The organism is Actinomadura sp. NTSP31 (assembly GCF_041951385.1).
GTDB lineage: Bacteria > Actinomycetota > Actinomycetes > Streptosporangiales > Streptosporangiaceae > Spirillospora > Spirillospora napierensis.
In genome coordinates, this window is sequence record NZ_JBGNUT010000034.1 from 56,504 (window position 1) to 112,630 (window position 56,127).

55 protein-coding genes and 1 tRNA gene (2 of these 56 only partly in view) are annotated in these 56,127 nt (G+C 73.5%); 23 read left to right on the plus strand and 33 right to left on the minus strand.

Going from position 1 to position 56,127, the window contains the following annotated elements; genetic code table 11:
• The 9 genes from ACA514_RS39855 to ACA514_RS39895 form a co-directional block, all read left to right on the plus strand.
• On the plus strand, positions 1-1,770 hold the 3' portion of the coding sequence (locus tag ACA514_RS39855; RefSeq protein ID WP_375046491.1) for an AMP-dependent synthetase/ligase. 75 nt of this gene lie to the left of the window's left edge; 1,770 of the gene's 1,845 nt are visible here — the last part of the coding sequence; its start codon lies off the left edge, out of view; the stop codon is at positions 1,768-1,770.
• 17 nt (positions 1,771-1,787) lie between these two features.
• Positions 1,788-1,880, plus strand: a tRNA-Sec gene (locus ACA514_RS39860).
• An 82-nt stretch (positions 1,881-1,962) separates the two neighbouring features.
• Positions 1,963-2,145, plus strand: a complete 183-nt coding sequence (locus ACA514_RS39865) for a DUF3099 domain-containing protein (protein WP_375046492.1) — start codon at positions 1,963-1,965, stop codon at positions 2,143-2,145.
• 40 nt (positions 2,146-2,185) lie between these two features.
• Entirely contained in the window at positions 2,186-2,812 is a 627-nt protein-coding gene (locus tag ACA514_RS39870; protein WP_375046493.1) for a trimeric intracellular cation channel family protein, read from the plus strand.
• A 57-nt stretch (positions 2,813-2,869) separates the two neighbouring features.
• Positions 2,870-3,694 (plus strand): formate dehydrogenase accessory sulfurtransferase FdhD, encoded by an 825-nt coding sequence (gene fdhD / locus ACA514_RS39875; RefSeq protein ID WP_375046494.1) that lies wholly within the window; start codon positions 2,870-2,872, stop codon positions 3,692-3,694.
• Positions 3,695-3,860: 166 nt separating this feature from the next.
• Positions 3,861-4,796, plus strand: a complete 936-nt coding sequence (locus ACA514_RS39880) for a metal-dependent hydrolase (RefSeq protein ID WP_375046495.1) — start codon at positions 3,861-3,863, stop codon at positions 4,794-4,796.
• A 153-nt stretch (positions 4,797-4,949) separates the two neighbouring features.
• Complete coding sequence (locus tag ACA514_RS39885) at positions 4,950-5,792, plus strand: M24 family metallopeptidase (RefSeq protein ID WP_375046496.1); 843 nt, start codon at positions 4,950-4,952, stop codon at positions 5,790-5,792.
• The gene (locus ACA514_RS39890; protein ID WP_375046497.1) at positions 5,789-7,597 is read left to right on the plus strand and encodes an SDR family oxidoreductase; all 1,809 of its coding nucleotides are present in this window, start codon (positions 5,789-5,791) and stop codon (positions 7,595-7,597) included. The genes ACA514_RS39885 and ACA514_RS39890 overlap by 4 nt, the downstream gene beginning before the upstream one ends.
• Before the next feature lie 63 nt (positions 7,598-7,660).
• Entirely contained in the window at positions 7,661-9,274 is a 1,614-nt protein-coding gene (locus tag ACA514_RS39895; protein WP_375046498.1) for a phytoene desaturase family protein, read from the plus strand.
• A 22-nt stretch (positions 9,275-9,296) separates the two neighbouring features.
• On the opposite strand, the gene ACA514_RS39900 is transcribed toward ACA514_RS39895, so the two are convergent.
• From ACA514_RS39900 to ACA514_RS39920, 5 genes are read right to left on the minus strand one after another with little or no spacing between them, the layout of a single operon-like run.
• The gene (locus tag ACA514_RS39900; protein WP_375046499.1) at positions 9,297-10,466 is read right to left on the minus strand and encodes an ABC transporter ATP-binding protein; all 1,170 of its coding nucleotides are present in this window, start codon (positions 10,464-10,466) and stop codon (positions 9,297-9,299) included.
• Positions 10,467-10,475: 9 nt separating this feature from the next.
• On the minus strand, positions 10,476-11,306 hold the full coding sequence (locus ACA514_RS39905) for a carbohydrate ABC transporter permease (protein ID WP_375046500.1): 831 nt from the start codon (positions 11,304-11,306) through the stop codon (positions 10,476-10,478).
• A complete protein-coding gene (locus tag ACA514_RS39910) occupies positions 11,306-12,241 on the minus strand; it encodes a carbohydrate ABC transporter permease (RefSeq protein ID WP_375046501.1) in 936 nt (311 codons plus the stop codon). The genes ACA514_RS39905 and ACA514_RS39910 overlap by 1 nt, the downstream gene beginning before the upstream one ends.
• Positions 12,238-13,512: an ABC transporter substrate-binding protein gene (locus ACA514_RS39915; RefSeq protein WP_375046502.1), complete on the minus strand. Its 1,275-nt coding sequence runs from the start codon at positions 13,510-13,512 to the stop codon at positions 12,238-12,240. The genes ACA514_RS39910 and ACA514_RS39915 overlap by 4 nt, the downstream gene beginning before the upstream one ends.
• 14 nt (positions 13,513-13,526) lie before the next feature.
• The gene (locus ACA514_RS39920) at positions 13,527-14,828 is read right to left on the minus strand and encodes an NAD(P)/FAD-dependent oxidoreductase (RefSeq protein WP_375046503.1); all 1,302 of its coding nucleotides are present in this window, start codon (positions 14,826-14,828) and stop codon (positions 13,527-13,529) included.
• A gap of 274 nt (positions 14,829-15,102) precedes the next feature.
• Between ACA514_RS39920 and ACA514_RS39925 the strand changes: the two genes are divergently transcribed.
• Positions 15,103-15,537: a CBS domain-containing protein gene (locus ACA514_RS39925; RefSeq protein WP_375046504.1), complete on the plus strand. Its 435-nt coding sequence runs from the start codon at positions 15,103-15,105 to the stop codon at positions 15,535-15,537.
• Between the two features lie 198 nt (positions 15,538-15,735).
• Here the strand turns inward: ACA514_RS39925 and ACA514_RS39930 are convergent, their stop codons facing one another.
• Positions 15,736-17,199, minus strand: a complete 1,464-nt coding sequence (locus ACA514_RS39930; protein WP_375046548.1) for a PLP-dependent aminotransferase family protein — start codon at positions 17,197-17,199, stop codon at positions 15,736-15,738.
• Positions 17,200-17,298: 99 nt separating this feature from the next.
• On the opposite strand from ACA514_RS39930, the gene ACA514_RS39935 reads away from it, so the two are divergent.
• Positions 17,299-17,931, plus strand: coding sequence for a YitT family protein (locus ACA514_RS39935; RefSeq protein WP_375046505.1), 633 nt, complete (start codon positions 17,299-17,301; stop codon positions 17,929-17,931).
• Positions 17,932-17,961: 30 nt separating this feature from the next.
• On the opposite strand, the gene ACA514_RS39940 is transcribed toward ACA514_RS39935, so the two are convergent.
• The 4 genes from ACA514_RS39940 to ACA514_RS39955 form a co-directional block, all read right to left on the minus strand.
• The gene (locus tag ACA514_RS39940) at positions 17,962-19,092 is read right to left on the minus strand and encodes a glycerate kinase (RefSeq protein ID WP_375046506.1); all 1,131 of its coding nucleotides are present in this window, start codon (positions 19,090-19,092) and stop codon (positions 17,962-17,964) included.
• Positions 19,093-19,094: 2 nt separating this feature from the next.
• A complete protein-coding gene (locus ACA514_RS39945; protein ID WP_375046507.1) occupies positions 19,095-19,985 on the minus strand; it encodes a hypothetical protein in 891 nt (296 codons plus the stop codon).
• Positions 19,982-21,112: an LD-carboxypeptidase gene (locus tag ACA514_RS39950; RefSeq protein ID WP_375046508.1), complete on the minus strand. Its 1,131-nt coding sequence runs from the start codon at positions 21,110-21,112 to the stop codon at positions 19,982-19,984. The genes ACA514_RS39945 and ACA514_RS39950 overlap by 4 nt, the downstream gene beginning before the upstream one ends.
• Before the next feature lie 91 nt (positions 21,113-21,203).
• Complete coding sequence (locus tag ACA514_RS39955) at positions 21,204-21,971, minus strand: NAD-dependent deacetylase (protein ID WP_375046509.1); 768 nt, start codon at positions 21,969-21,971, stop codon at positions 21,204-21,206.
• Positions 21,972-22,078: 107 nt separating this feature from the next.
• Here ACA514_RS39955 and ACA514_RS39960 point away from each other — a divergent pair, with 107 nt between their 5' ends.
• Positions 22,079-23,062 (plus strand): sulfotransferase, encoded by a 984-nt coding sequence (locus ACA514_RS39960; RefSeq protein ID WP_375046510.1) that lies wholly within the window; start codon positions 22,079-22,081, stop codon positions 23,060-23,062.
• Between the two features lie 8 nt (positions 23,063-23,070).
• Here the strand turns inward: ACA514_RS39960 and ACA514_RS39965 are convergent, their stop codons facing one another.
• Positions 23,071-25,029 carry an ABC transporter ATP-binding protein gene (locus tag ACA514_RS39965; protein WP_375046549.1) on the minus strand — a complete coding sequence of 653 codons (1,959 nt, stop codon included), beginning with the start codon at positions 25,027-25,029 and terminating at the stop codon, positions 23,071-23,073.
• A 255-nt stretch (positions 25,030-25,284) separates the two neighbouring features.
• On the opposite strand from ACA514_RS39965, the gene ACA514_RS39970 reads away from it, so the two are divergent.
• Positions 25,285-27,207 carry a Xaa-Pro dipeptidyl-peptidase gene (locus ACA514_RS39970; protein WP_375046511.1) on the plus strand — a complete coding sequence of 641 codons (1,923 nt, stop codon included), beginning with the start codon at positions 25,285-25,287 and terminating at the stop codon, positions 27,205-27,207.
• A 109-nt stretch (positions 27,208-27,316) separates the two neighbouring features.
• Here the strand turns inward: ACA514_RS39970 and ACA514_RS39975 are convergent, their stop codons facing one another.
• From ACA514_RS39975 to abc-f, 3 genes are all read right to left on the minus strand, one after another.
• The gene (locus ACA514_RS39975) at positions 27,317-28,153 is read right to left on the minus strand and encodes an enoyl-CoA hydratase/isomerase family protein (RefSeq protein WP_375046512.1); all 837 of its coding nucleotides are present in this window, start codon (positions 28,151-28,153) and stop codon (positions 27,317-27,319) included.
• 196 nt (positions 28,154-28,349) lie between these two features.
• Positions 28,350-28,562, minus strand: a complete 213-nt coding sequence (locus tag ACA514_RS39980) for a helix-turn-helix domain-containing protein (RefSeq protein WP_021596738.1) — start codon at positions 28,560-28,562, stop codon at positions 28,350-28,352.
• Positions 28,563-28,678: 116 nt separating this feature from the next.
• Positions 28,679-30,277 carry a ribosomal protection-like ABC-F family protein gene (gene abc-f, locus ACA514_RS39985; RefSeq protein WP_375046513.1) on the minus strand — a complete coding sequence of 533 codons (1,599 nt, stop codon included), beginning with the start codon at positions 30,275-30,277 and terminating at the stop codon, positions 28,679-28,681.
• Between the two features lie 269 nt (positions 30,278-30,546).
• Between abc-f and ACA514_RS39990 the strand changes: the two genes are divergently transcribed.
• On the plus strand, positions 30,547-31,344 hold the full coding sequence (locus ACA514_RS39990; RefSeq protein WP_375046514.1) for a VOC family protein: 798 nt from the start codon (positions 30,547-30,549) through the stop codon (positions 31,342-31,344).
• 76 nt (positions 31,345-31,420) lie between these two features.
• Here the strand turns inward: ACA514_RS39990 and ACA514_RS39995 are convergent, their stop codons facing one another.
• From ACA514_RS39995 to ACA514_RS40005, 3 genes are read right to left on the minus strand one after another with little or no spacing between them, the layout of a single operon-like run.
• Positions 31,421-32,182, minus strand: coding sequence for an AIM24 family protein (locus ACA514_RS39995; protein WP_375046515.1), 762 nt, complete (start codon positions 32,180-32,182; stop codon positions 31,421-31,423).
• Between the two features lie 3 nt (positions 32,183-32,185).
• Positions 32,186-32,839, minus strand: a complete 654-nt coding sequence (locus tag ACA514_RS40000) for an AIM24 family protein (RefSeq protein WP_375046516.1) — start codon at positions 32,837-32,839, stop codon at positions 32,186-32,188.
• A gap of 55 nt (positions 32,840-32,894) precedes the next feature.
• Positions 32,895-33,533, minus strand: coding sequence for an AIM24 family protein (locus ACA514_RS40005; protein WP_375046517.1), 639 nt, complete (start codon positions 33,531-33,533; stop codon positions 32,895-32,897).
• 146 nt (positions 33,534-33,679) lie between these two features.
• Here ACA514_RS40005 and ACA514_RS40010 point away from each other — a divergent pair, with 146 nt between their 5' ends.
• Positions 33,680-34,075 (plus strand): ABC transporter permease, encoded by a 396-nt coding sequence (locus tag ACA514_RS40010; RefSeq protein WP_375046518.1) that lies wholly within the window; start codon positions 33,680-33,682, stop codon positions 34,073-34,075.
• A gap of 104 nt (positions 34,076-34,179) precedes the next feature.
• Positions 34,180-35,310 (plus strand): EAL domain-containing protein, encoded by a 1,131-nt coding sequence (locus ACA514_RS40015; protein ID WP_375046519.1) that lies wholly within the window; start codon positions 34,180-34,182, stop codon positions 35,308-35,310.
• A gap of 30 nt (positions 35,311-35,340) precedes the next feature.
• On the opposite strand, the gene ACA514_RS40020 is transcribed toward ACA514_RS40015, so the two are convergent.
• Complete coding sequence (locus ACA514_RS40020) at positions 35,341-36,051, minus strand: response regulator (RefSeq protein WP_375046520.1); 711 nt, start codon at positions 36,049-36,051, stop codon at positions 35,341-35,343.
• Positions 36,052-36,064: 13 nt separating this feature from the next.
• A complete protein-coding gene (locus ACA514_RS40025; RefSeq protein ID WP_375046521.1) occupies positions 36,065-37,255 on the minus strand; it encodes a sensor histidine kinase in 1,191 nt (396 codons plus the stop codon).
• Between the two features lie 158 nt (positions 37,256-37,413).
• Between ACA514_RS40025 and ACA514_RS40030 the strand changes: the two genes are divergently transcribed.
• Both ACA514_RS40030 and ACA514_RS40035 read left to right on the plus strand, forming a co-directional pair.
• Positions 37,414-37,599, plus strand: coding sequence for a hypothetical protein (locus tag ACA514_RS40030; RefSeq protein ID WP_375046522.1), 186 nt, complete (start codon positions 37,414-37,416; stop codon positions 37,597-37,599).
• A gap of 4 nt (positions 37,600-37,603) precedes the next feature.
• Entirely contained in the window at positions 37,604-38,182 is a 579-nt protein-coding gene (locus ACA514_RS40035) for a hypothetical protein (protein ID WP_375046523.1), read from the plus strand.
• On the opposite strand, the gene ACA514_RS40040 is transcribed toward ACA514_RS40035, so the two are convergent.
• The 13 genes from ACA514_RS40040 to argF form a co-directional block, all read right to left on the minus strand.
• Positions 38,145-38,933, minus strand: a complete 789-nt coding sequence (locus ACA514_RS40040; protein ID WP_375046524.1) for a class I SAM-dependent methyltransferase — start codon at positions 38,931-38,933, stop codon at positions 38,145-38,147. The genes ACA514_RS40035 and ACA514_RS40040 overlap by 38 nt on opposite strands.
• Positions 38,934-39,039: 106 nt before the next feature.
• Positions 39,040-39,393, minus strand: a complete 354-nt coding sequence (locus tag ACA514_RS40045; protein ID WP_375046525.1) for a metal-sulfur cluster assembly factor — start codon at positions 39,391-39,393, stop codon at positions 39,040-39,042.
• A complete protein-coding gene (sufU, locus tag ACA514_RS40050; protein WP_375046526.1) occupies positions 39,390-39,848 on the minus strand; it encodes a Fe-S cluster assembly sulfur transfer protein SufU in 459 nt (152 codons plus the stop codon). The genes ACA514_RS40045 and sufU overlap by 4 nt, the downstream gene beginning before the upstream one ends.
• A gap of 62 nt (positions 39,849-39,910) precedes the next feature.
• Positions 39,911-41,194: a cysteine desulfurase gene (locus tag ACA514_RS40055; RefSeq protein ID WP_375046527.1), complete on the minus strand. Its 1,284-nt coding sequence runs from the start codon at positions 41,192-41,194 to the stop codon at positions 39,911-39,913.
• The gene (gene sufC / locus ACA514_RS40060; RefSeq protein ID WP_375046528.1) at positions 41,191-41,958 is read right to left on the minus strand and encodes a Fe-S cluster assembly ATPase SufC; all 768 of its coding nucleotides are present in this window, start codon (positions 41,956-41,958) and stop codon (positions 41,191-41,193) included. The genes ACA514_RS40055 and sufC overlap by 4 nt, the downstream gene beginning before the upstream one ends.
• Before the next feature lie 15 nt (positions 41,959-41,973).
• Positions 41,974-42,291: a bifunctional 3-phenylpropionate/cinnamic acid dioxygenase ferredoxin subunit gene (locus ACA514_RS40065; RefSeq protein WP_375046529.1), complete on the minus strand. Its 318-nt coding sequence runs from the start codon at positions 42,289-42,291 to the stop codon at positions 41,974-41,976.
• Positions 42,288-43,430 carry a Fe-S cluster assembly protein SufD gene (gene sufD / locus ACA514_RS40070; protein WP_375046530.1) on the minus strand — a complete coding sequence of 381 codons (1,143 nt, stop codon included), beginning with the start codon at positions 43,428-43,430 and terminating at the stop codon, positions 42,288-42,290. Before sufD ends, ACA514_RS40065 begins: the two co-directional genes overlap by 4 nt.
• Complete coding sequence (gene sufB / locus ACA514_RS40075; protein ID WP_375046531.1) at positions 43,430-44,839, minus strand: Fe-S cluster assembly protein SufB; 1,410 nt, start codon at positions 44,837-44,839, stop codon at positions 43,430-43,432. Before sufB ends, sufD begins: the two co-directional genes overlap by 1 nt.
• Positions 44,836-45,669 (minus strand): helix-turn-helix transcriptional regulator, encoded by an 834-nt coding sequence (locus ACA514_RS40080; protein WP_375046532.1) that lies wholly within the window; start codon positions 45,667-45,669, stop codon positions 44,836-44,838. Before ACA514_RS40080 ends, sufB begins: the two co-directional genes overlap by 4 nt.
• Positions 45,670-45,758: 89 nt before the next feature.
• Positions 45,759-46,715 carry a universal stress protein gene (locus ACA514_RS40085; protein ID WP_375046533.1) on the minus strand — a complete coding sequence of 319 codons (957 nt, stop codon included), beginning with the start codon at positions 46,713-46,715 and terminating at the stop codon, positions 45,759-45,761.
• Complete coding sequence (locus tag ACA514_RS40090; RefSeq protein WP_375046534.1) at positions 46,712-48,169, minus strand: amino acid permease; 1,458 nt, start codon at positions 48,167-48,169, stop codon at positions 46,712-46,714. The genes ACA514_RS40085 and ACA514_RS40090 overlap by 4 nt, the downstream gene beginning before the upstream one ends.
• Positions 48,170-48,236: 67 nt before the next feature.
• Positions 48,237-49,172, minus strand: a complete 936-nt coding sequence (arcC, locus tag ACA514_RS40095; protein WP_375046535.1) for a carbamate kinase — start codon at positions 49,170-49,172, stop codon at positions 48,237-48,239.
• 59 nt (positions 49,173-49,231) lie between these two features.
• A complete protein-coding gene (gene argF / locus ACA514_RS40100) occupies positions 49,232-50,233 on the minus strand; it encodes an ornithine carbamoyltransferase (protein ID WP_375046536.1) in 1,002 nt (333 codons plus the stop codon).
• Positions 50,234-50,434: 201 nt separating this feature from the next.
• Here argF and ACA514_RS40105 point away from each other — a divergent pair, with 201 nt between their 5' ends.
• From ACA514_RS40105 to polX, 5 genes are all read left to right on the plus strand, one after another.
• Positions 50,435-51,361 carry an ABC transporter ATP-binding protein gene (locus tag ACA514_RS40105; RefSeq protein ID WP_375046537.1) on the plus strand — a complete coding sequence of 309 codons (927 nt, stop codon included), beginning with the start codon at positions 50,435-50,437 and terminating at the stop codon, positions 51,359-51,361.
• On the plus strand, positions 51,358-52,137 hold the full coding sequence (locus tag ACA514_RS40110) for an ABC transporter permease (protein ID WP_375046538.1): 780 nt from the start codon (positions 51,358-51,360) through the stop codon (positions 52,135-52,137). The genes ACA514_RS40105 and ACA514_RS40110 overlap by 4 nt, the downstream gene beginning before the upstream one ends.
• A gap of 3 nt (positions 52,138-52,140) precedes the next feature.
• On the plus strand, positions 52,141-53,076 hold the full coding sequence (locus ACA514_RS40115; protein ID WP_375046539.1) for a DMT family transporter: 936 nt from the start codon (positions 52,141-52,143) through the stop codon (positions 53,074-53,076).
• Between the two features lie 61 nt (positions 53,077-53,137).
• Positions 53,138-53,977: a proteasome subunit beta gene (prcB, locus tag ACA514_RS40120; protein WP_375046540.1), complete on the plus strand. Its 840-nt coding sequence runs from the start codon at positions 53,138-53,140 to the stop codon at positions 53,975-53,977.
• Between the two features lie 99 nt (positions 53,978-54,076).
• Positions 54,077-55,795 (plus strand): DNA polymerase/3'-5' exonuclease PolX, encoded by a 1,719-nt coding sequence (gene polX / locus ACA514_RS40125; protein WP_375046541.1) that lies wholly within the window; start codon positions 54,077-54,079, stop codon positions 55,793-55,795.
• Positions 55,796-55,834: 39 nt separating this feature from the next.
• On the opposite strand, the gene ACA514_RS40130 is transcribed toward polX, so the two are convergent.
• Positions 55,835-56,127, minus strand: partial view of a heme A synthase gene (locus ACA514_RS40130; protein ID WP_375046542.1) — the final stretch only. Its footprint extends 706 nt past the window's final position; only the last 293 of its 999 coding nucleotides appear in the window; its start codon lies off the right edge, out of view; its stop codon occupies positions 55,835-55,837.

A 56,127-nucleotide genomic window follows, 5' to 3' on the forward strand; every position in this document is an offset into this window, starting at 1 on the left:
ACCGCTTCGGAACACGGAGAGAAGCCGGCCTACTCCGACCGCGTCGACGGGCAATGGCGGACGCTCACCTGGGCCGAAACCCGCACCCGGGCGCTGGAGACCGCCGCCGGGTTCGCCGCCCTCGGCCTCGGCCCCGGCGACGTGGTCGCGCTGATGATGCCCAACCGGTCCGAGCACGTGCTGGCCGACCTCGGCGCCGTGCACGCCGGCGGCGTGCCGACCACCGTGTACGCCACCCTCGCGCCCGACCAGGTCGCCTACGTGGCCGGCCACTGCGAGGCCAGGTACGCCGTGCTGGACGGCGCCGACCAGCTGGCCCGCTGGCAGCCCGTGCTCGACCGGCTCCCCCACCTCCGCAAGATCATCGTGGTCGACGCCGCCGCCTGCCCGGTCGACGACGACCGCTACCTGAGCTGGGACAGCTTCACCGCGCTCGGCCGCGGCGAGCTGGCCGCCGACCCCGCCGCGATCGACCGCCGCTGGCAGGCCGTGAAGCCCGAGGACACCGTCACCCTGCTCTACACCTCCGGCACCACCGGCGACCCCAAGGGCGTCCTCATCACCCACTCGATGGTGCTGCACGAGGCCGCCATGGTGCGGCGCAGCTCGGTGCTGCCCGAGCACCCGTCCGGCGTCTCCTACCTGCCGTTCGCGCACATCGCCGACCGCGTCCTCAGCTACTACCTGCCCGTCCGGCTCGCCTCGCACGTCCACTTCTGCCCGGACCCCGCGCAGCTGACCACGGTGCTGGCCGAGGTGCGCCCGCACTCGTTCTTCGGCGTCCCGCGCGTCTGGGAGAAGATCATGGCGGGCATCCAGGCGGTGCTGTCGGCCGAGCGGGACCCGGCGAAGAAGGCCGCCGTCGCGGGCGCGCTGGAGGCCGGCCGCGCGTACGTGTCCGGACAGGAGTTCGGCAACACCCTCACCCCCGAGGTCACCGCCGCGTTCGAGGCCGCCGACGCCGCCGTGCTGACCCCGATGCGGGCGCTGCTCGGCCTGGACCGGGTGCTCCAGGCCTCCAGCGCCGCCGCGCCGCTGCCGGTCGAGGTCGCCCGGTTCTTCGCCGGCCTCGGCCTGAAGATCTTCGACGCCTACGGGATGACCGAGACCACCGGCGCCATCACCGCCAACCTCGCCGACTCCTTCAAGCTCGGCACCGTCGGCCGCCCGTTCGACGGCGTCGAACTGACGCTCGCCGAGGACGGGGAGATCCTGGTCCGGGGCGCGACCTGCACCCCCGGATACCTGAACCGGCCCGAGGCCACCGCCGACCTCATCGACGCCGACGGCTGGGTGCACACCGGCGACGTCGGGCGCCTCGACGAGGACGGGTTCCTCACCGTCGTCGACCGCAAGAAGGAACTGATCATCACCGCCGGCGGCGAGAACATCGCGCCGTCCATGGTCGAGAACCACCTCAAGGAGCACCCGCTGGTCGGCCAGGCCCTCGCCTTCGGCGACCGCCGCCCCTACGTGGTCGCGCTGATCACCCTGGACGGCGAGGTCGCGCCGGTCTGGGCCGCCGCGCACGGGATCGAGACCACCGACCTCGCCGCGCTGGCCGAGCACCCCCTCGTCCTGGAGGAGGTCGGCAAGGCCGTCGAGGACGCCAACGCCCGGCTAGCGCGCGTCCAGCAGGTCAAGAAGTGGCGCCTGCTGCCCGCCGAGTGGACGGCCGAGAGCGAGGAGCTGACCCCGACCCTCAAGCTGCGCCGCCGGGTCGTGCACGGCAAGTACGCCGCCGCCCTCGACGCCCTCTACGCGGGGTGATCGACTAGTATCGCGGCGGAGGCGCGCGAGCGCCTGGTGGCCTCCGCGGTCTTCAAAACCGTTGGTCCCGAGCATCTCGGGACGGCGGGTTCGATTCCCGTGCGCCTCCGCGAGCACCGCCCGGCGGGCCGGCGGCCCGCCGGGCGTCAGGCCCGGCCGGCGGCGCGGCGCCGTGCGACGTACGGTGGGGGTATGAGGCGGCGCAAGCTCGCGTACGGGATCATGATGGGGACGTGCCTCACCTTCATCGTCCTGGCCTGGACGGTCGTCCGGCTGTACTCGACGGCCGCCGCGATCGCGATGTCGGTCTTCGCGATGATCATCCCGCCGTTCGCGGCGGTCGTGGCGAACTGGAACATCGACCGGCGCGACTGAGCCGCGCCGCCGCCCCGCGCGTCCCGTCCCGGGGTCCCGCGTGAGCCGGCTGGACGTCCCCCAGGTGCTGGACCTGGCCGGCATCTTCGTGTTCGCGGTCTCGGGCGCGCTCGCCGCCGTCCGCAAGCGGCTGGACGTCGTCGGGATGGTGGTGCTCGCGGAGATCACCGCACTGGGCGGCGGGATCCTGCGGGACCTGGTGATCGGCGCGATCCCGCCGGCCGCGTTCACCAGCCTCGGCTACGTGCTCGTGCCACTGGTCGCGTCCGCGCTGGTGTTCTTCTGGCACCCGCAGGTCGCAAGGTTGCTGCCGGCGGTGCTGCTGTTCGACGCGGCGGGCCTCGGGCTGTTCTGCGCGACCGGGACGGTGAAGGCCCTGGACCACGGGCTGTCGCCGCTGCACGCGGTGCTGCTCGGAGTGGTGACCGCGGTGGGCGGCGGCATCCTGCGCGACATGCTGAGCGGGCAGATCCCCGCGGTGCTGTACGACCGGCAGCTCTACGCGCTGCCGGCGATGCTCGGCGCCGCCGTGACGGCCGGCGCCTCGTCGGCCGGGTTGCACGGCGGCGCCGTCACCGCCGGCGCCGCCGTCCTGGCGTTCGCGCTGCGGGTGCTGGCGATGCGGTACGGCTGGCGGACGCCCCGCCCCCGCGGCGTCCCCGACTGAACTTCCCGCCGACCCGGGAGATTTCGTCGGCTCGGGCAGCGGGGTACCGTTGCCTTCATGGGGCGGATCACCGTGCGCAAGCCGGTCCTGCGGCTGGGCGCCGGCGGGACGGCCGGGCGCCGGCCCGACACGCTGGCCGTGGAGGAGCCGCTGGAGATCCGCGTCGCGGGCAAGCCGCTGACCATCACGATGCGCACCCCCGGCCACGACTTCGACCTGGTCGCCGGGTTCCTGGCGGCCGAGGGCGTCATCCGCGGGGCGGCCGACCTCGCCGCCATGCGCTACTGCGCGGACACCCGGGAGCAGAACACCCTGGACGTCGTGCTGGCCCCCGGGGTGGCGCCGCCCGACGACGCGATGACGCGCGCGTTCACCACGACGAGCGCGTGCGGGGTGTGCGGGAAGTCGAGCATCGAGGCGCTGCGGACCGACCGGCCGTACGAGGTGTCCGCCGATCCCGTCCGGATCACTCCGGAGGTACTGGCCGCGCTGCCGGACCGGCTGCGCGCCGGGCAGCGGGTCTTCGACCGGACGGGCGGGCTGCACGCGGCCGGCCTGTTCGACGCCGGCGGCGAGCCGCTCGCGGTGCGCGAGGACGTCGGGCGGCACAACGCCGTCGACAAGGTCGTGGGGTGGGCCCTGCGCCAGGGCCTGCCGCCGCTGGCCGGCAAGATCCTCATGGTCAGCGGCCGCGCGTCGTTCGAGCTGACCCAGAAGGCGATGACCGCGGGGATCCCGGTGCTCGCGGCGGTGTCGGCGCCCTCCTCGCTGGCGGTCGAGCTGGCCGAGGACGCCGGCATGACGCTGGTCGGCTTCCTGCGCGGCGACACGATGAACGTCTACACCGGGGCGGAGCGGATCCGCGTCCCGCATCCGCGCTGATCGGCGGGCCTTTGTCACCTCGGACCGAAAACCAATCGGTAACTTGTTGGTCCGTCCTCAAGACACCGGCCCGTCACAGGAGTTGACTGCTCCCCCTACGCAAGGACGCGCGCGCGCACCCCGCGCCGCGTCCGGCCCCGGGCGCGCGAAGCAGGAGGACTAGGGAATGACGAGGCCCCTGACAGACGGCGGAGCGGCGTCCGGCATCGACGAGCGCCATCCCCCGATCAAGCCTCGGCGGGTCTCCTTCGACTGGTCGTCCACGCCGCTGCACTGGGTGCCCGGCGATCCGCTCGCCACCCACATCATCAACTCCTTCCACATCGTCCTGCCCGAGGGCGAGAAGTGGTTCATCCAGTGCGTCAAGGACGCCCGCCCGCACATCAAGGACGAGCGGCTGCTGGAGGAGATCCGGGGGTTCATCGGCCAGGAGATGGTGCACGCCCGCTCGCACCAGGGCGTGCTCGACCAGATCCTGGAGACGAACGGCATCGACATCTCGAAGATCACCGACGAGATGGCCAAGGGCAACTCCGAGCGGCCCGCGCAGATGGCGGCGCTGAAGGAGAAGAACCCGCGGGCGTGGCGGCGCCGGCTGCGGTTCGAGCTGGCGGCGGTCGCCTCGATCGAGCACTACACCGCCGTGCTCGGCCAGTGGATCATGGACAATCACCGGCTGGAGGAGGCCGGGGTCGACCCGACGATGCTGGACCTGCTGCGCTGGCACGGCGCCGAGGAGGTCGAGCACCGGTCGGTGGTGTTCGACGTCTACCGGGCGATGGGCGGGCGCTACCCGACCCGGGTGGCGGCCTGGGTGGTCTCGCTGTTCTTCCTGTACTGGGCGCTGATCGGCGGGTCGCTGTACCTGATGAAGCAGGACCCGACGGTGACGAAGCGGATCACGCCGCTGCGGCTGCTGCGCTCGTACCGCCGGTCCGTCCGGCAGGGCCACGTGCCCGGCATCTTCAAGCTGCTGCTCGGCGAGGCGCCCGTCTACCTGAAGCCGAACCACCACCCGTCCAAGGTCTGCTCGACGCCGCGCGCGCTGGACTACCTGAAGGAGTCCCCCGCCGCGCAGGCCGCGGGCTACGACCCGTACTAGTCCCGCACCGACACCGCGACCGGAGGGCTCCCCGGAGACCTCCTCCGAGGGCCCGTACCGCCGCGCCGTACGGGCCCTCGCCGCGTCCGCGGGTGGCGAGCGTCACGCGCCCCGCTCTTGACCGGGGTTCGGAGTCGGCGGTTAATTAACACCGTGTCCAATAAAGTGACGCTCGCCCGCACGCATGACGAGGCGGAGCTGGAGCGATTCCGCGATGTGCAGCGCCTGTGCTACCAGTGCGCCGACGAGGTCGCCGCCACCCTCGAACCGGGCGTGACCGAGCGGGAGGCGTGCCGCCGCATGCGCCGCTGGCTGCGCGCGCACGGCGTGGACGACTGGCTGCACACCCCCTTCGCCTGGTTCGGCGACCGGTCGGCGTTCCGGGGCTTCAAGGTCCCCACCCAGTTCCTCCCCAGCGCGACGCGGCTGGAGGAGGGCATGCCCTACATCCTCGACATGGCGCCGGTGCGCGACGGATACTCCGCCGACATCGGCTACGGCGGCGTCCTCGGCGAGAACCGCGTCTGGGACCGGCTCGACGCCGACCTCGCCTCCTACCGCGCGCTGATCCTCGGACTCGTCCGCGAGCGCCGCACGTTCGCCGACGTCTACGCCGAGGTCGACGCCCTGATCGAGCGGCAGGGCTACGAGAACCGGCACGCCAAGTACCCCGGACGGGTCATCGGCCACCAGGTCGGGATCATCGGCGGCATCCTTCCCAAGGGCGTCGGATTCCCGTTCGGTGTACGGTTCCTGCAGACCATCGGCCGCGAACTGGTCAAGGAGCGCCTGGAAGGGCGATCCCCCCTCTGGAACGGGGCCGCGCAGTCCCAGCACCCCCCGACGCCCGGGCTGTGGGCGGTGGAGCCGCACATCGGGTTCCGCGGCGTCGGCGTGAAGTTCGAGGAGATCCTCGTGGTCACCGAGGACGACGCCTACTGGCTCGACGACGACCTGCCCCACGTGCACCGGTGGGCACGACGGGAGGCGCAATGACGCAGACGATGACCCCCGGCACCCCGGGCGCCCCCGGCACCGCCGCCGCGGCGCCGGTGAGGCGGCGGCGGGTCCGCGGCGACGGCGTCGACCTGGCCGTCTACGAGCAGGGGGACCCGTCGAGGCCGACCGTCCTGCTCATGCACGGGTACCCCGACACCCACGCGGTGTGGGACGAGGTCGCCGCGCGGCTCGCCGGCCGGTACCACGTCGTCCGCTACGACGTGCGCGGCGCCGGCGCGTCGTCCCGGCCGTTCGGGCGCAGGCGCTACACCTTCGACTACCTGATGTCCGACATGCGGGCGGTGCTGGACGCCACGGCGCCCGAGCGCAAGGTGCACCTCGTCGGGCACGACTGGGGCTCGATCCAGTCGTGGGAGGCGGCCTGCACGATGCCGGAGCGGTTCGCCTCGTTCACCTCCATCTCCGGGCCGTGCCTGGACCACGTGGCGCACTGGACGCGGCGCAACCTCACCCGCCCCACCCCGGCGAACCTCAGGCGCGCCGCCGGGCAGGGCGTGCGGTCCTGGTACATCTACTTCTTCCAGACTCCCGTCCTGCCCGAGCTGATGTGGCTCGCCGGGCTGTCCAGGCCGTTCAGCCGGGCCCTCGAACTCGGCGAGGGCGTCGCCCCGCGCGACGGCCACCCGGCGCGGACGATGGCGCGCGACGGCGCGTCCGGCGTCGCCCTCTACCGGGCGAACATGGTGCAGCGGCTGCGCCGCCCGCGCGACCGCCGCACCGACGTGCCCACGCAGGTCATCGTCCCGACGAAGGACCTGTTCGTGTCGCCGCACCTGGTCGGCGGCCTGGCCGCGCGCGTGCCGAACCTGTCGCTGCGCCCGATCGCGGCCGGCCACTGGGTGCCGCGCAGCCATCCGGACGTCGTCGCCCGCTGGATCCACGAGCACATCACCGGCGTCCAGGGCGGCCCGCTCACCGCCGCCGAGTCCCGCGCGCTGAAGCGGGCCCGCGTCGGCGGCGACCGGCGCGCCTTCGACGGCTCGCTGGTCGTGGTCACCGGCGCCGGCAGCGGCATCGGCCGCGCGACCGCGCTCGCGTTCGCCGAGCAGGGCGCGGAGGTCGTCGCCGCCGACCTCGACCTCGCCACCGCGCAGCGCACCGCCGAACTCGCCGGGCTCGTCGGCCCGGCCGGGCACCCCTACCAGGTGGACGTGTCCGACGCCGCCGCGATGGAGGACTTCGCCAAGTCCGTCCTGCACGACCACGGCGTCCCGGACGTCGTGGTGAACAACGCCGGCATCGGCATGGCCGGGTCGTTCCTCGACCACACGGTCGGCGACTGGAGCGCCGTCCTCGGCGTGAACGTGTGGGGCGTCGTGCACGGTGCGCGGCTGTTCGCCACGCAGATGGTGGAGCGGGGGCAGGGCGGCCACATCGTCAACACCTCCTCGGCCGCCGCGTTCACCCCGTCCCGCACGCTGCCCGCCTACGCCACCAGCAAGGCCGCCGTGCTGATGCTGTCGGAGTGCCTGCGCGCGGAGCTGAAGGGCAAGGGCATCGGCGTCTCCGCGATCTGCCCCGGCATCGTCAACACCAACATCACCCGCACGTCCCGGTTCGTGGGGCGCGGCACCGAGGAGCAGGCGCGCAGCCGGGAGAAGGCGGCGCGGGCGTACGCGCTGCGGGGCTTCGGGCCGGAGGGCGTCGCGAAGCAGATCGTCAACGCGGTCCGCGACGACCGGGCGGTCGTGCCGGTCACCCCGGAGGCGCGGCTGAGCTACCTGGCGTCCCGGGTGTCCCCGCGCGTGATGCGCCTGCTCGCCCGCTTCGACGCGGGCTAGGGCGCCCGAGCCGGGGTAGGACGCCCGCACACGCCCTAGGGTGATCTTGGGAGGCGGTGCGAGATGGCGGACGCCGTGGTCGTCGGCGCGGGGCCCAACGGGCTGGTGGCGGCCAACCTGCTGGCCGACGCGGGCTGGGACGTCCTGGTGCTGGAGGCGCAGCCCGATCCGGGCGGCGCGGTGCGCAGCGACCGGGGCGTCCACCCCGACTACGTCAGCGACCTGTGCAGCGCGTTCTATCCGCTGGGCGTGGCGTCGCCGGTGATGCGGGGGCTCGGCCTGGAGCAGCACGGGCTGCGCTGGAAGCACGCGCCGGCGGTCCTGGCCCACCCGCTGCCGGACGGGCGCTGCGCCGTGCTGGAACGCGACCCCGACGCGACGGCCGCGAGCCTCGACGCGCTCGGCGCCGGCGACGGCGAGGCGTGGCTGCGGCTGTGGGAGCTGTGGGAGGAGATGGGCGAGGAGGTGCTGCGCGCCCTGTTCACCCCGTTCCCTCCGGTCAAGGCCGCGCCGCCGCTGGCGGCGGCCGCGCGGCGGGCGGGCGGGCTGCGCGTCCTGCGCTCGCTGCTGGCGCCCGTCCGGACCCTCGGCGAGCAGGAGTTCACCGGACCCGGCGGGCCGCTGCTGCTCGCCGGGTCGGCGCTGCACACCGACATGTTCCCGGAGAGCACGGGCGGCTCGGTGTTCGGCTGGCTGCTCGCCATGATCGGGCAGCGGCACGGGTGGCCGGTGCCGGAGGGCGGCGCGGGCGAGCTGACCGCCGCGCTCGTGCGGCGGCTGGAGGCGCGCGGCGGGCGGGTCCGGTGCGGCACGCCCGTTTCGTCGGTGATCGTGCGCAACGGGCGGGCGCTCGGGGTGCGGACCGCGTCCGGCGAGCCGGTGCGGGCCGCGAAGGCGGTGCTGGCGGACGTCTCGGCGCCCGCCCTGTACGGCGGCCTGGTCGGCTGGTCCGACCTGCCGGCCTCGCTGCGCGCGGACATGCGCCGCTTCACCTGGGACCACGCCACCTTCAAGGTCGACTGGGCGCTGTCGGGGCCGATCCCCTGGGCGTCGCCGGACGCGGCGCGGGCCGGGACCGTCCACCTGTCCCCCGGCATGGACGCCATGACCGACTACAGCGGCCAGATCGCCACCGGGCGCGTCCCGTCCGAGCCGTTCGCGCTGCTCGGCCAGATGACGACCGCCGACCCCGCGCGCTCCCCCGCCGGCACCGAGTCGGTGTGGGCGTACACGCACGTCCCGCACCGGGTGAAGGGCGACGCCGGTCCCGACGGCATCACCGGCGCCTGGGACGGGCGCGAGCAGGACGCCATGGCCCGCCGCGTCGAGGACGTGATCGAGCGCCTCGCGCCCGGCTTCCGCGACCGCGTCGCCGCCCGCCGGATCATCGCCCCTCCCGCGTTCGCCGAGCACAACGCCAACCTGGTGAACGGCGCGCTGAACGGCGGCACCGCGATGATCCACCAGCAGCTGGTGTTCCGGCCCGTCCCCGGCCTCGGCCGCGCCGAGACGCCCGTCGCCGGCCTCTACCTGGCATCGGCGTCCGCGCACCCGGGCGGCGGCGTGCACGGCGGCTGCGGAGCCAACGCCGCCCGCGCCGCCCTGGCCCACGCCTCCCCGGCGGGCCGCCTCCTCACCCCCGCCCTGCGCTCCCTCCGCGCCCTCCTCGCCCCCTGACCGGCGGGCGGGACGGAGGGGGTCACGCGTTCTCGGTGAGGTTGAGGCCGGTCTCCGGCTCGAACAGGTGGATCGACTCGGGGTCGTATTCCAGTTCGAGCATGCGGCCCTCGCCCGCCCCGGACCTCGGGTCCAGGCGCGCGACGATCTGCGCGTGCCGGTGCGAGTGGCCCTGGAAGGCGTCCTCGAGGTGCTCGGAGTCGACCGTCGTGCCCGGCTCCAGGTCGATGTAGGCGAGCTTCTCCGCGCCGAGCGACTCCAGGATCTCCACGCGCCCGCCGAAGGTGAGCCGGCCGCCGTCCCCCTCGCGCCGGTCGAGCCGGGCGTCGGCGAACGCCTCCGGCCGGACGCCCAGCACGACCCGGCCCGGCGAGCGGTGCGCCGCCAGCGCCCGCCGCATCCGCTCCGACAGCGGGATCTCGCCGAGCACCGAGTGCAGCGCGCCGCCGGCGACCTCGGCGGGCAGGAAGTTCATCGCCGGCGAGCCGATGAACCCCGCCACGAACAGGTTGTGCGGATGGTCGTACAGCTCCTCGGGAGTGCCCACCTGCTGGACGACCCCGCGCCGCATCAGCACGATCCGGTCGCCGAGCGTCATCGCCTCGGTCTGGTCGTGGGTGACGTACACGGTGGTGGTGCCGAGCTGGTTCTGCAGCCGCGAGATCATCGTGCGCATCTGCACCCGCAGCTTGGCGTCCAGGTTCGACAGGGGCTCGTCCATCAGGAACGCCTTGGGGTTGCGGACGATCGCGCGCCCCATCGCGACCCGCTGCCGCTGCCCGCCCGACAGGTGCGCGGGCCGGCGGTCCAGGAACGGCTCGATCGCCAGGATCCGCGCCGCCTCCTCGATCTTGGCGTTCGCCTCCGCCTTGTCCATCCGGGCCAGCCGCAGCGGGAAGCCGATGTTCTCCCGGACGGTCATGTGCGGGTACAGCGCGTAGGACTGGAACACCATCGCGATGTCGCGGTCGCGCGGCGCCCGGTCGTTGACCCGCCGGCCGTCGATCAGCAGCTCGCCCTCGCTGATGTCCTCCAGCCCCGCGATCATGTTCAGGGTGGTCGACTTCCCGCAGCCGGACGGGCCGACCAGGATGATGAACTCCCGGTCGGCGATCGTCAGGTCCAGGTCCTGCACGGCGGTGGTGCCGTCGGGGTAGCGCTTGGTCACCCCGGACAGAACGATCTCAGCCATCGCGCCCCCTCAGCCCTTCACCGCGCCGGACGTCAGACCGGCGACGATCCGGCGCTGGAACACCAGCACGAACACCACGATCGGGATCGTGATGACGATGGCGGCCGCGGCGATCGACCCGGTCGGGTTCTCGAACTGCGAGGAGCCGGTGAAGAAGGAGATCGTCGCCGGCGCGGTCCGGGCCCGGCTGGAGGACGTCAGCGAGATCGAGAACAGGAAGTCGTTCCAGCACACGATGAACGCCAGGATCGCGGTCGTCACCACGCCCGGCGTCGCCAGCGGCACGATGACCAGCCGGAACGCCTGGAAGGGCGTGGCGCCGTCCATCTTGGCGGCCTTCTCCAGATCCCACGGGATCTCCCTGAAGAACGTCGACAGCGTGTAGATGGTCAGCGGCAGCGCGAAGGTGATGTACGGCAGGATCAGGCCCGGCCAGGTGTCGAACAGCCCGAGCGACCGCTCGATCTCGAACAGCGGGGTGACCAGCGAGATCTGCGGGAACATCGCGATCAGCAGGGACAGGCCCAGCACCAGCGGCTTGCCGGGGAAGTCCAGCCGCGCCACCGCGTACGCCGCCATCGTGCCGATGGCGATGGCGACCACGGTGGAGACCAGCCCGATCCCGATCGAGTTGCCGAGCCCGCGCACGAAGTCGGCGTTGTCGAAGATGCCCCGGTAGTTGCGCCACGTCCACCTGGTCGGGAAGAACGTGCCGTCGGTGAAGGTCGACGGGTCCTTGAACGACAGCGACGCGATCCACACCACCGGGATCAGCGCGTACAGCAGGACGAGCAGGTTGACGACGCTCCAGCGGGTGATGCCGCCCGCGGTCCGGTCCATCAGCGCCTCCCCCCGTCGGGCGCGCTCGTGCCGAGCACCTTGACGAACACGAACGCGATCAGTGCGACGGCGACGAAGATCAGCACCGACATGGTGGAGCCGATGCCGAGGTTCAGCCCGCCGATCAGGTTGTGGTAGGCGATCAGCGACACCGAGCTGGTGTTCTGCGCGCCGTTGGTGAGCACGAAGATGTCGTCGAAGATCCGGAACGCGTCCAGCGTGCGGAACAGCAGCGCGGCCAGGATCGCGGGCTTCATCAGCGGCAGCGTGATCCGGGTGAAGCGCTGCCAGGCCGTGGCGCCGTCCATCGACGCGGCCTTCAGCGCGTCCTCGGGGACCAGCGCCAGCCCCGCCATCAGCAGCAGCGCCATGAACGGGGTCGTCTTCCAGATCTCCGCGAGGATGACGATCCCGATGGCCGGGAAATGGTCGGTGAGCGGCGCCGACCCGGCCGGCAGCAGCCGGGTCAGGAACCCGGTGCCGGGCGTCCAGGCGTACTTCCAGCCGTAGGCGGCGGCGACGGTGACGATCCCGTACGGGATGAGCACCACGGCCCGGACCAGCCCGCGGCCCACGATCGTCCGGTACATCACCAGCGCGATCACCATGCCGAGGACCAGTTCGACCGCGACGCTGACGACGGTGACGAGCACCGTGACGGCGAACGCGTTCCACCAGAACGAGCTGCTCAGCACGGTCGCGTAGTTGTCCACCCCGATCCAGGCCTTGCGGGCGGGGAAGCGCAGGTCGAAGCGCTGCAGCGACAGCAGCACCGAGTACACGATCGGCCAGCCGGTGACGGCCACCATCACCACGGCGGCGGGCGCGCACAGCATCCAGCCGAGCCGCCGCTCCGACCGCCGGTTGGCGCTCGCCTCGGCCGCCGGCCGGCGCACCGCCGGGATGGCCTCCGCGCCGCTCAGCTCCTCGTTCATGGAAGCACCCCCTTGCTCTGCAACGCGTCCTCGATCAGGCCCCGCAGCGTGCCCAGCGTGCGGGGCGGGTCGATGGACGACGGCGGCGACAGCGTCTCCGCGGACACCGTCGACACGTTCTGGTAGGTCGGGGTCAGCGGGCGGGGGGCGGCGGTCCTCAGCGCGTCCAGGATCGCCTGCCGCATCGGGTAGGCCTTCGCCATGCCGGGCGCGCGGTACACCGACTCGATCGCCGGCGGGAGCCCGTCCTGGATGGCGGCGGTCCGCTGGCTGCGCCGGTCCCGCAGGCACAGCGCGGCCTGGAACGCGGCGTCCGGCTTGGCGGAGTAGGTGCTGACGGCGAAGTTCGCCCCGCCGAGCGGAGCCCGGCCCGGCCCGGTGATGCCGGGGTAGGGCGCCCACCTGAACCTCTTCAGCAGCCCGGGCTTCATCTTGGCCATCGAGGCGTACACGAACGGCCAGTTGATCTCGTAGGCGCCGCGTCCGGACTCCACCGCCAGCCGCGCGTCGTCCTCCTTGGTGTTGGACATCGACGGGTCGGCGGCGGCGGACCGGGCGAACTGCCGCATCGTCCGCAGCGCCGTCAGCGCGGACGGCCCGAGGTCGACCCGGCGGCCGTCGGGGCTGAGGATGCGCCCCCCGGCGGACGCGACGAGGCTGTTGAACCAGACGACGAGCCCTTCGAACTGCGCGCCGGTCACCTCGCCGTAGTGCGGCCGGCCCGCGGCGGCGAGCCGCTGCGACTCCTTGGCCAGGCCGGCCCAGGTGGACGGCGGGTCGGGCATCAGGTCGGAGCGGTACCAGAGCAGCTGGACGTTGGTGTTGTAGGGCGCCGCGTACAGCCTGCCCTGCCAGGTCCCGGTGCCGAGCGGCCCGGGCAGCGTGCCCTCGCGGGCCTCCCGCGCGTACCGGCCGGTCCACTCGCGGATCCAGCCGGCCTCGGCGAGCTCCGCGGTCCACGTCACGTCGAGGCCGAGGACGTCCAGCCCGGAGTCGCGGGCGGCGAGGCGCCGGACCAGCTGCTCGCGCTGGTCGTCGGCGCCGCGCGGCAGGGTGTTGACCACGATCCGGTACCGGCCGCGCGCCTCCCGGTTGCACCGGGAGGCGATCGCGCCGATGCTCTCCTGCGGCGCGTTGTACAGGTTCACGACGCGGCTCCCCGAGGCGCCCGACGCGCAGCCGGCCGCCGTCCCGGCGGTGAGCGCGGCGGCCAGCGCCGCCGCCGCGCGGCGCCTCGCCGGCGCGGCCGCCGGGAACGGTGCCCGCAGCATAGGCAGCGCCCTCGTCACAAGCTGTGCTCGACGTCGACGAGGCTGCTGGTGCGCGGGTCGAGCAGCCCGAGCCGGATCAGGTCGTCGCCGGCCGCCGCGTGGATCAGCCACTGGCCGAGCACCCGCGCCCGCGCCGACATCGACGGGACCGTCGCCAGATGGTAGCCGCGCGTGACGGCCTGGGCGACCACGCCGGTCAGCTCCTTCCCGAAGGGCCGCGCGACCGCCTGCGCGCCGCCGAGGTCGACCACCAGGCCGAGGTCCTTGTGCCGGTACTCGCGCGGTTCGTGGCCGAGCAGCGACGCGGCGACGTTGTGGGCGGCGACACGCGCCTGCCGGACGGCGTGCTGCGCCGTCGGCGGGCACGTCGCGTCACCGCCGCGCACCAGGTCGGGGACGGCGGCCGCGTCGCCGACCGCGAACACCTCGGGGAAGCCGGCGAGCCGCAGGTCCGCGCCGACCTTGACGCGGCCCCGGTCGGTGGGCAGGTTCAGCGTGGAGATCACCGGGCTCGGCGTCACGCCGGCCGTCCAGATCGCGGTGCGGCACGGCAGCGTGGTGCCGTCGGTCAGGTGCGCGCAGTGCGGCTCCAGCCGTTCCAGCGTGGTGCCGAGCCGGATGTCGACGCCGCGCCGGCCGAGCAGCCGCATCGCGTCCCGGCCGAGCCGCTCCCCCAGTTCGGGCAGCAGCTTCGGCGCGATGTCGATCAGCGTCCAGGTCAGCAGCGCCGGGTCCAGCCGGGGGAAGCGGCGCAGCGCCTTGGTGGTGAGCAGCTGCAGGTTCGCGCAGGTCTCCACGCCGGAGTAGCCGCCGCCGACGACGAGGAACCCCAGCCGCGCGGCCCGCTCCGCCGCGTCCATGCTGGCGTTGGCCAGCTCCAGCTGCGCGATGACGTGGTCGCGCAGGTAGACCGCCTCGGCGAGGTTCTTCAGCCCGTGCGCGTGCTCCTTCAGCCCGGGGATGTCGAACGTCCGGGTGACGCTGCCGGCCGCGAGCACCAGCCGGTCGTAGTGCAGCGACACCTTCGTGCCGTCGATCTTCTCCACGTCGATGACCCGCTCGTGCAGGTCGGCGCCGCGCGCCTTGCCGGGCAGCAGCTGGGTGCGGCCCAGCAGCCGGTGCAGCGGCCCGGCGATGGCGCGCGGGTCCAGCAGCCCGCCCGCCACCTGGGGCAGGAGCGGCTGGTACAGCGTGTAGCCGAACGGCGCGATCATGACGATCTCGGCCTTGGCGGGCCGGAGCAGGCGCTCCAGCGTGCGGGCGGTGTTGTAGCCGGCGAAGCCGGCGCCCACGATCACGATGCGGGAAACGGGCACGGCGGGCTCCCTGGTCACCTTCGGACGGCGTTCACTGAGTGATCAAGAGACCACACTACGTGACCGGTGATCCACTTCCACGGACCGGGGTCGGGTGAACACGACGTGTCAGGACGCGCCGGGCATCCCCCGGCGCGTCACCGGCCCGGCGCCGGTCCGGAAATGATGTACCGTGCCGGGGTTTTCCCGGACGCCGAACCATGCGACCTTGTCAGGAACGAACCCCCCGGCGGACGACCGCCGCGGGTCCGACACCGGCACCGGAGCGTGAGGCATGCGGATTCGCGACATCCTGCGGAGGAAGGGAGACGCGGTGGCGACGGTGACGCCCGACGCCACCGTGCGGCGGCTGCTCGCCGTCCTGGCCGAGCACAACATCGGGGCGGCGGTGGTGTCGCCGGACGGCGCGTCCATCGCCGGCATCGTGACCGAGCGCGACGTCGTGCGGCGCATGCACGACCGCGGCGCGGCACTGCTCGACCAGGCCGTCTCCGACATCATGACCACCGAGGTGCGCACCTGCGGCCCCGCCGACAAGGTCGAGGACCTGCGCCGCACCATGACCGACAACCGGTTCCGGCACGTCCCCGTCCTGGACGGCGGGCGGCTGGCCGGCATCGTCAGCATCGGCGACGTCGTCAAGAGCGCCATCGACGAACTGGAGAGCGAACGCGAGCACCTGGTCGACTACATCCAACGAGCGCCGTAACAAGGCCGACGAAGAGCAGACCCTGCCCCCGCGCCCGCAGAACCCCGACCGTAGCGATCGCGGGCGAAGCCAAGTTCGAGCTCGCGAAAACTTGATCGCGCAGCGAGGCCCCCAGGGCCGAGTCGAAGCGATGCGGCGATCGCCGCAGGGCCCATCGAAGGAAGGCGCTCTGGCGCCTGACGCCAAGGGCCCTGCAAACTACACGTAGGCGGGCAGCGGGCGGGGGGCCGGGGCCGCCTGGACCTCGCGGTAGGCCAGCGCGAGCCGCTCGACCGCGCCCCGCAGGGTGGCGGGCGGGAGGACGTAGGGCAGCCGGACGTAGTCCTCCAGGACGCCGTCGACCCCGAAGACCGGGCCCGCGACGACCCTGACGCCGAGGCGCTCGGCGGCCTCGGCGAGCATCGTGGCGACCGGCGCGTCCAGGCGCGCCCACAGCGACATGCCGCCGTCCGGCAGCCGGAACTCCCAGCCGGGCAGCAGCTCCCGCAGCGCGGCGGCGAGCGCGTCCCGGTTGCGCAGCAGGGTCGCGGCGCGCTCGGCCCGCACCTCCTCGACCCGGAGCAGCATCTCCCGGACGATCAGCTGGTCCAGCACCGGGCTGGCCATGTCGAACGGTTCGCGGGCCAGCACCAGCCGGCGGGCCAGCGGGCCCGTGGTGCGGATCCAGCCGATGCGCAGCCCGCCCCACATCAGCTTGGACGCCGACCCGATCGTGGCGACGCGCCCGCCGGTGTCGTAGGCGGCGACCGGCGGCAGCCGCGGCGCGTCCGGGTCGTGCGCCAGGTCGGCGAAGGTCTCGTCGACGACGACGAAGGCGTCCGCGCGGCGGGCCGCGTCGACCAGCGCGGCCCGGTCGTCCGCCGACATCAGGTGGCCGGTCGGGTTGTGGAAGTCGGCGATCGTGTAGGCCATCCGGACGGCGGCCTGCCGCATGCTGCCCGCGACCAGTTCCATGTCCCAGCCCTCGTTCACGCCGACCGGGACGAGCCGGGCGCCGCGGCGCCGCAGCGCGCCCAGCGCGTGCGGGTAGGTCGGGCGCTCCACCATCACCGGGTCGCCGGGCTCCACGAGCGTCTGCGTCAGCAGCGTGAACGCGTGCTGCGCCCCGGTGGTGACGACGATCTGGTCGGGCCGGGTCGGCACGCCGCGCGCCTCGTACCCGGCGGCGATCATCTCGCGCAGCCCGGCCAGTCCGGCCGGCTCGTAGCCGGGCCCGCCGCTGTAGCGGGGCAGCTCGTCCACGGCGGCGGCGACGGCCTCGTTGAAGATCTCCGGGGCGCCCGGGGTGGCGCAGCCGAGGTCGACGAACGCGGGGTCGTCGGGCACCGGGTGGGTCATGCCGTACCGGCCGCCGGGCGGCGGTGCGGGCGGCGGCTCCGCGGACGACATCCGGACCGGCGGGAGCGCCGTCCAGCTGCCCGCGCCCTGCCGGCTCTCGACGTAGCCCTCCGCGCGCAGCCGGTCGTAGGCGGCGGTGACGGTGGTGCGGCTGACGCCGAGCGCGGCGGCCAGGTCGCGTTCGGCGGGCAGCCGGGTGCGCAGCGCGAGCCGGCCGTCCAGGACGAGGGTCCGGACGGCGCGGGCCAGCGCGGCGTAGACGGGGCGCTCGCGCGGGACGTCGCCCAGCAACCGGGCCAATTGGGTGCCGCTGACGTAACGCATGCTCACACAGACCACTTTCGCATATTGGCCCTTTCCCTACAAGGCCACTTCTCCGCAGGATAGACCCGCAACCAGACCGGACTTCAACGGGAGCGGGAAATGGCCCTGATGGCGCGGCGCCTCCTTCAGCTGTACGCGGGATTGGCCTTGTACGGCCTCGGGATCGCGCTGCAAGTGTCCTCACGCCTCGGCAACGACCCCTGGGACGTCTTCCACCAGGGCCTGTCCCGCCGGTTCGGGCTGTCCATCGGCGCCTGGATCATCATCGCCGGGGCGGTGGTCATGCTGGCCTGGATCCCGCTGCGGCAGCGGCCCGGCCTCGGCACCATCAGCAACGTGCTGCTCGTCGGCGCCTTCGCCGACCTGTTCCTGTGGCTGCTGCCGAGCCCGGACGCGCTCGCCGCCCGCTGGACGTTCCTGGTGCTCGGCGTGGTGGCCGGCGGGTTCGCCACCGGCTGCTACATCGGCGCCGGCCTCGGGCCGGGCCCGCGCGACGGCCTGATGACGGGCCTCGCCGCGCGCGGGCATTCGATCCGGATCGTGCGCACCGGGATCGAACTGGGCGTCCTCGCGGCCGGCTGGCTGCTCGGCGGCACGGTCGGCCTCGGGACCGTGCTGTACGCCGTGGCGATCGGGCCGCTGGCGCACGTCTTCCTGCCCGTGCTGCGGATCGACGCCCCGGACGCCCCGGAGCCCGCCGCCGAGCCGGAGCCCGAACCGGCGTGCGCCTGACGCCGGCGCCGCCGGGCCCGGCCCGGAGGGTCAGCGCGCCGTGGCGAGGCGGACGACCTGCTCGGCGAGAGCGGTCAGGAGCGGCGCGGCCTCGGCCTTGAGCGCGTCCAGCGTGCGCGGGCCGTCGGCGATACCGAAGGCGGCGGTGAGCCCGAGGCCGTGCAGCTCGTCCAGCGGTCCCGTGACGCCGCCGGCCAGCGCGACGGCGGGGATCGCCCGTTCCTTCGCCAGCGCGGCGACGGCGGAGACCACCTTCCCGCCGGCGCTCTGGCCGTCCACCCGGCCCTCCCCGGTGATCACCAGGTCGGCGCCGTCCAGCGCCTCGCGCAGGCCCACGGCCGTGGCCACCAGCTCGGCTCCGGCGGACGGTTCGGCGCCCAGCACGGCGACGAGGCCGCCGCAGGTGCCGCCCGCGGCGCCGGCGCCCGGCAGGTCGTGGACGCGGACGCCGAACCGGTCGGCGAGCACGTCGGCGAACCGGGCGAGCGCCGCGTCCAGCTCACGGACCTGGCCGGGGTCGGCGCCCTTCTGCGGCCCGAACACGGCCGCGGCGCCGTCCGGGCCGACCAGGGGGTTGGTGACGTCGCAGGCGACCCGGAACCGCGCGGCGCGCACCGCGCCCGGGACTGCGGAGTCGTCGATCGCGGCGAGCCGGGCCAGGGCCGCGCCGCCGGGCGGCAGCTCCGCGCCGGACGCGTCCAGGAAGCGCACCCCGAGCGCGCGCAGCAGCCCCGCGCCGCCGTCGGTGCTCGCGCTGCCGCCGATGCAGACCAGCACGTCCCGCGCGCCGCGCCGGACCGCGTCGGCGATCAGCTCGCCGGTGCCGGCCGTGCCGGCGCCCAGCGGGTCGGGCGGGACGTCCTCGACCAGCGGCAGCCCGGACGCGGCGGCCAGCTCCACGACGGCGGACCGGCCGTCGCCCGACAGCGCGTAGGCCGCCTTCACCGGGCGCCCCACCGGGTCGGTCGCGGCGACCTCGACCAGGTCGCCGCCGCGCGCGGCCACGAAGCAGTCGAGGGTGCCCTCGCCGCCGTCGGCCATCGGCACGGCGACCACCTCGGCGCCGGGCGCGGCGCGCCGCGCCCCGGCCTCGGCCGCGGCGCACACCTGCGCCGCGGACAGGCTGCCCTTGAACGAGTCGGGCGTGATGACGATCTTCACTCTCAGTACTCCGCGGCGGATGTGGCCAGCACGGACGTGAAGTCGCGCGGCAGGACGAGCGAGTCGCCCTCGTAACGGGTCTCCAGATAGGTCAGCTCGCCCGCGCGCCACCAGTACAGGTGCGGGCTGAGCGAGCCCGGCCCCTCCTCGTAGGCGCGGTGCGCCTGCGCCTGCAGCTCGATCGCCGCGGCCACGGCGGCGCGGTAGCGGGCCCGGGGGTGGACCTCCGACATGCGCAGCGCGTGCGCGACGATCAGGCTGCGGTTGGGGGCGATGACCAGCGCGCCGTGCGGGCCGATCGGCAGGTACTCCTCCAGCCACGCCAGGTGGGTGACGGCGTAGAACGTCCAGCCGTGCAGCACCGACACCCGGACGCCGCCGAGGTCCTGCTCGTCGAGCTGGAGCGGCCCGTCCGCGCGGACGTTGGCGCGGCCCAGCATGAACAGCGCGTCGCCGGAGACCGGCCAGCCGTTCATCTCGTCGGTGGTGACGGTCCGGACGGTGGTGGGGGTGTCGACCACGACCGCCTCGATCAGCCCCGGCGCGAACGGCCGGGCCGCGAGCGCGCCGTTGTCGGCCTCGGCCGGGTAGATCCGGGTGCGCAGCAGGTGCTGGGCCAGGTCGAAGTCGCTGAGGTCGAGGGGCTCCTCGATCGCCGTGACGATCGTGGTGACGTGGTCGGACACCAGCGCCGGCCAGTCGTCGCGCGGCACCAGCCGGGCCAGCTGCCGCAGGTCGCGCATGCTGACGTGCAGCCGGTTGGCGCCCTCCAGCAGCATCACCTCTCCGGGGGCCCGGCTGCAGGCGTAGCCGAGGCTCTCGGCCACCAGTACCAGCAGCGAGTCGAGTGTTCCGTCGTCCCAGGGGTCGGGACGGGCGTGCCGGCCGCTCATCGCACACCTCCCGGCGCTTCCAGGGTCAGTACGCCGCCGCCCGGCCCGGGGTTCAGATCACCGGCCGGATCGCGGGCCTCGAGCACGGCGGGCGCGCCGAGCTCGAGGGTGCCCTGCCGGGGGCCGTGCCCGGCGGGCACCCCGGCGAGGACGGGCGCGCCGAGCGGCCCGAGCCGGGCGGCGAGCACGGCGTCCAGCTCGGCGGGGTCGCCGGAGCGTTCCCACGAGCCGAGCGCGAAGCCCGCGGCCCCGTCGAGCCAGCCGGCCTGGAGCAGCTGGACGAGCATCCGGTCGATCCGGTACGGCGCCTCCGTGACGTCCTCCAGGAAAACGATGCGGCCCTTCGCGGGCGGCGGAGCGTACGGGGTGCCGAGCAGTGCGGTGACCAGGGTGAGGGTGCCGCCGGTGAGCGGCCCTTCGGCGCGTCCCGGGCGCAGGGCGTGCGTGCCGGGCAGCGCCACGGTACCGCCGAACAGCGCCGCTCGCAGGCCGTCCAGGGCGCCGGCCCGGTCGGGCTCGGGGCCGCCGTCCGGGTGCGGCGCGCCGTCCGGTTCGGGTGCGCCGAGGTCGGCGATCATCCCGGCGGGCATCGGGCCGAACGAGGTGGTGACGCCGAGCCGGGCGCCGAAGCAGGCGTGCAGCGCGGTGATGTCGCTGGAGCCGTGCAGGATCTTCGGCCCGGCCCCGGGCGCCCGCGTCGCGGCGGCGAGGGCGTCCCAGTCGAGGTGGTCGAGCACGCGGGTGGCGCCGTAGCCACCGCGGGCGCAGACCACCGCGCGCACGCGCGGGTCGCACCAGGCGGCCTGCAGGTCGGCGGCGCGGTCGGCGTCGGTGCCGGCGAGGCGGTGCCAGTCGTCGCGGACCGGCTCCCGGGCCCCGAGGCCGACCCGGTCGAGGGCGTGCTTGCCCACCACGACGTCGAGGCCGAGGTCGCGCAGCACCGCGCAGCCCGCCTCCAGCCGGGCCGGCTCCGCGGGCCCGCTGGGCGCGACGACGGCGACCCGGTCTCCCGGGCGCAACCGCGCGTACCTGCGGATCTCCCCCTGTGCCGCCCCTTCGCCGGGCATGCCTGCGGCGGGCGCGTCGGACGGCCCCTCGCCCCCCTCCGCGCGGGCGCCCCCGCTCATCAACCCGATCCCTCCTCGCACCGCGACGGATAGAGCTTGTCAGGATCCGGCCGCCAGTGGAAGAGGCGCCCGGTCACGACCCGCCAACGGATCACCGCCCGGTGCCGAGGGCGATGCGGGCCAGCCGCGGCAGCGACGCCCCGATCGGCTCGCGCAGCACCGCGTCCGCGAGCCCGTCGTAGGGCGTCGGCTCGGCGTTCATGATCACCAGCCGGGCGCCGTGGTCGACGGCCTCCAGGCACAGCCCGGCGGCGGGCTGGACGGTCAGCGAGGTGCCGACCGCCAGGAACAGGTCGCAGGAGCGGGCCGCGGTGATCGCCGCGTCCAGCACGTCCTGCTCCAGCGCCTGCCCGAACGAGATCGTCGCGGACTTCTGGACGCCGCCGCACTCGACGCATGGCGGATCGTCCTCGCCCGCCTCGACCCGGGCGAGGACCTCCGGCATCGGGGTGCGCAGGCCGCAGGACAGGCAGACCGCGTCGCGCATGGTGCCGTGGATCTCGATCACCTTGTCCGGGCCGGACCCGGCCCGCTGGTGCAGCCCGTCGATGTTCTGGGTGATCAGCGCGCGCAGCCGGCCGGCCCGCTCCAGTTCGACGAGGGCGGCGTGCGCGGCGTTCGGCTCGGCGTCCCAGGCGGGGTGGTCGAGGCGGGCGCGCCAGGAGCGGCGCCGCACCTCCGGGTCGGCGATGTAGGCGCCGATCGTGGACATGGCCTCGGCGGAGGGGTCCTTGGTCCAGACGCCCTGCGGGCCGCGGAAGTCCGGGATGCCGCTGTCGGTGGAGATCCCGGCGCCGGTGAGGACGGTGATCGCCGCCGCCTCCGGCAGCAGCCCGGCGAGCGTGAGGGGTGCGTCCATTCCTCAAGGTTAGGGGCCGGGCGATCGGGCCGCGTCCCGGTTTCGGGCGGCCGCTACGGTGCGTCACGGCCCGACCGGCTTCCAAAAGGTGACAAACTTGGCCGGGTATGAGGTCGACGCCGCACATCCTGGTGATCAACGGCACCAAGGTCCACCGCCCGGTGTTCATCCTGGGCGCGCCGCACTCGGGTGCCGATCTCGTCGCGCGCGCCCTCAAGCGGTCCGCCGGGTTCCATCTCACCACCGGCCGTCCCGGCGTGCTGCGCGTCGTGTACGCCTTCGCGCGGCGGCCCGCCATCGCGACCGAGCGCGGGGCCGGCGCCGCGCGGGTGATCCGGGACGCCTACGCCGAGGCCTGGCAGATCTCCGCGCGGGCCTGCGCGGAATGCCCGGACGAGTGCCGGGAGCTGGCCGGGCTGCCGCCGCGCCCCGCGGTGCTGCGCGACCGGCCGGTGCACGACGGCGACGCCGAGGGGCCGTGCGTGCAGCCGCGCGGCATCTCCCGGTACGCCGACGCCTCCCCCGACCTGATCTACAGCGCCGACGTGCTGCTGGACGCCTTCCCCGACGCCCAGCTCGTCCAGGTGATCCGGGACGGCCGGGACGCGGTCGCCGACATGCTCGCCGACGAACGGTGCCTGGCCTGGTTCAAGCCGGGGCTCGCCAACCTCGACACGGTGTTCCCGAACCCGTTCTTCGGGGTCGAGGACCACACCGAGCGCAACCGCTGGCCGCGCGCGGCGACGGCGGTGAAATGCGCGCTGCGGTGGCGCGGGTCCGTGCGGCTCAGCGCCCGGCTGCGGCAGCAGGTCCCCGAGGAGCAGTTGTTCACCGTCCGGTACGAGGACCTGGCCGCCCGGCCCCGCCGGGTCGCCGCCGAGGTGTCGCGGTACCTGGACGCGGACGTGTCGAAGACGGCCCTGTCCGGCCTGGTCCGGGCGGGTTCGCGCGCCGCCCCGGAGTCCGGCGAGGCCGAACACGGTGTCGGCGCCTGGCGGGAGCGCCTGACGCCCCGGCAGCTCGCCCAGGTGGAGAAGGTCGCCGGGACGGAGCTGCAGCGGCTCGGCTACCGCCTCAGCACCGACACCTGACGGAGGGGCTACTCGGCGCCCAGGGGTTCGGTGGCCCGCTCCTCGTCCTTCTGGTGGGAGAACTGGGTGCGGTACAGCTCGGCGTACAGGCCGCCCTCCAGCAGCAGCTCCTCGTGCCGGCCGCGCTCGGCGACGCGGCCCTCCTCGATCACCAGGATCTGGTCGGCCTCCCGGATCGTGGACAGCCGGTGCGCGATCACCAGCGAGGTGCGGCCGGCCAGCGCGGTCCGCAGCGCCTCCTGGACGGCGGCCTCGGACTCGGAGTCCAGGTGCGCGGTCGCCTCGTCCAGCACCACCACCGACGGCGCCTTCAGCAGCAGCCGCGCGATCGCCAGCCGCTGCTTCTCGCCGCCGGACAGCCGGTAGCCGCGGTCGCCGACGACGGTGTCCAGGCCCTCGGGCATGCCCGCGATCAGGCCGCCGATCTGCGCGGCGTCCAGCGCGGCGAGGATCTGCCCGTCGGTGGCGTCCGGGCGGGCGTAGCGCATGTTCTCGCGGATCGAGTCGTGGAACAGGTGCGCGTCCTGGCTGACCACGCCGACCTCGGCGCGCAGCGAGTCGAGGGTGACGTCGCGGACGTCGACGCCGCCGATCTTCACCGCGCCGTCCGAGACGTCGTACAGCCGCGACACCAGGTGCGTGATCGTCGACTTGCCGGCGCCGGACGGCCCGACCAGCGCGACGAGCTGCCCGGGCTCGGCGGTGAAGTCGACGTCGTGCAGCACCTCCTTGCCGGGGGCGTGGTCGACGCGGGCGATCGACTCCAGCGACGCCAGCGACACCTCGTCCGCCGCCGGGTAGGCGAAGCGGACGTGCTCGAACCTGACCGCCGGGGCGTCCCGCCGGGCGGCGGCGTGCCCGTTGCCCTTGACCAGGTTCGCCGTGCTGCTCTCGCGCGCCGCGCTCAGCGTGCGGGCGCCCTCGCGGTCGCGGATGAGCGGCTTGAGGTCGAGCACCTCGAAGACGCGGTCGAAGCTGACCAGCGCCGTCATGACGTCCACGTGGACGTTCGACAGCGCGGTGAGCGGCCCGTACATCCGGGTGAGCAGGGTGGCGAGGGCGACGAGCGTGCCGAGCTGGAAGCTGCCGTCCACCACCAGGTAGCCGCCGACGCCGTAGACCATCGCGGTGGCGAGCGCGGCGACGAGCGTCAGGCCGGTGAAGAACACCCGCCCGTACATGGCGGAGACGACGCCGATGTCGCGGACCCGCGCGGCGCGCGCGGAGAAGTTCTCCTCCTCCTCGGCGGGACGGCCGTAGAGCTTGGCGAGCATGGCGCCCGCGACGTTGAACCGCTCGGTCATCAGCGAGCTCATCTCGGCGTCCAGCACCATCTGCTCGCGGCTGATCCGCGACAGCCGCTTGCCGACCCACTTGGCCGGCAGGATGAACACCGGGAGCAGCAGCAGCGCGATCAGCGTCACCTGCCAGGACAGGATCATCATCGTGACCAGCACCAGGACCAGGCTGATCACGTTGGAGACCACCGACGACAGCGTGGTGGTGAGCGCCCGCTGCGCCCCGATGACGTCGCTGTTGAGCCGGCTGACCAGCGACCCGGTCTGGGCCCGCATGAAGAACGCGACGGGCTGGCGCTGGACGTGCCCGAACACCTGGCTGCGCAGGTCGTAGATCAGGCCCTCGCCGATGCGCGCGGAGTACCAGCGCTGCGCCAGCCCGAGCACGGCGTCCATCAGGGCGAGCCCGGCCACCGCGACGGCGAGCCAGATCACCAGGTTCTGCCGGTGGTGCCCGATGCCGGTGTCGATGATCGACTTGAGCAGCAGCGGGTTGGCGACGACGACCACCGCGCCGAGCGCGTTGAGCCCGAGGAACAGGACCAGGTCGCGGGTGTAGGGACGGGCGTAGCCCGCGATCCGTTTGAACGTGCCGGGCTTGAGCCGCTGCTGGGTGACCGACTCGTCGCGGCGGAACGAGGCCATCACCTGCCAGCCGTTGCCCGGCATTCCCGGCATGCCCACTAGTGCCTCCGAGGGGTCGCCGCGCGCCCGGCACGGGATGGGCGCGCGTGAAACGTAATCAAGTAAGCATCTCAGTATCCGGCGGGCACAACGCGCGCCCGGCCGCCGCCCTTCCCGGCTCCGCTCACGGCGTAACGGCTCTGGACTTCCCGGCCGAACCGGTGGTTAATGTGATCAACAACTTCAGGCTCTCACCCCCCAGGAGCCCCCGTGCCCCAGCGCTCACCACAGCGCCCGCGCATGCGCCCGCCACGAGCGGGCGCGGGTGCCGCCGCACTGGCCACCGCCGCCGCGCTGCTCGCCACCGCCCTGCCCGCCGCGGCCGCGTCCGCGGGATCCGCGCCCGCCGCGCCGCCGCACCGGCTCACCGTCAGCGGCGGCGAGACGCAGCCGGTGTTCTCCCGCGCCGACGCCGTCACCCAGACGGTGAACATCGAGACCACCGCCGACAGCGACCGCGACGGCGTGCGCGACCGCGTCCAGCTGCGGATCATGCGGCCGAAGGAGACCGACACCGCCGGCCTCAGGGTCCCGACGATCATGGAGCCGAGCCCGTACTGGGCCGGCATCAACGACGTCCCGAACCACCCGGTGGACATCGGCGACGCGCGGGCCCGCGCGCTGACCACCACCCAGCGGAACCTCGCCGAGATGTTCCCGGGCTACTACGACAACTACTTCCTGCCGCGCGGGTACGCCGTCGCCGACCTCGACAGCATCGGGACGGGCGGCTCGACCGGCTGCCCGACGTCCGGGGACCGCAGCGAGCAGGCCGGCGCCAAGGCCGCCGTCGACTGGCTGAACGGCCGCGCCAAGGGCTGGGCGCCGGACGGCACGCCGGTGAAGGCCACCTGGTCGACGGGGAACGTCGGCATGATCGGCCAGTCCTACGACGGGACGCTGCCGAACATGGCCGCCGCGTCCGGCGTCGAGGGGCTGAAGGCCATCGTCCCGATCGCCGGGATCAGCAGCTGGTACGACTACTACCGCGCGGGCGGCGGCGTCGTCGCGCCCGGCGGCTACCAGGGCGAGGACCTGGACGTGCTGGCCAAGGCCGTGCTCACCCGGAAGAACCCCGAGGTCTGCAAGCAGGTCATCGACGACATCGAGGCCACCCAGGACCGCGAGACCGGCGACTACGGCAAGGTCTGGGCCGAGCGCGACTACGTCGGCCAGGCGCGGAACGTGCACGCGGCCGTCATGGTCGTGCACGGGCTCAACGACTGGAACGTCAAGCTCAAGAACTCCGTCCAGTGGTGGAACGCGCTGAAGAAGGCGGGCGTGCCGCGCAAGCTCTGGCTGCACCAGGGCAACCACTCCACGCCGTTCCGCTGGCGGGTGGAGGAGTGGCTGCGGCAGACGCTCCACTGGTTCGACCGGTACCTCTACGGCATCCGCAACGGCGTCGACAAGGAGCCGCGCGTCGACATCGAGCACGCGGACGGGACGTGGGAGACGGCGAAGGACTGGCCGGTCCCCGGCACCCGCACCGTCCCGGTCAGCCTCAACGCCGGCTCGTCCGGGCAGCCGGGCACGCTCGGCCTGCGCCCCGGGCACGGCGTGACGCAGTCGTTCACCGACGAGGGCAAGACCCGTACCGCCGAGGACCTGCTGGCCAACGAGGGGCAGGCCGATCCGAACCGGCTCGCCTACCTCACCGGGACGCTGGACCGGCCGGTCCGGATCGACGGCACGCCGTCGGTGTCGCTGCGCGCGTCCCTGGACGGCCGCTCGCCCTACCTGACGGCGCTCCTGGTGGACTACGGCACCGACAGCCGCCCGACCGGCGCCCGCGTCGATACCGGGCAGAAGGTCTGCTACGGGCAGAGCGTCCCGGGCGACGAGGGCTGCACCACGCGGCAGGCCCTCGCCATGCAGACGGCCCCGTACAAGATCATCACCAGGGGCTGGCTGGACGCGCGGAACCGGAACAGCTTCAGCCGCACCGACCCGATCACGCCGGGACGCACCTACGCGTTCCGCTGGGACCTCCAGCCGACCGACTACACCGTCAAGGCCGGCCACCGGCTCGGCGTGATCGTGCTGTCCACCGACCACGACTACACGCTGCGCTACCCGACCGGCACCGAGGTCACGATGAGGACGGGCGCCAGCCGCGTCGACCTCCCCCTCGCCCGCGGCGGCCGCGAGGCCCTCGGCTGACCGACCACGTTCACTCGCGGCGGGTCGCCGTCATGGCAGGACGCATAACGGCGACCCGCCGCAGGTCGGCGATGACGCGGGCGGGGCCGGCGGGAGGAGGGCGTGAGGGCTACTTGCCGAACAGGTCGCGGAGGCGGCCGGCCTGCTCGCGGCGCTCGGCGGCGCACTGCTGCTCGAGGGTGTTCTCGGGGGCCTCCCACAGCAGCCGCTTCGTGGCCACGGCGGCACCGGGGTTCACCGCGAGCAGGGACGCGACCAGGCCGTCGACCGCGGCGTCCAGGCCGTCGCGCGGCACCACGATCTCGGCGAGGCCGAGTCGGGCCGCCTCCTCGGCGTGGACCGTCCGCGCCGTCAGGCACAGCTCGAGGGCGCGCCCGATGCCGACGATCTCCACCAGCGGCTTGGTGCCGGTGAGGTCGGGGACGAGCCCGAGCGCGGGCTCCTTCATGCAGAACTTCACGTCGTCGGCGGCGACGCGGATGTCGCAGGCCAGCGCGAGCTGGAATCCGCCGCCGATCGCGTGGCCGTGCACCGCCGCGACGGTGACGATCTCGGGGCGCCGCAGCCAGGTGTAGCCCTCCTGCAGCTCGGCGATGAACCGGTCGGTGGCCTCGGCGTCGGAGCCGTCGGCGAAGCCCTCGCCGTCACCGGAGAACATCGACAGGTCGATGCCCGCCGAGAACGAGGGGCCGGCGCCGCGCAGCACGACCACCCGCACGCCGTCCGGCAGTGACCGGCCGATCGCGGCCAGGCCGCGCCAGGTGGCGAACGTCATGGCGTTGCGCCGCTCCGGCCGGTTCAGCGTGACGGTCGCGACCGCGCCGTCGACCTCCAGCCGCAGCCCGGCCTCGGCCAGCCGCTCCTGGAGCGGCCGCTCCCCGGCCGGCCCGGCCCCGGTGGGCCCGGTGGCCGTTTCCGGCCCGCTGCCGACCCTCGCGTCCGCCATCGACGTTCCCCTTCCGACGAGCGCGGCGGGCCCGCCCCGCCGTCCACGGGGCGGAACCCGACCTGCCCGCCGCCGCGACCGAACCCTACTCGGTGGGCCGCGGCGACGGATCAGGCGGTGCGCTCATCCGGGGGCCGTCGTCCGTCCGGGACCTGCGTCCGTTCGGGACCCGGGTCCGTTCGGGACCTTCGTCCGGTCAGGACTTCTTGCCCCGGGTCGCGCCGCCGCGACCGCGCAGGTTGACTCCGGACTCGGTGAGGATCCGGTGGATGAAGCCGTACGAGCGGCCGGTGGCGGCTGCCAGGGCGCGGATGCTCTCGCCGGAGTCGTACCTCTTCTTGAGGTCCGCCGCCAGCTTGTCGCGCTCGGCACCGGTCACGCGGGTGCCCTTCTTGAGGGTCTCGGCCACGAGTACCTCCCGTAGTGATGTGGTGACCGCTGCGTTATCCCCCGCCATGATCAGTCATTCCCGCGCGTTCGGCTACCCACTCGGCCAGAAAAGATCTGCGGAAGGCACCCTGCAGGTCACGCAAGTGCCACCAGATCGGCAAACTCGTCACTCCAGATGTCTTCGACACCATCCGGCAGCAAAATCACTCTTTCCGGCCGCAGCGCGTCCACCGCACCCTCATCGTGGGTCACCAGGACGATGGCTCCGGCGAAGGTGCGCAGCGCGCCGAGGATCTCCGCGCGGCTGGCCGGGTCGAGGTTGTTGGTGGGCTCGTCGAGCAGCAGCACGTTGGCGCTCGACACCACCAGCATCGCCAGTGCCAGCCGGGTCTTCTCGCCGCCGGACAGCACGCCCGCCGGCTTGTCGACGTCGTCGCCGGAGAACAGGAACGAGCCCAGGATCTTGCGGACCTCGACGGGCGCGAGGCCGGGTGCGGCCGTCTGCATGTTCTCCAGCACCGACCGCTCCACGTCGAGCGTCTCGTGCTCCTGGGCGTAGTAGCCGATGCGCAGCCCGTGGCCGGCCACGACGGTGCCGGTGTCGGGCTTGTCGACCCCGGCCAGCATGCGCAGGAGGGTCGTCTTGCCCGCGCCGTTCAGGCCCAGCACGACGACCCGGCTGCCCCGGTCGATGGCCAGGTCCACGTCGGTGAAAATCTCCAAAGATCCGTACGATTTCGACAAACCTTCGGCGGTAAGGGGGGTTTTGCCACAAGGTGCCGGGTCCGGGAAGCGAATTTTGGCCACCTTGTCGGCCTGCCGCTCCCCCTCGACGCCGGCCAGCAGCTGCCGGGCCCGCCGGTCCATCTGCTGCGCCGCCTTGGCCTTGGTCGCCTTCGCGCGCATCTTGTCGGCCTGCGACAGCAGCGCCGTGGCCTGCCGCGTCGCGTTGGCCGTCTCGCGCTTGCGCCGCCGCTCGTCGGTCTCGCGCTGGTCGAGGTACTTCTTCCAGCCGACGTTGTAGACGTCGATCACGCTGCGGTTGGCGTCCAGGTGGAAGACCCGGTTGACCACCACGCCCAGCAGGTCGACGTCGTGGCTGATCACCACCAGGCCGCCCTGGTGGGACTTCAGGAAGTCGCGCAGCCAGACGATCGAGTCGGCGTCCAGGTGGTTCGTCGGCTCGTCCAGCAGCAGCGTGTCGGCGCCGGAGAACAGGATCCGGGCCAGCTCGACGCGGCGCCGCTGGCCGCCCGACAGGGTGCCGAGCGGCTGCCCCATCACCCGGTCGGGCAGGCCCAGGCTGGAGGCGATCGAGGCGGCCTCGGCCTCGGCGGAGTACCCGCCGAGCACGTGCAGCCGCTCCTCCAGCCGCCCGTACCGGCGGACGGCCTTGTCGCGCTCCTCGCCGGTCGCGGTGGCCATCGCCTCCTCGGCGGCGCGCAGCTTGCGGACGACCTCGTCCAGCCCGCGCGCCGACAGGATGCGGTCGCGCGCCAGCTCGTCCAGGTCGACGCCGCGCGGGTCCTGCGGGAGGTAGCCGATGGTGCCCGAGGACGTGACGCCGCCCTGCGCCGGGATCGCCTCCCCGGCCAGCACCTTGGTGAGGGTGGTCTTGCCGGCGCCGTTACGGCCGACGAGGCCCACCCGGTCGCCGGGGTTGACCCGGAACGAGGCGGACTCGATCAGCAGCCGGGACCCGGCGCGCAGTTCGATGTCTTTCGCGATGATCACAGTGACAGGGCTCCCCTGACGGACGGCTCGATGGACAGGCGCACGAAACAGCGCGCCACGCGGTCCATCCGACCGGGGCGCGCTGGGCGGCCTGTCAACTCGGGAGCGAAACCATCACTCCAGTGTACGTGAAGCGGAGGCCGCTCCCGGCCATGCCGATCCGGCGCGGCCCGATGTGTGAACGGCCTGCCCGGGGCCAGGATGGAGGTACGGCGGGCGACGCAGGACGCCGGGGCCGCGAGGCCCCTGCACAAGGGAGTGTGAGTCGGATGACGCAGGTCACGAGCAACGTGCCGGAGGGCACACCGAACTGGCTCGACATCGGCCTTCCGGACCTCGACCGGGCCAGGACGTTCTACGGGACCCTCTTCGGCTGGCAGTTCGAGGACGCCGGGGCGGAGGCGGGCCACTACAACCAGTGCAAGCTGCGCGGCGTGCCGGTGGCCGGGATGATGCAGAACCCCGAGGACCGGCCGGACGAGTACTGGTGGACCGTCTACATCGCCGCGGACGACTGCGACGGGATCGCCAAGCGCGCCGCGGACGCGGGCGGCGAGGTCGTCGTGCCGCCCATGGACGTGATGACCATCGGCCGCATGGCGATCGTCAGGGACCCGCAGGGCGGCCAGTTCGGCCTGTGGCAGGGGCGCGACCACCACGGTTCGGGGATCGTGAACGAGCCGGGCTCGTTCGTCTGGAACGAGCTGGTCACCCCCGACGCCAAGGCGGCCGCGGACTTCTACCAGGCGGTGTTCGGCTACGAGCCGGAGCCGATGCCGGGCGACATGGACTACACCGTGCTGAAGCGCGCCGCGGACGGCCGCTACATCGGCGGCATCCTCGGCGGCGCCGACATGCTGCTCGGCAACGGCCGGACCCGCGTCCCGTCCTGGACGACCTACTTCGCGGTCGAGGACGCCGACGAGGCGGTCCGGAAGGTCACCGCGGGCGGCGGCACGGTCGACTCGGGGCCGGCCGACAGCCCCTACGGCCGGTCCGCGGCCGTGCGGGACCCGTTCGGGGTGCCGTTCCACGTCATGAAGCCCGCGCCCGAGCAGGGGACCTGACCGGCCCGCCGCGCCGGTGACGCCGCACCGATGGCGCGGCGGCGGGGGCCCGGGGAACGCCCCGGGCCCCCGAGGGTCAGCCCTGCCGCTCGGACGAGAGCCGCTGGGTGATCGTCCGCTGGAGCCGCTGCAGCCCGGACGCACCGACCATGCCGATCTGGCCTTCCAGGTCGCGCAGCAGCACGTCCTCGTTCATCACGACCTCCGACGACTGCATCAGCACGGTGCCCTGGCCGGTGAAGTCGAACTGGTGCTCCTCGCCCGACGAGCCGCCGACCCCGAAGACCATCCGCGCGGCGCCGAACGCGCCGCGCATGTAGGAGTGGTCGTAGTGGTGGCAGGGCGAGGGGCAGTCGGCCCAGCCCAGCAGCGCCTGCGGGTCGATCCGGATCGGCGGCTCGACGAAGTGGACGGGCCCGTTGGAGGCGGCCACGAACCGGCCCGTCCCGATCAGCGTCAGGAACCCCGGGATGATCGACTGCTTGAGCTCCAGGCCCGGCTCGAACGCCAGCAGGTTCCCGGCCCGGACGGTGAGGTTGCCGTCGTCCAGGTCGAAGGAGTTCACGTCGAACCCGCGGTCGGCGAGGAGCAGCCTGCCCCGCCCCTGCGCGACGATCCAGTCCTGGGCGTACAGCGGCGAGTTGAAGGTGTGCGCGACGAGGGAGTCCAGCGGCCCGGACGACAGCGCCTCGAACCTGATCTGCCCGTAGTAGGCGATCATCTTGCCCTTCTGCGCGAACCACTGCCCGTCGAGGTCGACGCTGAAGGCGTAGGGGTTGACGTTGTCGTTGGACGGGAGCGTGGCCGCGTTCCAGGTCTGCGTGCCGAACGTGCTCACGGGTCAGATCTTCCTCTCGCTGGCCTGGACGTAGACGACGCCGGAGCCGCTCAGCTCGAGCTGGAACCCCTCGCCGGAGCCGCGCCCGATGAGGTCGCGCAGCCCCACCGCGGTGGTCAGCCTGTTCTGCACCTGACCGCGGTGGGCGACGTAGGCCTGGGGGTCGACGTGGACGGGGCGCTGCGGGCCGATCGGCAGCTCCATGACGCCGCCGTGCGACAGCAGCGCGCACGAGCCCTGCCCGGTCAGCGTGGTGGTGAACAGGCCCTGCCCGGTGACCGCGCCGCGCACGATGCCGCGCACGCCGCCCTGCTCGCCCATGAACATGGTCCCGACCTGCAGGGACGCGTCGTGCACCAGCAGCCGGTCGGCCTCCACGAACAGGGTGTCGCCGCCGCTCAGGTCGACGACGGACACGTGCAGCCCCGCGTGCCCGAACATGACCTCGCCCTGCCCGGTGACGTGCATCATCGCGCTGCGCTCGCCCGCGACGGCGCGTCCGATGGCGCCGCCGATGCTCTGCCCGGCCGTGGTGGACGGCGCGAACGACACCGCACCGGTGTAGCCGAGCATCGCGCCGCGCCTGCTGTAGACCTCCCGCCCGGGCCCGACGGGCACCTGGAGCATCTTGGAGGTGATCTTCTGGTAGCCCGGCATCAATACCTCCCGCGGGGGGACGACCCCCCGCACCCCCCGCACGACTTCGTCGTCATCAGATCTCCAGAATCCCGCCGCGTTCGGCCGGCTGGACGTAGACCAGCCCGTGCCCCTGGTACCGGAACTGGACGCTCTCGCCCGACCCCTGGCCGATGACCGTCCGCCAGTTGACGTCGGTGACGACGTCCTGCCGCAGCTGCCCGTGGTGGCCGACGTAGGCGTGCGGGTCGACCGACAGCGGCGTCTCGGGCGTCACCTCCAGCGCGATCGCCGGACCGTCGGACACGATCGCGACCGTGCCGTGCCCCTCGACCTTGGTGGTGGCGAGGCCCTGGCCGGTGCCCATCCCCCGCAGCCCGACGAACTGCACGCCGGTGCGCAGCCCGCCGTCCAGCGCCAGCAGGCTCTCCGACTCCACGAACAGGGCGTCGCCGGTCAGCTGGACCAGCGTCACCTCGGCGGCCTCGCTCGCCAGGTAGACGGTGCCCTCGCCGGCGACCTCCATCAGCGTCATGCCCTCGCCGGCGATCTTGCGCTTCAGCGCGCCGCGCAGCCCCTCTCCCCCGGTCATCCCCTCCCGTTTGAACGCCATCCGCCCCTCGTAGGCGACCATCGCGCCGTTCAGCGCCCTGATCGTCTCGCCGGCGAGATCGACGGCCAGCATCTTCGAGCCGTTCAGTCGAAATTGCGCCACGAGGGGAGAAGATACCGGCCGGAACCCCCCGTGGTCCGGGCATCCGCGCACCTCGCGGGACCGCCCGCGGCCGCGAAGGGACCCACATCGCGGCGGACCGGCGCGTTGCCCGTCCCGCGCGTCCGCCGATCGGGAAGGATGGGCCCATGTGGATCGCTCCCGAACGCCGGGGTCTCGGCCGGTGGGCCGTGCCCGGGCTCGTCCTCGGCGCCGGAGTGGTGGTCGGCGGCGTGCTCGCCGCCGACGAACGCTACGGCACGGCCCTCATCGCGTTCGCCGCCCTCGCCTGCTACGCCGGCTACCTGGCCTTCCGGCGCAACGAGCCGGCGCTGCCGGTCAGCGAGCGCTTCGGCTCCGGGCACCGCGCCCGCACCCACCTGCGCGCGTCGGCGATGACCGGGGACGTGCTGACGATCGCGGTGATCGGCGGGCTCGTCGTGCAGGCGCTGCGCGGCGGCGACATCACCGCCTACGTCTGGCTGGCCGCCGTCGCCGGGGTCACCTACGCGCTGTCGGCGCTGATCGGCGGCCGCGGGCTGTGAGCGCCGCCCGGCGCCATGATCCACGCCGCGACCTGCGGAGAATTGTGCGTTAACTTCTCCTGACAAGAGCGGTTCCGGGTGCTTCGGGGCGGCATGATGCCGCTGTGTCAGCCGTAGATGTCCTGGTCCCGGCGCGGGCGGTGTTCCATCCGGTGGTCGATCTCGGCACCGGCACCGTGGTGGCCGTGGAGGCGCACGCGGGGCCGCCCGCCGCGTCGGCGCCGCCGCCGCGCGTCGATCCCGTGTCCGAGGACCTGCGGCGCGCCGCCGAGGCGGCCCGCGCCGCGGCGGACCTCCGCACGCCGCTGCCGCTCCAGATCGGCCTGCGCGCCGAGACGCTGGCCTTCGGCGACCCGGTCCTCGCCGAGCTGCACCAGGGCTTCGCCGGGACCGGCCGCCGCCCCCAGGAGATCATCATCTGCGTCACCGGGGGCTTCCCGCCCGCGCAGCGGGCCCCGGTCACCGCGGCGCTGGCCGCGCTGCGGCGGGCCGGGTACCTGGTCGGGCTCGGCGGGGTCGGCGCCGCGCACGCCCCGCTCGACCTGCTCGCCGACGGCGCGTCCTACCTGCTCAAGCTCGATCCGGCGCTGGCCCGCCGGGCGCCGGCCGAACCGCGCCGCACCGCCCTCGTGGCGAGCCTGGTGGAGCTGGCGCACCGGCTGGAGACGCACGTCCTGGCGCCGGGCCTGGAGACCGGCGAGCAGGTGCTGCACCTGCGCGAACTCGGGGTCCGGCTCGTCCAGGGGCCGGCGCTGGCGCCGCCGGAGTGGCGGCCGGGGATGCCGATCACCGTGCCCGTCGCGGCGCCCGGCGCGCCCGAGCCGCGCGTGCGCCCCGAACTCGGGCCCCGCGTGTCGGAGTTCACGCTCCCCGGCGTCACGATGCCGCACACGGCGACCGCCGGCGAGGTGCTGGACGCGCTGAACGCCGAGACGGGCACCACCAGCATCGTGCTGGTCGACGAGCGGCAGCGGCCGCGCGCCACCGTGGACCGGACGCGCTTCCTGCTGCGGCTGTCGGGCGCCTACGGGCACGCGCTGCACGCGCACCGGCCCGCCGTGCGGCTGGCCGATCCGCCGCGTCCGGTCCCGCGCACGGTGCCGGCCGTGGCGGCGCTGCGCGCGGCGGGACAGGAGGACGAGCGCGTCTACGACGACCTGGTGGTGGTCGACGAGGTGGGCCGCTGCCTCGGGATCGTCCGCGTCGCCGACCTGATCCGCGGCCTGTCCCCCTGAACCGCCGCCCCGCGCGCCCGCCGGGCCGGGTCAATCGGCGCTGAGACCGCCGCTGCTCGGCCGGGGCCCGTCCGGGGACGCGTGATCGCCGGGCCCCGCCCGGAGGCCCGCGGCGGCCATCTCCTGGGCGAGGATGGCCGCCTGGACGCGGCTGCGCAGCCCGAGCTTGCCCAGGATGCGGCTGACGTGCGTCTTCGTGGTCGTCTCCGCCATCGACAGGCGCCGCGCGATCTCCCCGTTCGACAGCCCCTCGCCCAGGCAGCCGAGCACCTCCCGCTCGCGCGGGGTGAGCTCCGCCAGCGCCGCCGGGCCGGGCACCGGCGGCTCGGGACGGGCCGCGAACGCGCCGATCAGCCGGCGCGTCACCGCCGGCGCGATGATCCCCTCCCCGGCCGCGACGGTCCGCACCGCCTCCACCAGCCGGTCGGCGTCCACGTCCTTCAGCAGGAACCCGGCGGCGCCCGCGCGCAGCGCGCCGAACACGTACTCGTCCAGGTCGAACGTGGTCAGCACCAGCACGTCCGCGAACCCGGCGATCTGCCGGGTGGCGCTGATGCCGTCCAGCCGCGGCATCCGCACGTCCATCAGCACCACGTCGGGGCGCAGCTCCCGGGCCAGTTCGACGGCCCGCTCGCCGTCGGCGGCCTCGCCGACCACCCGCACGTCCGGCGCCGCGCCGAGGATCAGCACCAGGCCCGCGCGCACCGCCGCCTGGTCGTCGGCCACCAGCACCTCGATCATGCCGCCACCTCCTTCACAGGGCTGCCTCCCCGCCGCGCGCGGGCTCGCCGTCCACCGGCAGCTCGGCGTGCACCAGCCAGTGCCCGCCGTCCGGCCCGGCGGCGAACTCCCCGCCGAGGATCGCCGCCCGCTCCCGCATGCCGATCAGCCCGCTGCCCGACCCCGGCAGCCCGGCGCCGTCCCCGAGGGGGCTCAGCACGTCGATCAGCACCCGTCCCCCCGCGTACCGGACCGACACCTCGGCGCGGCCCGGCCCGGCGTGCTTCAGCGCGTTGGTCAGCGACTCCTGGACGATCCGGTAGGCCGCCAGCTCCACCGGCGCCGGCAGCTCCGGCAGCTCGCCGCCCGTCCGCAGCCGGGCCGACAGGCCGGGGCGGGCGGTGCGGTCCACGAGCCGGGCGAGGCCGGCCAGCCGCGGCGCCTCCGCCGGGTCGGCGCCCTCCCCCTCGCGCAGCAGCCCGATCATCCGCCGCATCTCCGCCAGGCCCTGCACGCTGTTCTCCCGGATCACCGTCATCGCCCGGTCCAGGCCGTCCCGGTCCAGGTCGCGGACCTTCAGCACGGCCGAGGAGTGCAGCGCGACGGCGCTCAGATGGTTGGCGATCACATCGTGCAGCTCGCGCGCCATCCGGGCGCGCTCGGCGCCGACGGCGGCGCGCCGGTCCAGCTCGGCCAGGCGCGCCACCTGCTCGGCGCGCTGCCGCTCCGCCTCCGCCCGGGACCGGTGCTCCCGGACGAGCATCGCGGTGAGCACCGGCGTCACCCACACCGCCGCGGCGAGCGCGCCGGCGACCACGCCCAGCGCGAGGTCGCGCGCCGCCGCGGCCGCGCCGGCCGTGACCGCCGCCGTCGCGGCGACGGTCGCGCCGAGCAGCCATTCGGCGGTGCGGCGCCGCCGCCCGTACAGGCTCGCCGCGTACAGCGCGTCCCCGTAGATCATCGCGGTGGCGATGGACGGCCCGAACGCCACGTCGAGGAAGTTGAACGGGGTCGAGATCGCCAGCGCGCTGAGCGGCGCCGTCCGCCTGAGCAGCATGGCCGCGCACAACCCCGCCAGCGGCACCAGCCGCGCCCAGCCCGGCGGCCAATGGTCCGTCCACGTGCTGTAGCCGTGCGCCGCCAGCAGCACCAGCCCGGCGGCCACGGACCCCGCGGCGATGAGCGCGTCCTGCGGCGTGGTGAGACGGCGGGCCTTGGAGAGCACGGAACCATCTCAGCATCCCGCGGCGACCGCCTCGTCCACCTCGCTGAGGGTGGCGCGTACATCCTTCGGAGGACCCCGAGAACCTCATCGCCGACGACGCCGGGCCGCCCCCGCGTCCCCGACCATCGAGAGGGACAGCGAATCCAGGGGAGCACGCCATGCGGACCATCGGGGTCATCGTCGCCGCCGTCGGCTTCATCTCGGCCGCGTACCACTACACGGGCGGCGAGAACATCGAGCTGATGAAGTGGTCGGAAGGCCATCAGCCGCTCGCCGGCCTCGGCGTCGGCGTCGCCGGGCTGCTCGTGGCCGCGGCGGGCGCCGCCCTGTCCCGGGACCGGTGACGCGATGCTGGTCGCCGTCATCGCGGGCTGCGAGATCGGCTTCTGGGTCGTCCTCGCGGCGGGCCTGCTCGCCCGCTACCCGCTGCGGATGCGCAGGACCGGCGCGGCGCTCCTGCTGGGCGTCCCGCTGGTCGACCTGGTCCTGCTGGCGGCCACGGTGATCGACCTGCGGAGCGGGGCGACCGCCGGCTTCCCGCACGGTCTCGCGGCGGCCTATCTCGGCTACTCGGCCGCGTTCGGGCACAGCATGGTCCGCTGGGCCGACGAGCGGTTCGCGCACCGCTTCGCGGGCGGCCCGCCGCCGCGGCGCAAGCCGCCGCACGGCCGGGCGCGCATCCGCTACGAGTGGATGGAGTTCGGCAAGGCCGCCATCGCGACGGCGATCGGATGCGCGCTGCTGCTCGCGATGATCGCGCTGGTCGGCGACCCCGGCCGCACCGCGGCCCTCACCGGCTGGACGGCCCGGCTGGGCCTGGTGCTCGCGGTGTGGTCGCTGTGGCCGATCACCCACACGCTGTGGCCGTCCAGGCCCAAGAAGCCCGCGGCTAGAGGACGGCCCGCGCGGCGCGTGCGGCCAAGGTGACGATCGGCAGGTCGAACTCGCCCTCCGCCGTCTCCGGCGTCGCCCGCAGGTGCGCGATGATCCGGTCCGTCACGGCCGCCCGCTCCGCCTCGTCGAGTACGAGCATGTGCGAGTGCGTCCCGATCGTCGCCGCCATCGACTCGGCGGTCCGGCGCTGCGCGTGCGGGAACTCCGCCCGCTCGAACGCCGGGAACCACGCGCTCTCGGGCAGCCCCTTCGGCCGCCAGTTCCGCAACGACACGCTGCTGCGGGAGATCCGCTTCATCTCCGCGACCCACGGCACCCGGTCGTCGTCGGTGTTCCACAGCCCGGCGAGCACGCCGCCGTCCGCCAGCACCCGGTGGATCTCCGGCAGGGCCCGGTCGAGATCGAACCAGTGCATCGCCTGCCCCACCAGCACCGCGTCGACCGCGCCGTCCGGCAGCGGGATCGCCTCCGCGCCGCCCTCCAGCGCCCGCACGCCCGGCACCGCGCGCCGCAGCTCGTTCAGCATCGCCGCGTCCGGCTCCACCGCGACGAGGCGTCCGGCCTCGACCCCGTTGCGCAGCAGCACCTGTGTCAGCTTGCCGGTCCCGGCCGCCAGGTCCAGCACGCGCGGCGGCCTCGTTCCGGCCACGGGCTCCAGCGCCCACGTGACCGCCGCGTCCGGGTAGTCCGGCCGCTCCCGCGCGTACGCGGCGGCGCTCCCCCCGAACGACGAGGCGCGCCGCGCCACCAGTTCCGCGTCATCGTCAGGAAAGGCATCTTTCACATCGCCCCACCCTAACCGCCTCTTGAACACCTCGGAGTTCCCTCAGGTACACGTGAGGCCGCGCCCCGGTGCGGGGCGCGGCCTCGTGCGGCGTGCGGCGTGCGGGTCAGACGTTGAAGCCGAGGGCGCGGAGCTGGTCGCGGCCCTCGTCGGTGATCTTGTCCGGGCCCCACGGCGGCAGCCAGACCCAGTTGATCTTGACGTCCTTGACCAGGCCCTCCAGCGCGCTGTGCGCCTGGTCCTCGATCACGTCGGTGAGCGGGCAGGCGGCGCTGGTGAGGGTCATGTCGAGGGTGGCGACCTCGTCGGTCAGGTCGATCCCGTAGATCAGGCCGAGGTCGACCACGTTGATGCCGAGCTCGGGGTCGACGACGTCCTTCAGCGCCTCGAGGATCTCCTCGTCGGGGACGGTGCCGGCCGCGGCGGTCGCGGGGGTCTCCTCCGGTGCGGTGTCGCTCATGATGCCTCTCCGAGTGCGCGGGCGGTCGCGTCCTTCCACGCCATCCAGGCGAGCAGGGCGCATTTGATCCTGGCGGGGTACTTCGACACCCCGGCGAAGGCTACGGCGTCCTCGAGGACGTCCTCGTTCGGCTCGGCGTCCCGGCCGCGCGACTGCATCAGCGCCAGGAACTCCTCCTGGACCGCCATCGCCTCCTTGACGGACTTGCCGATGATCAGATCGGACATCACCGACGCGCTGGCCTGGCTGATCGAGCAGCCCATGGCGTCGTACGAGACGTCCGCCACCGCGGCGTCCTGGCCGGCGCCGTCCAGATGGACGCGGAGCGTCACCTCGTCCCCGCAGGTGGGGTTGACGTGGTGCGCCTCGCCTTCGAACGGCTCCCGCAGCCCCTTGTGCAGGGGGTTGCGGTAATGGTCCAGGATGACCTCCTGGTACATCGCCTCCAGCTGCATGGCGTCCTTTCCAAGCCTTTCTCGCTACAACCGGGCCAGGGCGCGGGCTGTTCCGGGGACCGTCAGGAGACGGTGCCGAAGAACTTCTGGGCCTGCCTGACCCCTTCGGCGAGCGCGTCGATGTCCGACAGCGTGTTGTAGAGGTAGAACGTCGCGCGGGTGGTGGCCGGGATGCCGAAGCGGCGGCAGATCGGCCACGCGCAGTGGTGCCCGACGCGCACCTCGACGCCCAGGTCGTCCAGCACCTGGCCGACGTCGTGCGGGTGGATGCCCTCGACGGTGAACGACACCGCCCCGCCGCGCGCCTCGGTGGTGCCCGGGCCGATGACCCGGACGCCGGGGACCTCGCCGAGCCGCTCCAGCGCGTAGGCGGTCAGCGCCACCTCGTGGGCGTGGACCCGGTCCATGCCGATCTCGGCCAGGTAGTCGCAGGCCGCGCCGAGCCCGATCGCCTGCGCGGTCATCGGGACGCCGGCCTCGAAGCGCTGCGGCGGCGGCAGGAACGTGGTCGACTCCATGTGGACGACCTCGATCATGGAACCGCCGGTGATGAACGGCGGCATGGCCGCCAGCAGCTCCGAGCGCCCCCACAGCACGCCGATGCCGGTCGGGCCGAGCATCTTGTGCCCCGAGAACGCCAGGAAGTCGGCGCCCAGCTCGGCGACGTCCACCGGCTGGTGCGGGACCGACTGCGCGCCGTCCAGCAGGACGAGCGCGCCGACGGCGTGCGCCCGGTCGACGATCCGCTTGATCGGCGGGACCGTTCCGAGCACGTTCGACTGGTGCGTCAGCGCGACGATCTTCGTGCGCTCGCTGACCAGCTCGTCGAGGTTCTCCAGGTCGAGGCGGCCCTCGTCGGTGATGCCGAACCAGCGCAGGGTCGCGCCCGTGCGCAGGCACAGCTGCTGCCACGGGACGAGGTTGGCGTGGTGCTCCATCTCCGAGACCACGATCTCGTCGCCGGGACCGACCCTGAACCGCTCGGCCTCGGGTCCCGCGGTGGCGGCGTTGCTCATCGCGTACGCCACGAGGTTGATGCCCTCGGTGGCGTTCTTGGTGAACACGATCTCGCCGGGCGTCGCGCCGATGAACCGGGCGATCGACGCGCGGGCGTTCTCGTACGCCTCGGTCGCCTCCTCGGCGAGCAGGTGCGCCCCGCGGTGCGGCGCCGCGTTGTGCCGCTCGTAGAACTCGCGCTCGGCGTCCAGGACCCGCGTCGGCTTCTGCGACGTCGCGCCGGAGTCGAGGTAGATCAGCGGGCGGCCGCCGCGGACGGTCCGCTGCAGCAGCGGGAAGTCCTTCTTGAGCTCCTCGGGGAGCAGCGTCCCCTCGGCCAGAAGCGTCATGCCGTCGCCTCCGCCCTCACGTACTTCTCGTAGCCCTCGTTCTCCAGCTGGTCGGCCAGCTCGGGGCCGCCCTCGGCGACGACGCGGCCGGCGGCGAAGACGTGCACGAAGTCCGGCTTCACGTACCGCAGGATGCGCGTGTAGTGGGTGATCAGCAGGACGCCGGTCGCACCGCCCGCGGAGAACCGGTTGACGCCCTCGGAGACGACCTTCAGCGCGTCGACGTCCAGGCCGGAGTCGGTCTCGTCCAGCACGGCGACCTTCGGCTTGAGCAGCTCCAGCTGGAGGATCTCGTGCCGCTTCTTCTCGCCGCCGGAGAAGCCCTCGTTCAGGCTGCGCTGCGCGAACGCCGGGTCGATGGAGAGGTCCTCCATCGCCTGCTTCATCTCCTTGGCGAACTCGCGCAGCTTCGGCGCCTCGCCGCGCACCGCGGTGACCGCCGAGCGCAGGAAGTTGGACACCGAGACGCCGGGCACCTCGACCGGGTACTGCATCGCCAGGAACAGGCCGGCGCGGGCGCGCTCGTCGACGGACATGCCGAGCACGTCCTCACCGTCCAGCGTCACCGCGCCGGAGGTCACCTGGTACTTGGGGTGGCCGGCGACGGCGTAGGCGAGGGTGGACTTGCCGGAGCCGTTCGGCCCCATGAGCGCGTGGGTCTCGCCGGCCTTGACGGTCAGGTCGACCCCGCGCAGGATCTCCTTCGTCCCGTCGGGACCGTCGGCGACGGAGACGTGGAGGTCGCGGATCTCAAGCGTGGCCATGGTGGTTGTCGTTCCTCAATCGTCGGAGCCGAGCGAGACGTAGACGTCGCCGTCCTCGACCTTGACCTTGTAGGTGGCGACCGGCTGCGTGGCCGGCGGGTTGGTGGGCTTGCCGGTGCGCAGGTCGAAGCAGGACCCGTGCAGCCAGCACTCGATGGTGCCGTTGTAGATCTCGCCCTCGGACAGCGACACCTCGGCGTGCGAGCAGATGTCGTTGACGGCGTAGACCTCGCCGCCGGTGCGGGCCAGCGCGACCGGCGTCTCGCCGATCTCGACGCCGAGGGCCCCGTCCTCGGGGATCTCCTCCAGGGCGCACACCTTGAGGTAGCTCATCGCCCCTCCGCGCGCACGTCCAGTTCGGCCTCGATCGCCTCGGCGACCTTCTCGCGGACCTCGGCGACCTCGATCCGCTCGATGAGCTGGCCGAGGAACCCGCGGACCACCATGCGGCGCGCCTCGTCGAAGGTGATGCCGCGGGCCTGCAGGTAGAACAGGTGCTCGTCGTCGAGCCGCCCGGACGCCGAGGCGTGCCCGGCGCCGGCGACCTCGCCGGTGAGGATCTCCAGGTTCGGCACCGAGTCGACCCGCGTCCCGTCGGTCAGGACGAGGTTGCGGTTCAGCTCGTAGGTGTCGGTGCCCTCCGCCTCCGCGCGGATGATCACGTCGCCGATCCACACGGCGTGCGCGTCCTGGTCCTGCAGCGCGCCGCGGTAGTCGACGCGGCTGCGGCAGTTCGGCTTCGTGTGATCGACCAGCAGCCGGTGCTCCAGGTGCTGGCCGCCGTCGGCGAAGTACACCCCGTACAGCTCGGCGTCGCCGCCGGGCCCGTCGTAGGCGACCGACGGCGAGATCCGCACGACGTCGCCGCCGAGCGAGACGTTGTGCGAGACGAACCGGGCGTCGCGGCCGAGCCTGGCGTGCTGGTGCGAGACGTGCACGCTGTCGTCCGCCCAGTCCTGCAGGCTGATCACCGAGAGGCGGGCGCCGTCGCCGACGACGAACTCGACGTTGTCGGCGTAGGTCGCCGAGCCGCGGTGCGCGAGCACCACGGTCGCCTCGGCGAACGGCTCCAGGATCACGGTGGTGTGCCCGTAGGCGGCGGCCGAGGCGTCCTCGCCGCGCAGCCGCAGCACGGTCGGCGCCGAGGCGACGACCTCCTTCGGCACGGTGACGACGGTGGCGTGCGTGAACGACGTCCACGCCTGCGCGCTGACCCGGTCGGCGGGCGCGTAGGCCCGGCCGAGCCGGGCGTCGTCGCGCCCGACGGTCTCGACGGTCACCTCAGGCGCCGCCTCGACCTCGGCGATGACCTTGCCGTTCGGCTCGGCGGTGCCGTTGTGCAGGCCGCGCAGCCGGCGCAGCGGGGTGAACCGCCACTCCTCCTCGCGGCCGGTGGGGACGTCGAAGTCGCCCACGTCGTGCGATGCCTTCTCGTGCAGGGTCGAGAGCGGCTTGCCGGTCTCCAGCCCCATCAGCCGACGGCCCCTTCCATCTGCAGCTCGATCAGCCGGTTCAGCTCGAGCGCGTACTCCATCGGCAGCTCGCGCGCGATGGGCTCGACGAACCCGCGCACGATCATCGCCATCGCCTCGTCCTCGGTCATGCCGCGGCTCATGAGGTAGAACAGCTGGTCCTCCGACACCTTGGAGACGGTGGCCTCGTGGCCCATCTCCACGTCGTCCTCGCGGACGTCGACGTAGGGGTAGGTGTCGGACCGGCTGATCTGGTCGACCAGCAGCGCGTCGCACTTGACGGTGGACTTGCTGTGCTCGGCGCCCTCCTGGATCTGCACCAGCCCGCGGTAGGAGGTGCGGCCGCCGCCGCGCGCCACCGACTTGGAGATGATGCTGCTGGAGGTGTTCGGCGCGGCGTGCACCATCTTGGCGCCGGCGTCCTGGTGCTGGTCCTCGCCGGCGAACGCGATCGACAGGGTCTCGCCCTTGGCGTGCTCGCCGAGCAGGTAGATCGCCGGGTACTTCATGGTGACCTTGGAGCCGATGTTGCCGTCGACCCACTCCATGGTCGCGCCCTCGTAGGCGACGGCGCGCTTGGTCACCAGGTTGTAGACGTTGTTGGACCAGTTCTGGATGGTCGTGTAGCGGACGCGGGCGTCCTTCTTCACGACGATCTCGACCACGGCGGAGTGCAGCGAGTCCGACTTGTAGATCGGGGCGGTGCAGCCCTCGACGTAGTGGACGTAGGAGCCCTCGTCGGCGATGATCAGCGTCCGCTCGAACTGGCCCATGTTCTCGGTGTTGATCCGGAAGTAGGCCTGCAGCGGGATCTCGACGTGCACGCCCGGCGGCACGTAGATGAACGAGCCGCCCGACCACACGGCGGTGTTGAGCGCGGCGAACTTGTTGTCGCCGACCGGGATCACGGAGCCGAAGTACTCCTGGAAGATCTCCGGGTGCTCGCGCAGGCCGGTGTCGGTGTCGACGAAGATGACGCCCTTCTCCTCAAGGTCCTCGCGGATCTTGTGGTAGACGACCTCCGACTCGTACTGGGCGGCGACGCCGGCGATGAGGCGCTGCTTCTCCGCCTCGGGGATGCCGAGCTTGTCGTAGGTGTTCTTGATGTCCTCGGGGAGCTCCTCCCAGGACGCCGCCTGCTTCTCGGTGGAGCGGACGAAGTACTTGATGTTCTCGAAGTCGATGGCCGACAGGTCCGAGCCCCAGGTGGGCATCGGCTTCTTGTCGAACAGCCGCAGCCCCTTGAGGCGCAGGTCGAGCATCCAGTCCGGCTCGCTCTTCTTGCCCGAGATGTCGCGGACGACGTCCTCGTTCAGGCCGCGCCGCGCGGAGGCACCGGCCTTATCGGAGTCGGCCCAGCCGAACTTGTACCTGTCAAGCCCCTCCAGCTCGGGGTGGGCTGTAGTCATAGGGACGTCCTCCCGGACTCCTCGTCACTGATCAGTGTCTGTTCGGGGGACCGCTCCCCCGCGTCCCCGCCAGGGGCGACGCTTGCGGCGGGACCGTCCGCCGCCTCCGTTCCGCACAGGGAACGGGGGCTGACGTGGGTGGTGCAGATCCCGTCGCCGTGGGCGATGGTGGCCAGCCGCTGGACGGGGGTGCCCAGCAGCCGGCTGAACGCCTCGGTCTCGGCCTCGCACAGCTGCGGGAACTCCGCCGCCACGTGCGCGACCGGGCAGTGGTGCTGGCACAGCTGCTCGCCGCCGCCCGGCTGGGGCGCCTTTCCGGCGGCGGCCGCGTAGCCGTCGCCCGACAGCGCCTCGGCGAGCGTGCGGACCCGCTGCTGCGGCGGCGCGTCCTGCACGACGGGCCGGTAGCGCCGCTCCAGGTCGGCGATCTGCCGGCGGGCGAACTCGGCGACCGCGTGGTCGCCGGCCGTCTCGGCCAGGAACCGCAGCGCGCTGCCCGCCAGGTCGTCGTAGGCGTGCACGAACGCGTTGCGTCCCGCGTCGGTGATCGCGAACCACTTGGCGGGACGGCCCCGGCCGCGCCGGGTCTGCGGCGTCCGCGCCTTGCGGACCTCGATCATGCCCTCGGCCAGCAGCGCGTCCAGGTGCCGGCGGATCGCGGCGGGGGTGAGCCCCATGCGTTCGCCGAGCGTGGACGCCGTGACCGGGCCGTGCTCGAGGATCAGCCTCGCCACCCGGGCGCGGGTGTCGCGCTCGGTGTGGGAGGAGGCCGACGGCACGCCGGAAGGGCGCACGGGTGCGCTCTCCGGGGTCGTCCGATCCTCGCTCACGTTTTTCACAACATCAGTGTGCCGTAATTACTTCCCGCGAAACACCGGATCGCGAATGTTCTGGCTCACGCAGGTTAGCCTTACCTAACCTATTCCCGCTGGGCGAAAGCGCCCGCGGCCCCGCGCGGCAGGACGAGCACCGGGCACGGCGCGGCACGGACGATCTTGCCGGCCCCCTCGCCGAGGAAGACCTTGCGCAAGGGCCCGTGATGACTGGAAAGGCACGCCAGCAGTTCACCCGGCAGCATATCCACGGAGGCCAGCGCCTTGCCGATTCCCGTGCCGGCCACCGCCTCGGTCCCGACCACCGCCCCTTCTCCCGCGGCGCCGCCGAGCCGCCCGGCGGCATGCGCCAGGTCCTCCTCCGCCCGGGCCACCTGCCGCGCCATGGCGTCGTCGGCATTGCGCAGCCGGGCGGACAGCCCCGGCGGCCTCAGGACGAGCGTGACCAGCCGCATCGGCAGCGCCAGCGCGCGGGCGGTCCGCGCCGCCGCCTGGAGCGGGCCGTCCACGTCCGGCCGCCGCCAGTAGGCCACGGTGAGCCGCTCGAACTGGTCCGGGGCCTGCGCCGCGTACCCGCGCGGCGCCAGCAGCACCGGCACCGGCGACCCGTGCAGCAACTGGTCCGCGGTGCTGCCGATGGCGACGCGCCCCCGCCGGCCGCGCGGCGCCGAGCCGATCACGATCAGGTCGGCGCCGGTCTCGGCCGCCACCTCGATCAGCCCGCGCCCGCTGCCCCGGTGCGCGTGCACCCGCAGGTCCGTCCGCCGCGCCGGCACGTTCAGCTCCGCCAGCCGCCCGGCCGCCCGCTCCAGCGCCTCGCGCGCCCTGTCCTTCAGGTAGCCGACCCATTCGGCGTCGACCGAGCCCGGGCCGCGCGCGGGCCAGGCCGGCGGATGCACGTTCGCCACGGTCAGCCGGACGTCCGCCACCGTCCGCGGGGCCTTCACCGCCCGCAGCACCAGCGCGGCCAGGGCCAGCGCGTCGTCGCCGCGCTCGTCCGGGGAGTAGCCGGCGAGCACCCGCAGCCCCGGCGCCGCGCTCATCGCGGTTCCTTTCCGGGGACGCCGGACGGTTCCGCCGCCAGGCGCGAGTGGCGGCGCCCGTACAGGAAGTAGGCGACCAGCCCGACCGCGGTCCACAGGGCGAACACCACCCAGGTCACCCCGCCCAGGCCGACCATCAGGTACACGCACAGCGCGATGCCGATCAGCGGCGTCAGCGGATAGAACGGCGTACGGAAACTGCGCGGAAGCTCGGGCCTGGTCCTGCGCAGCACGATGACGCCCACGCTGACCAGCGCGAACGCGAACAGCGTGCCGATGCTCGTGGCGTCCACCAGCCGGCCGAGCGGGACGACTGCGGCCAGCACGCCGATGAACGCCGCGACGATGACGGTGTTGGCGACCGGCACCGCCCGGCGCGGGCTGACCCGCTGGAACACGTGCGGGACGAGGCCGTCCCGCGACATCGCGAACAGGATGCGGGTCTGCCCGTACATGACGGTGAGGACGACGCTGGCGATGGCGACCACCGCGCCGAGCGACAGGATCATCGACGGCCAGGCCCGCCCGGTCGCCTGGTCCAGCACCAGGGCCAGCGACGCCTCCGAGCCGCTCAGCGAGAACCGGGTCCAGTGCATCGCGCCGACCGCGGCCAGCCCGACCAGCACGTACACCGCCGTCACGATCGCCAGCGACAGGACGATCGCCATGGGCAGGTCGCGGCGCGGGTTGCGCGCCTCCTCGCCGGCGGTGGACGCGGCGTCGAAGCCGATGTAGGAGAAGAACACCTTGGACCCGGCGGCGCTGACGCCCGCCCAGCCCATCGGCGCGAACGGGCTGAGGTTCCCCGAGTGGAACGCGGTGAAGGCGACCGCGCAGAAGAACAGCAGCACCGTGATCTTCAGGAACACCATGACCGTGTTGGCGCGGGCGCTCTCGGACGTGCCGCGCAGCAGCAGCAGCGCCGCGATCGCCACCACGATCACGCCCGGGACGTTGATCAGCCCGCCGTCCCCCGGCGGGTTGCTGATCGCGGCCGGCATCGTGCCGCCGACCGCCTTGTCGAAGAACTCGTTGAGGTAGGAGCCCCAGCCGACCGCGACCGCCGACACCGAGACCGCGTACTCCAGCAGCAGGCACCATCCGCACACCCACGCCACCAGCTCGCCCAGCGTGGCGTAGGCGTAGGAGTACGACGAGCCGGACACCGGGATCGTCCCGGCCAGCTCGGCGTAGGACAGCGCGGAGAACAGCGCGGTCACCGCGGCGAGCACGAACGACAGCACCACCGCCGGGCCCGCCTTCGGCACCGCCTCCCCGAGCACGACGAAGATCCCGGTGCCGAGGGTCGCGCCCACGCTGAACAGGGTCAGCTGCAGCAGGCTCATCGAGCGCTTCAGCTCGCCGCCCTCGCCCTGCCCGCCCTCGGCGACGATCCGGTCGACGGGCTTGGTCCGCAGCAGGGTCCGCGCGAACGTCTCCGGGCCCGCGGTCACCGTGCGCTCCCGTTCACAGAGGTGTTCCCGTTCGACCGGCTGCTCCCATTCACAGGGCTGCTCCCGTTCACAGGGTGCTCTCCAGCGGCCAGGTCGCGTTCGGCGTCACGATCGTGCCGGCCCTGCCGGCGAGGATGTCCACGCACTGGTCGAGCAGCCCGATCGCGGCCATGTCGCCGGTGCGCTCCACGAACCCGGTGACCGCGCCGACCTTCGGCCCCATCGACCCGGCCGGGAACTCCACGCCGCGCAGCTCGTACGGGGTGGTGTGGGCGATCGGCTCCTGCCGGTCCGTCCCGTAGTCGCGCATGACGTTCGGGACGTCGGTCAGGATCAGCAGCGCGTCCGCGTCCAGCGTCTCGGCCAGCACGGCCGCGGTGAGGTCCTTGTCGATCACCGCCTCGACGCCCTCCAGCCGGCCGACGTCGTTGCGGACCACCGGGACGCCGCCGCCGCCCGCGCACACCACGACCGTCCCGGCCCGCACCAGCTCCCTGATCAGCCGGATCTCGATCACCCGCTGCGGCTTCGGCGAGGGCACCACGCGGCGCCAGCGCTCCCCGTCCCGCCGGACGGTCCAGCCGTGCTCGGCGGCCAGCCGCTCGGCCTCCGCGCGCTCGTAGACCTGCCCGACGAACTTGGTCGGGTCCTGGAACGCCGGGTCCACCGCCGACACCAGCGTCTGGTTGACCATCGCCATCACCTGGCGGCCGGGCAGCGCGTTCTGCAGCGCCTGCAGCATCCAGTACCCGATCATGCCCTGCGTCTCGGCGCCGAGGGTGTCCAGCGGGTACGGCCGGGTCAGCCGGTCGTCCCGCTCGCTCTCCAGCGCCAGCACGCCGATCTGCGGGCCGTTGCCGTGCGTGACGATCAGCTCGTGCCGTTCGGCGAGCGGCGCGAGCGCCCGGACGGCCCGGTCCACGTTCGCCCGCTGCAGCGCGGCGTCGGGCGTCTCGCCCCGCTTGACCAGCGCGTTCCCTCCGAGCGCGACGACGACGCGCATGTCCCCCCTCCCCGTGGGCGCCGCCCCGGCGCACCCGGCGGCGCCCGGCGCCCGGCCGCTCAGCCGAGCGTCGCGACCAGCACGGCCTTGATCGTGTGCATCCGGTTCTCGGCCTCGTCGAAGACGATCGAGGCGTCCGACTCGAACACCTCCTCGGTGACCTCCAGGGCCGCCAGCCCCGTCCTGCGGTAGATCTCCTCGCCGACCTGCGTCTCCCTGTTGTGGAAGGCGGGCAGGCAGTGCATGAACCGCACGCCCGGGTTGCCGGTCGCCCGCATCACCTCGGAATTCACCTGGTACGGCTGGAGCAGCGCGACCCGCTCGTCCCAGACCTCCGCAGGCTCGCCCATCGACACCCACACGTCGGTGAGGACGAAGTCGGCGCCGCGCACGCCCTGCGCGACGTCCTCGGTGATGGTGATCTCGGCGCCGGTCCTGGCCGCGACCGCGTTGGCGGGCTTGACGACCGCCTCCTCGTCCGGCCACAGCGCCCTGGGCGCGACGATCCGGACGTCCATGCCGAGCAGCGCCCCCGCCGCCACGTACGAATTTCCCATGTTGTTGCGGGCGTCGCCCAGGTAGGCGTACGTGACGTCGCGCAGCGGCTTCTCGCTGTGCTCGCGCATGGTGAGCATGTCGGCGAGCATCTGCGTCGGGTGCCATTCGTCGGTCAGGCCGTTCCACACCGGGACGCCCGCGTGTTCGGCCAGCTCCTCCACGTACCGCTGCCGCGACCCCCGGTACTGGATGCCGTCGAACATCCGGCCGAGCACGCGCGCGGTGTCCTTCATCGACTCCTTGTGGCCGATCTGGGAGCCGGCCGGGTCGAGATAGGTCACGTGGGCGCCCTGGTCGTGCGCGGCCACCTCGAACGCGCAGCGCGTCCGGGTCGAGGTCTTCTCGAAGATCAGCGCGATGTTGCGGCCCTCGAGGCGGCGCCGCTCCGTCCCGCTGTACCTGGCGGCCTTCAGCTCGGCGGCCAGGTCGATCAGGAAGCCGAACTCCTTCGGGGTGAGGTCCAGCTCGCGGACGAGGCTGCGCCCGCGCAGGTTGTAGGCCATCGGTCCCCGGTCTCCCGTTCGGCATGCCGCGAGGCCACCGGGCCACCCCGGTGACAGGGCGAGAGCTTCCCTGCGTCCCGGCGGGCGAAACTAGATCCACTCCGGCACCCGCCCCCGGTGCTGCGCCTTTACCGCTCCTTCACCCGCGCACCGGCGGCACCCCGCGCGGGCGCACCGGGCGGCGGACCTAAACTCATTGCCATGACAACCCCCGGAGACGGCGCCGTCGAGCTGGACGGGCTCGTCAAGCGCTATGGCACGGCGACGGCCGTGGACGGCCTGTCGTTCGGCGCCGCCCGGGGCGCCGTCACCGCGCTGCTCGGCCCGAACGGCGCGGGCAAGACCACCACGATCGAGATCTGCGAGGGCTTCCGCCGCGCCGACGCGGGCACCGTCCGCGTCCTCGGCCTGGACCCGGTCGCCGACGCGCGGGCCCTCAAACCGCGGGTCGGGGTGATGCCGCAGTCGGGCGGGGTGCCCGGCACCGCGAAGGGCGCCGAGTTCCTGCGGCTGGTCGCCTCGTTCCACGCCACCCCGCTGGACCCCGCGGCGCTGCTGGAGCGGCTCGGCCTCACCGAGCACGCCCGCACCCCGTTCCGGCGGATGTCGGGCGGGCAGCAGCAGCGGCTGTCGCTGGCCGTCGCCGTGGTCGGCCGGCCCGAGCTGGTGTTCCTGGACGAGCCCACCACCGGCCTCGACCCGCAGGCGCGGCACGCCACCTGGGAGCTGATCGAGGAGCTGCGCGCGGCCGGGGTGTCGCTGGTGCTCACCACGCACAACATGGAGGAGGCCGAGCGGCTCGCCGACCGGGTCGTGATCGTCGACCACGGCAAGGTCGTCGCCGAGGGCAGCCCGCAGGAGCTGACCGGCGCCGAGCGGCAGCTGCGCTTCCGCGCCCGTCCCGGCCTCGGCCTGGAGGAGCTGCTGTCGGCGCTGCCCGCCGGCAGCGCCGCCAAGGAATCTCCTGCCGGGCACTACCTGATCGAGGCCGACGTCCGGCCGGAGCTGCTCGCCACCGTCACCGCCTGGTGCGCCTCGCACGGCGTGCTGACCGAGGACCTGCGCATCGAGCGCCGCACGCTGGAGGACGTCTTCCTCGAACTGACCGGACGGGAGCTGCGCTCATGACCACCACTCCGGCCGCGCTGGACCTGTCGCCCGCGCCGGGCGCCGTCCCGCTGCCGCGGATGATCCTGGCGCAGGCCGCCTACGAGTTCCGGGCCGTGGTGCGCAACGGCGAGCAGCTGCTGCTCACCCTGATCATCCCGGTGGTGCTGCTGACGCTGTTCAGCGCCACCTCGCTGCTGGACCTCGGGTCCGGCCGCCGGGTCGACTTCCTCGCCCCCGGCATCCTCGCGCTCGCGGTGATGTCCACCGCGTTCACCGGGCAGGCGATCGGCACCGGCTTCGAGCGCCGCTACGGCGTGCTCAAGCGGCTCGGCGCCACGCCGCTGCCGCGCGGCGGCCTCATCGCCGCCAAGACGCTGTCGGTGGTCGCCGTCGAGACCCTGCAGGCGGTCGTGGTGTGCGCGGTCGCGCTGGCGCTCGGCTGGCACCCGCACGGCGACCCCGTCTCGGTGATCGTCCTGCTGCTGCTCGGCACGGCCGCGTTCAGCGGGTTCGGGCTGCTGATGGCCGGGACGCTGCGCGCCGAGGCCACCCTCGCCGCCGCCAACCTGGTGTACATCCTGCTGCTGGCCGTCGGCGGCGTGGTGTTCCCGCTCGACAAGTTCCCCGGCGGCGTCCGGGACGTGCTGGAGCTGCTGCCCGTCGCGGCGCTCGCGGACGGGCTCCGCCAGGTGCTGCGGCACGGCGCGGCGTTCCCCGGCAAGCCGCTGCTGGTCCTCGCGGTGTGGGCGGTCGCCGGCCTCGCCCTCGCCGCCCGCTTCTTCCGCTGGGAGTGATCGTTGGCACTCGCCGAGGCCCCCGGGTCCTATGGTGCGGCGGGCCGTGCGGCCCGCCGCGTCCGCACGCTGTCGCTCGGCTCGGTGCCGCCGCCCGCCATGATCCTGCTCGGCATCGTGTCCGTGCAGGTCGGGGCGGGCCTGGCCAAGCACCTGTTCGAGCGGCTGCCGCCGACGTCGGTGGTGTCGATCCGGCTGCTCGCGTCGGCGCTCGTGCTGGGCTTCCTCGCCCGCAAGGGGCTGCGGACGATCCTGCGCGACCACTCCTGGACGAGCCTGGCGGTCGTCGCGGGGTACGGGATCGCGCTCGCGGGCATGAACTTCGCGTTCTACCAGGCGCTGTCCCGCATCCCCCTGGGCGTCGCGGTGACCATCGAGTTCCTCGGGCCGCTGTCGGTCGCCATCGCCGGCTCGCGCCGTCCCCGGGACCTGCTGTGGGTGGCCCTGGCGGGCGCGGGCGTGCTGATGCTCGCCCGCGGCGGCGGCGAGGTCGGCCTCGCCGGCATCCTGTTCGCGCTGCTCGCCGCGGTCGGCTGGGCGGCCTACATCCTGCTCACCGCCGCCACCGGCCGCCGGATCCCCGGCACCACCGGCCTCGCGCTCGCCAGCGTCATCGGGACGCTGGTCATGCTGCCGGGCGGCATCGCGGCCGGCGGCGGCGCCGTGCTCGACCCGTGGCTGCTGCTGATCGGGCTCGGGGTGGGACTGCTGTCGTCGGTCATCCCCTACTCGCTGGAGCTGGAGGCGCTGCGGCGGGTGCCCGCCCGCGTGTTCGGCATCCTGATGAGCCTCGAACCCGCCGTCGCCGCGCTGGTGGGCGTGGTCGTGCTCGGCGAGATCCTCACCGGGCGGCAATGGGCCGCCATCGCCTGCGTCATCGTGGCCTGCGCGGGCGCCACGCGGGGGCAGAAGGAACCGCCCGGGGCACCGGAGGCGTGATACGCGTGGCAGGATCGGTGGAAGGATGATCGCAGCACCGTCGCCGTGGAGGGGAGCCGCCGTGACCGGCCGGACCGATGACCAGGGACTGCCGCCGGAGTTCTTCGAGGCGGGGTCGGCGTCGTTCGTCGACTTCCTGCGCCTGCACTCGCCCGGCCTGCTGCCCGTCAACCGGGTGCCGGGCGCCGGGACCGTCCCGGAGCTGCCGCACGGCACCACCGTGCTGGCGCTGACGTTCCCGGGCGGGGTGATGATGGCCGGGGACCGCCGCGCCACCCAGGGCAACCGCATCGCCAACCGCGAGCTGGACAAGGTCCAGCGGGCCGACGAGTACTCCGCCGTGGCCTTCGCCGGGACGGTGGGGCTCGCGCTGGAGATGGTCCGGCTGTTCCAGGTCGAGCTGGAGCACTACGAGAAGATGGAGACGGTCCCGCTGTCGCTGCCGGGCAAGGCCCGCCGGCTCGGCGCCGTCATCCAGGCCAACCTGGCCCAGGCCATGCAGGGCCTCGCGGTCGTCCCGCTGTTCGCCGGGTTCGACCCCGACTCCGCCGACGCGCGGATCTACACCTACGACATCACCGGCGCCCCGCAGCTCGCCCGCGACTACCACGCGGACGGCTCCGGCTCGCCCTACGCGCTGGGCGCGATGAAGAAGCTGTACCGGCGCGACCTGTCGCTGGAGGACGCCGCGACGGTGTGCGTCCAGGCCCTGTACGACGCGGCCGAGGACGACTCGGCCACCGGCGGCCCCGACCCGGCCCGCCGCATCTACCCGACGATCGCGGCCGTGACCGCGGACGGGTACCGGCGGCTGCCCGAGGAGCAGGTCGCCGCGATCTCCGCCGAGGTGCTGGAGGGCCGGATGAGCGCCCCGGACGGCCCGGTCGCGCCGCTGCGCTGACCCGCCGGTGACGCGGGGCGGAGCGGGGTCACGGCTCGACTGCGCTCCGCGGCCCCGCCGCCTCCGGGAACGTCGTACCCGGCTCATAGACTCGGCCCCATGGCACGCGCGAACGACGAGGCCGCCGCCCTCATCCAGGAGCTGGCCGACCTGCTCTCCATCACCGGCGGCGACGCCTTCAAGATCCGGGCGTACGAGAAGGCCGCGCGGGCGATCGCGGGCCACCCCGACGACATCTCCGGGCTCGACCTGGCCGGGCTGCGCACGATCCCCACGGTCGGCGAGGCGATCGCCAAGAAGGTGCTCGACTACAACACCACCGGGACGATCCGGCAGGTGGAGGAGCTGCGCACGCAGATCCCCGCCGGTGTCCGGGCGCTGACCGCGATCCCGACGCTCGGCCCGAAGAAGGCCCTGGCCGTCTACGAGGAGCTCGGGATCTCGTCGGTCGACGAGCTGGCCGACGCCATCGGGGAGGGCCGGCTGCGCGGGCTGAAGGGCTTCGGCGCCAAGACCGAGGAGAACATCCTGCGCGGCATCGAGCTGATGCGCAGCTCCGGCGAGCGGGTCCTGGTCGACGCGGCGGCGGGCGTCGCCGACGAGATCGTCGCGGCGCTGTCGGCGCTGCCGCAGGTCGAGCGGTGCGCGCACGCGGGGTCGCTGCGCCGGATGCGCGAGACGATCGGCGACGTCGACGTGCTCGCGGCGTCCACCGACCCGCACCCGATCATGGCGGCGTTCACCGCGCTGCCGCTCGTCGCCGAGGTGATCGCCGGCGGCGACAAGAAGACCTCGATCCGCACCGACCGGGGCCTGCAGGTCGACCTGCGCGTCGTCCCGCCGGAGTCGTGGGGCGCGGCGCTGCAGTACTTCACCGGCTCGCAGGCGCACAACATCCGCACCCGCGAGATCGCGGTGAAGGCGGGGCTGAAGCTGTCGGAGTACGGCCTGTTCGAGGCCGAGTCCGGCGACCTGATCGTGTCCGGCACCGAGGAGGAGGTCTACGAGCGGCTCGGCCTGCCGTGGATCCATCCCGCGCTCCGCGAGGACACCGGGGAGGTCGAGGCGGCGCTGAAGGGCGAACTGCCCCGCCTGGTCACCGTCGAGGACCTGCGCGGCGACCTGCACAGCCACACCGACCTCACCGACGGCATCGCCTCCCTGGAGGACATGGTCGCCGCCGCGGCCGGCCGCGGCCTGGAGTACTACGCGATCACCGACCACGCGCCGAACCTGTTCATGCAGCGGATGACGGACGAGAAGATGCTCGCCCAGCGCGAGCAGGTCCGCGAGCTGCAGAAGAAGTACCCGGGGATGGCGCTGCTGCACGGCACCGAGCTGAACATCGACCCGGACGGCGAGGTCGACTGGGACGCCGGTTTCCTGGCCGGGTTCGACATCTGCGTCGCGTCCGTCCACTCGCACTTCACCCAGGACGAGGCGGCCATGACGCGGCGGCTCGTCCGCGCCTGCGAGAACCCGCACGTCCACGTGATCGGGCATCCGACGGCGCGCAGCATCGGCCGCCGCCCGCCGGTGAACGCCGACTGGGACGAGGTGTTCCGCGCCGCCGCCCGCACCGGCACGGCGATGGAGATCGACTCCTTCCCCGACCGGCTCGACCTGCCCGCCGACCTGGTCCGCCGCGCCAAGCGGTTCGGGGTGCGGTTCTCCGTGGACACCGACGCGCACTCGCTCGGGCACCACCGCAACATCCGCTACGGCGTCGGCACCGCCCAGCGCGGCTGGCTCACTCCCGACGACGTCGTCAACACCTGGCCGCTGGAGCGCCTGCGCGAGTTCCTCGGCAAGGCGTGAGCCGTTTCCCCGGCAGGGCCTGAGCCGTCCGGGAGCCGTTCAGGCGGGCTGCGGGGCCTCGGCGGGACGCGCGGCCACCGGCCGCGGCGACGCGGCCGGCATGGGGCCGCGGTCGCGCAGCGCGAAGAAGAGGCGGAACGCCGCGATCCACATCAGCACCGCGCCGAGCATGTGCAGCAGCACCAGCCCGGCCGGGACGCCCAGGAAGTACTGGGCGTAGCCGACGGCGCCCTGCGCGACGATCAGGCCGATCAGCTCCAGCGCGCGCCGCTTGGCCGCCGCCGGGCCGCCGGTGCGGTACAGCACGATGGTGAGCGCGATGGTGAACGCGA

Coding starts and splice junctions, on each gene's coding strand:
- sufD (WP_375046530.1), bottom strand. CDS start 43,430: ATGGGGCTGGAGACCGGCAAGCCGCTCTCGACCCTGCACGAGAAGGCA.
- ACA514_RS39905 (WP_375046500.1), bottom strand. CDS start 11,306: ATGGACCGGACCGCGGGCGGCATCACCCGCTGGAGCGTCGTCAACCTG.
- sufU (WP_375046526.1), bottom strand. CDS start 39,848: ATGCAGCTGGAGGCGATGTACCAGGAGGTCATCCTGGACCATTACCGC.
- ACA514_RS40055 (WP_375046527.1), bottom strand. CDS start 41,194: ATGACGCTTCTGGCCGAGGGGACGCTGCTCCCCGAGGAGCTCAAGAAG.
- ACA514_RS39910 (WP_375046501.1), bottom strand. CDS start 12,241: ATGAACGAGGAGCTGAGCGGCGCGGAGGCCATCCCGGCGGTGCGCCGG.
- ACA514_RS39895 (WP_375046498.1), top strand. CDS start 7,661: ATGGCGGACGCCGTGGTCGTCGGCGCGGGGCCCAACGGGCTGGTGGCG.
- ACA514_RS39880 (WP_375046495.1), top strand. CDS start 3,861: ATGACGAGGCCCCTGACAGACGGCGGAGCGGCGTCCGGCATCGACGAG.
- ACA514_RS39945 (WP_375046507.1), bottom strand. CDS start 19,985: ATGAGCGGCCGGCACGCCCGTCCCGACCCCTGGGACGACGGAACACTC.
- ACA514_RS39975 (WP_375046512.1), bottom strand. CDS start 28,153: ATGGCGGACGCGAGGGTCGGCAGCGGGCCGGAAACGGCCACCGGGCCC.
- ACA514_RS39925 (WP_375046504.1), top strand. CDS start 15,103: ATGCGGATTCGCGACATCCTGCGGAGGAAGGGAGACGCGGTGGCGACG.
- ACA514_RS39890 (WP_375046497.1), top strand. CDS start 5,789: ATGACGCAGACGATGACCCCCGGCACCCCGGGCGCCCCCGGCACCGCC.
- ACA514_RS39965 (WP_375046549.1), bottom strand. CDS start 25,029: ATGCCGGGCAACGGCTGGCAGGTGATGGCCTCGTTCCGCCGCGACGAG.
- ACA514_RS40000 (WP_375046516.1), bottom strand. CDS start 32,839: ATGCCGGGCTACCAGAAGATCACCTCCAAGATGCTCCAGGTGCCCGTC.
- ACA514_RS40030 (WP_375046522.1), top strand. CDS start 37,414: ATGCGGACCATCGGGGTCATCGTCGCCGCCGTCGGCTTCATCTCGGCC.
- fdhD (WP_375046494.1), top strand. CDS start 2,870: ATGGGGCGGATCACCGTGCGCAAGCCGGTCCTGCGGCTGGGCGCCGGC.
- ACA514_RS39955 (WP_375046509.1), bottom strand. CDS start 21,971: ATGGACGCACCCCTCACGCTCGCCGGGCTGCTGCCGGAGGCGGCGGCG.
- ACA514_RS39935 (WP_375046505.1), top strand. CDS start 17,299: ATGGCCCTGATGGCGCGGCGCCTCCTTCAGCTGTACGCGGGATTGGCC.
- arcC (WP_375046535.1), bottom strand. CDS start 49,172: ATGCGCGTCGTCGTCGCGCTCGGAGGGAACGCGCTGGTCAAGCGGGGC.
- ACA514_RS40045 (WP_375046525.1), bottom strand. CDS start 39,393: ATGAGCGACACCGCACCGGAGGAGACCCCCGCGACCGCCGCGGCCGGC.
- ACA514_RS39960 (WP_375046510.1), top strand. CDS start 22,079: ATGAGGTCGACGCCGCACATCCTGGTGATCAACGGCACCAAGGTCCAC.
- ACA514_RS39915 (WP_375046502.1), bottom strand. CDS start 13,512: ATGCTGCGGGCACCGTTCCCGGCGGCCGCGCCGGCGAGGCGCCGCGCG.
- argF (WP_375046536.1), bottom strand. CDS start 50,233: ATGGCCTACAACCTGCGCGGGCGCAGCCTCGTCCGCGAGCTGGACCTC.
- ACA514_RS40010 (WP_375046518.1), top strand. CDS start 33,680: ATGTGGATCGCTCCCGAACGCCGGGGTCTCGGCCGGTGGGCCGTGCCC.
- ACA514_RS40065 (WP_375046529.1), bottom strand. CDS start 42,291: ATGAGCTACCTCAAGGTGTGCGCCCTGGAGGAGATCCCCGAGGACGGG.
- polX (WP_375046541.1), top strand. CDS start 54,077: ATGGCACGCGCGAACGACGAGGCCGCCGCCCTCATCCAGGAGCTGGCC.
- ACA514_RS40105 (WP_375046537.1), top strand. CDS start 50,435: ATGACAACCCCCGGAGACGGCGCCGTCGAGCTGGACGGGCTCGTCAAG.
- ACA514_RS40110 (WP_375046538.1), top strand. CDS start 51,358: ATGACCACCACTCCGGCCGCGCTGGACCTGTCGCCCGCGCCGGGCGCC.
- ACA514_RS39865 (WP_375046492.1), top strand. CDS start 1,963: ATGAGGCGGCGCAAGCTCGCGTACGGGATCATGATGGGGACGTGCCTC.
- ACA514_RS40035 (WP_375046523.1), top strand. CDS start 37,604: ATGCTGGTCGCCGTCATCGCGGGCTGCGAGATCGGCTTCTGGGTCGTC.
- ACA514_RS39930 (WP_375046548.1), bottom strand. CDS start 17,199: ATGCGTTACGTCAGCGGCACCCAATTGGCCCGGTTGCTGGGCGACGTC.
- ACA514_RS40020 (WP_375046520.1), bottom strand. CDS start 36,051: ATGATCGAGGTGCTGGTGGCCGACGACCAGGCGGCGGTGCGCGCGGGC.
- ACA514_RS40085 (WP_375046533.1), bottom strand. CDS start 46,715: ATGAGCGCGGCGCCGGGGCTGCGGGTGCTCGCCGGCTACTCCCCGGAC.
- ACA514_RS39970 (WP_375046511.1), top strand. CDS start 25,285: ATGCGCCCGCCACGAGCGGGCGCGGGTGCCGCCGCACTGGCCACCGCC.
- ACA514_RS39990 (WP_375046514.1), top strand. CDS start 30,547: ATGACGCAGGTCACGAGCAACGTGCCGGAGGGCACACCGAACTGGCTC.
- ACA514_RS39900 (WP_375046499.1), bottom strand. CDS start 10,466: ATGGCTGAGATCGTTCTGTCCGGGGTGACCAAGCGCTACCCCGACGGC.
- ACA514_RS39950 (WP_375046508.1), bottom strand. CDS start 21,112: ATGAGCGGGGGCGCCCGCGCGGAGGGGGGCGAGGGGCCGTCCGACGCG.
- sufB (WP_375046531.1), bottom strand. CDS start 44,839: ATGACTACAGCCCACCCCGAGCTGGAGGGGCTTGACAGGTACAAGTTC.
- sufC (WP_375046528.1), bottom strand. CDS start 41,958: ATGGCCACGCTTGAGATCCGCGACCTCCACGTCTCCGTCGCCGACGGT.